This is a genomic window from Prevotella sp. P6B1 (genome assembly GCF_000702825.1).
In the GTDB taxonomy this organism is placed as follows: domain Bacteria; phylum Bacteroidota; class Bacteroidia; order Bacteroidales; family Bacteroidaceae; genus Prevotella.
This window is the reverse complement of sequence record NZ_JNKF01000016.1, coordinates 57,672-115,342: the sequence shown is the minus strand read 5'-3', so window position 1 is coordinate 115,342 and position 57,671 is coordinate 57,672. Positions and strand designations below refer to the sequence as shown.

The 57,671-nt window shown below is 48.3% G+C and carries 41 protein-coding genes, 2 tRNA genes and 2 pseudogenes (2 of these 45 cut by a window edge); 24 read left to right on the top strand and 21 right to left on the bottom strand.

Going from position 1 to position 57,671, the window contains the following annotated elements; genetic code table 11:
- Positions 1–526, top strand: the 3' portion of a protein-coding gene (locus T495_RS0113660; RefSeq protein ID WP_155950002.1) for a hypothetical protein. The gene continues 47 nt to the left of window position 1, outside the view; the window shows 526 of its 573 coding nt (coding positions 48–573); its start codon lies off the left edge, out of view; its stop codon occupies positions 524–526.
- 50 nt (positions 527–576) lie between these two features.
- Here the strand turns inward: T495_RS0113660 and rsmA are convergent, their stop codons facing one another.
- Positions 577–1,374 carry a 16S rRNA (adenine(1518)-N(6)/adenine(1519)-N(6))-dimethyltransferase RsmA gene (gene rsmA, locus T495_RS0113655; protein WP_028902516.1) on the bottom strand — a complete coding sequence of 266 codons (798 nt, stop codon included), beginning with the start codon at positions 1,372–1,374 and terminating at the stop codon, positions 577–579.
- A 375-nt stretch (positions 1,375–1,749) separates the two neighbouring features.
- Here rsmA and T495_RS0113645 point away from each other — a divergent pair, with 375 nt between their 5' ends.
- The 5 genes from T495_RS0113645 to T495_RS0113625 all read left to right on the top strand — a co-directional run bounded on the left by T495_RS0113645 (position 1,750) and on the right by T495_RS0113625 (position 7,799).
- On the top strand, positions 1,750–2,796 hold the full coding sequence (locus tag T495_RS0113645; protein ID WP_028902518.1) for a lysylphosphatidylglycerol synthase transmembrane domain-containing protein: 1,047 nt from the start codon (positions 1,750–1,752) through the stop codon (positions 2,794–2,796).
- Between the two features lie 2 nt (positions 2,797–2,798).
- The gene (locus tag T495_RS0113640; RefSeq protein WP_028902519.1) at positions 2,799–4,256 is read left to right on the top strand and encodes an aminoacyl-histidine dipeptidase; all 1,458 of its coding nucleotides are present in this window, start codon (positions 2,799–2,801) and stop codon (positions 4,254–4,256) included.
- A 186-nt stretch (positions 4,257–4,442) separates the two neighbouring features.
- On the top strand, positions 4,443–5,369 hold the full coding sequence (locus T495_RS0113635; protein ID WP_028902520.1) for a magnesium transporter CorA family protein: 927 nt from the start codon (positions 4,443–4,445) through the stop codon (positions 5,367–5,369).
- Positions 5,370–5,487: 118 nt separating this feature from the next.
- Positions 5,488–7,317 carry a DUF349 domain-containing protein gene (locus T495_RS0113630; RefSeq protein ID WP_033149081.1) on the top strand — a complete coding sequence of 610 codons (1,830 nt, stop codon included), beginning with the start codon at positions 5,488–5,490 and terminating at the stop codon, positions 7,315–7,317.
- Positions 7,318–7,322: 5 nt separating this feature from the next.
- The gene (locus T495_RS0113625) at positions 7,323–7,799 is read left to right on the top strand and encodes a nucleoside deaminase (protein WP_197018783.1); all 477 of its coding nucleotides are present in this window, start codon (positions 7,323–7,325) and stop codon (positions 7,797–7,799) included.
- A gap of 37 nt (positions 7,800–7,836) precedes the next feature.
- Here T495_RS0113625 and T495_RS0113620 read toward each other — a convergent pair.
- Positions 7,837–7,907: transfer RNA gene (locus T495_RS0113620), tRNA-Gln, on the bottom strand.
- A 178-nt stretch (positions 7,908–8,085) separates the two neighbouring features.
- Between T495_RS0113620 and rsfS the strand changes: the two genes are divergently transcribed.
- Genes rsfS through T495_RS0113605 form a run of 3 tightly spaced genes read left to right on the top strand, consistent with a single transcriptional unit; the run spans position 8,086 to position 11,362 of the window.
- Positions 8,086–8,436 (top strand): ribosome silencing factor, encoded by a 351-nt coding sequence (rsfS, locus tag T495_RS0113615; protein ID WP_033149080.1) that lies wholly within the window; start codon positions 8,086–8,088, stop codon positions 8,434–8,436.
- 18 nt (positions 8,437–8,454) lie between these two features.
- Positions 8,455–10,518, top strand: coding sequence for an ATP-dependent zinc metalloprotease FtsH (gene ftsH, locus T495_RS0113610; protein WP_033149079.1), 2,064 nt, complete (start codon positions 8,455–8,457; stop codon positions 10,516–10,518).
- Positions 10,511–11,362, top strand: coding sequence for a phosphatidate cytidylyltransferase (locus T495_RS0113605; protein ID WP_033149078.1), 852 nt, complete (start codon positions 10,511–10,513; stop codon positions 11,360–11,362). The genes ftsH and T495_RS0113605 overlap by 8 nt, the downstream gene beginning before the upstream one ends.
- Here the strand turns inward: T495_RS0113605 and T495_RS0113600 are convergent.
- The gene (locus T495_RS0113600; RefSeq protein WP_028902526.1) at positions 11,354–11,824 is read right to left on the bottom strand and encodes a hypothetical protein; all 471 of its coding nucleotides are present in this window, start codon (positions 11,822–11,824) and stop codon (positions 11,354–11,356) included. The two genes, T495_RS0113605 and T495_RS0113600, sit on opposite strands and share 9 nt — an antisense overlap.
- A gap of 81 nt (positions 11,825–11,905) precedes the next feature.
- On the opposite strand from T495_RS0113600, the gene T495_RS0113595 reads away from it, so the two are divergent.
- Positions 11,906–13,963, top strand: a complete 2,058-nt coding sequence (locus tag T495_RS0113595) for a TonB-dependent siderophore receptor (RefSeq protein ID WP_033149077.1) — start codon at positions 11,906–11,908, stop codon at positions 13,961–13,963.
- 3 nt (positions 13,964–13,966) lie between these two features.
- Complete coding sequence (locus tag T495_RS0113590; RefSeq protein ID WP_028902528.1) at positions 13,967–14,764, top strand: DUF4249 domain-containing protein; 798 nt, start codon at positions 13,967–13,969, stop codon at positions 14,762–14,764.
- On the opposite strand, the gene T495_RS0113585 is transcribed toward T495_RS0113590, so the two are convergent.
- Positions 14,734–15,237, bottom strand: a complete 504-nt coding sequence (locus tag T495_RS0113585; RefSeq protein WP_033149076.1) for a lipocalin family protein — start codon at positions 15,235–15,237, stop codon at positions 14,734–14,736. The two genes, T495_RS0113590 and T495_RS0113585, sit on opposite strands and share 31 nt — an antisense overlap.
- The gene (locus T495_RS0113580; RefSeq protein ID WP_028902530.1) at positions 15,227–16,240 is read right to left on the bottom strand and encodes an aspartate-semialdehyde dehydrogenase; all 1,014 of its coding nucleotides are present in this window, start codon (positions 16,238–16,240) and stop codon (positions 15,227–15,229) included. Before T495_RS0113580 ends, T495_RS0113585 begins: the two co-directional genes overlap by 11 nt.
- Before the next feature lie 91 nt (positions 16,241–16,331).
- On the opposite strand from T495_RS0113580, the gene T495_RS0113575 reads away from it, so the two are divergent.
- From T495_RS0113575 to T495_RS0113540, 9 genes and pseudogenes are all read left to right on the top strand, one after another.
- Positions 16,332–18,467, top strand: a complete 2,136-nt coding sequence (locus T495_RS0113575; protein WP_028902531.1) for a cation:proton antiporter — start codon at positions 16,332–16,334, stop codon at positions 18,465–18,467.
- Positions 18,468–18,485: 18 nt separating this feature from the next.
- Positions 18,486–19,160, top strand: coding sequence for an ABC transporter ATP-binding protein (locus tag T495_RS0113570; protein WP_028902532.1), 675 nt, complete (start codon positions 18,486–18,488; stop codon positions 19,158–19,160).
- A complete protein-coding gene (locus T495_RS0113565; protein ID WP_028902533.1) occupies positions 19,130–19,975 on the top strand; it encodes a S1 RNA-binding domain-containing protein in 846 nt (281 codons plus the stop codon). Before T495_RS0113570 ends, T495_RS0113565 begins: the two co-directional genes overlap by 31 nt.
- Positions 19,972–21,723, top strand: a pseudogene (locus tag T495_RS16405) (two-component regulator propeller domain-containing protein); the annotation flags it as partial. The gene T495_RS0113565 and the pseudogene T495_RS16405, both read left to right, overlap by 4 nt.
- 720 nt (positions 21,724–22,443) lie before the next feature.
- A pseudogene (locus tag T495_RS16400) lies at positions 22,444–22,779 on the top strand (helix-turn-helix domain-containing protein); the annotation flags it as partial.
- A 192-nt stretch (positions 22,780–22,971) separates the two neighbouring features.
- On the top strand, positions 22,972–24,111 hold the full coding sequence (locus T495_RS0113555) for a glycoside hydrolase family 5 protein (RefSeq protein WP_231495119.1): 1,140 nt from the start codon (positions 22,972–22,974) through the stop codon (positions 24,109–24,111).
- Between the two features lie 29 nt (positions 24,112–24,140).
- Positions 24,141–27,314 (top strand): SusC/RagA family TonB-linked outer membrane protein, encoded by a 3,174-nt coding sequence (locus tag T495_RS0113550; RefSeq protein WP_033149075.1) that lies wholly within the window; start codon positions 24,141–24,143, stop codon positions 27,312–27,314.
- Between the two features lie 16 nt (positions 27,315–27,330).
- Positions 27,331–29,079 (top strand): SusD/RagB family nutrient-binding outer membrane lipoprotein, encoded by a 1,749-nt coding sequence (locus tag T495_RS0113545; RefSeq protein ID WP_033149074.1) that lies wholly within the window; start codon positions 27,331–27,333, stop codon positions 29,077–29,079.
- Between the two features lie 34 nt (positions 29,080–29,113).
- Positions 29,114–30,475, top strand: a complete 1,362-nt coding sequence (locus T495_RS0113540; protein WP_197020402.1) for a hypothetical protein — start codon at positions 29,114–29,116, stop codon at positions 30,473–30,475.
- A gap of 176 nt (positions 30,476–30,651) precedes the next feature.
- Here T495_RS0113540 and asnS read toward each other — a convergent pair whose 3' ends face one another.
- From asnS to T495_RS0113510, 6 genes are all read right to left on the bottom strand, one after another.
- Positions 30,652–32,091 (bottom strand): asparagine--tRNA ligase, encoded by a 1,440-nt coding sequence (gene asnS, locus T495_RS0113535; protein WP_033149073.1) that lies wholly within the window; start codon positions 32,089–32,091, stop codon positions 30,652–30,654.
- Between the two features lie 27 nt (positions 32,092–32,118).
- The gene (locus T495_RS0113530; protein ID WP_033149072.1) at positions 32,119–33,489 is read right to left on the bottom strand and encodes a pseudouridine synthase; all 1,371 of its coding nucleotides are present in this window, start codon (positions 33,487–33,489) and stop codon (positions 32,119–32,121) included.
- Positions 33,490–33,540: 51 nt separating this feature from the next.
- Positions 33,541–34,887, bottom strand: coding sequence for an adenylosuccinate lyase (purB, locus tag T495_RS0113525; protein WP_028902539.1), 1,347 nt, complete (start codon positions 34,885–34,887; stop codon positions 33,541–33,543).
- A 105-nt stretch (positions 34,888–34,992) separates the two neighbouring features.
- Positions 34,993–35,067, bottom strand: a tRNA-Val gene (locus tag T495_RS0113520).
- Between the two features lie 86 nt (positions 35,068–35,153).
- Complete coding sequence (locus tag T495_RS0113515; RefSeq protein ID WP_033149071.1) at positions 35,154–35,579, bottom strand: ACT domain-containing protein; 426 nt, start codon at positions 35,577–35,579, stop codon at positions 35,154–35,156.
- Between the two features lie 16 nt (positions 35,580–35,595).
- On the bottom strand, positions 35,596–36,894 hold the full coding sequence (locus T495_RS0113510; protein WP_028902541.1) for a phenylacetate--CoA ligase family protein: 1,299 nt from the start codon (positions 36,892–36,894) through the stop codon (positions 35,596–35,598).
- Positions 36,895–37,057: 163 nt separating this feature from the next.
- Here T495_RS0113510 and T495_RS0113505 point away from each other — a divergent pair, with 163 nt between their 5' ends.
- Entirely contained in the window at positions 37,058–37,792 is a 735-nt protein-coding gene (locus T495_RS0113505) for an MBL fold metallo-hydrolase (RefSeq protein ID WP_033149070.1), read from the top strand.
- A 3-nt stretch (positions 37,793–37,795) separates the two neighbouring features.
- On the opposite strand, the gene T495_RS0113500 is transcribed toward T495_RS0113505, so the two are convergent.
- Positions 37,796–38,521, bottom strand: coding sequence for a DUF2461 domain-containing protein (locus tag T495_RS0113500; protein WP_033149069.1), 726 nt, complete (start codon positions 38,519–38,521; stop codon positions 37,796–37,798).
- 87 nt (positions 38,522–38,608) lie between these two features.
- On the opposite strand from T495_RS0113500, the gene T495_RS0113495 reads away from it, so the two are divergent.
- Complete coding sequence (locus T495_RS0113495; protein ID WP_028902544.1) at positions 38,609–39,664, top strand: glycerate kinase; 1,056 nt, start codon at positions 38,609–38,611, stop codon at positions 39,662–39,664.
- On the opposite strand, the gene T495_RS0113490 is transcribed toward T495_RS0113495, so the two are convergent.
- Together T495_RS0113490 and dnaK are read right to left on the bottom strand one after the other, a co-directional pair.
- Positions 39,659–40,156, bottom strand: coding sequence for a GNAT family acetyltransferase (locus T495_RS0113490; protein WP_033149068.1), 498 nt, complete (start codon positions 40,154–40,156; stop codon positions 39,659–39,661). The genes T495_RS0113495 and T495_RS0113490 overlap by 6 nt on opposite strands.
- 300 nt (positions 40,157–40,456) lie before the next feature.
- Complete coding sequence (dnaK, locus tag T495_RS0113485) at positions 40,457–42,373, bottom strand: molecular chaperone DnaK (protein ID WP_028902546.1); 1,917 nt, start codon at positions 42,371–42,373, stop codon at positions 40,457–40,459.
- Positions 42,374–42,556: 183 nt separating this feature from the next.
- Between dnaK and T495_RS0113480 the strand changes: the two genes are divergently transcribed.
- Complete coding sequence (locus T495_RS0113480; RefSeq protein WP_028902547.1) at positions 42,557–43,996, top strand: hypothetical protein; 1,440 nt, start codon at positions 42,557–42,559, stop codon at positions 43,994–43,996.
- Positions 43,997–44,088: 92 nt separating this feature from the next.
- Here T495_RS0113480 and recA read toward each other — a convergent pair whose 3' ends face one another.
- The 3 genes from recA to T495_RS0113465 are packed head-to-tail and all read right to left on the bottom strand — an operon-like array spanning position 44,089 to position 47,009.
- Entirely contained in the window at positions 44,089–45,108 is a 1,020-nt protein-coding gene (gene recA, locus T495_RS0113475) for a recombinase RecA (protein WP_028902548.1), read from the bottom strand.
- A 30-nt stretch (positions 45,109–45,138) separates the two neighbouring features.
- Complete coding sequence (locus tag T495_RS0113470; protein WP_028902549.1) at positions 45,139–46,377, bottom strand: saccharopine dehydrogenase family protein; 1,239 nt, start codon at positions 46,375–46,377, stop codon at positions 45,139–45,141.
- Between the two features lie 26 nt (positions 46,378–46,403).
- Positions 46,404–47,009, bottom strand: coding sequence for a DUF6621 family protein (locus tag T495_RS0113465; protein ID WP_033149067.1), 606 nt, complete (start codon positions 47,007–47,009; stop codon positions 46,404–46,406).
- A gap of 128 nt (positions 47,010–47,137) precedes the next feature.
- Here T495_RS0113465 and nhaD point away from each other — a divergent pair, with 128 nt between their 5' ends.
- A complete protein-coding gene (gene nhaD, locus T495_RS0113460; protein WP_028902551.1) occupies positions 47,138–48,469 on the top strand; it encodes a sodium:proton antiporter NhaD in 1,332 nt (443 codons plus the stop codon).
- A gap of 50 nt (positions 48,470–48,519) precedes the next feature.
- Here the strand turns inward: nhaD and T495_RS15410 are convergent, their stop codons facing one another.
- The 4 genes in view from T495_RS15410 to T495_RS0113440 are tightly spaced (at most 6 nt apart) and all read right to left on the bottom strand, a layout consistent with a single transcriptional unit that may run on beyond the window.
- Positions 48,520–51,285: an ATP-binding protein gene (locus T495_RS15410; protein ID WP_051652069.1), complete on the bottom strand. Its 2,766-nt coding sequence runs from the start codon at positions 51,283–51,285 to the stop codon at positions 48,520–48,522.
- 6 nt (positions 51,286–51,291) lie between these two features.
- Positions 51,292–54,066 (bottom strand): ATP-binding protein, encoded by a 2,775-nt coding sequence (locus T495_RS0113450; RefSeq protein WP_033149066.1) that lies wholly within the window; start codon positions 54,064–54,066, stop codon positions 51,292–51,294.
- A gap of 2 nt (positions 54,067–54,068) precedes the next feature.
- Complete coding sequence (locus T495_RS15405; protein WP_051522936.1) at positions 54,069–56,054, bottom strand: PAS domain-containing sensor histidine kinase; 1,986 nt, start codon at positions 56,052–56,054, stop codon at positions 54,069–54,071.
- Between the two features lies 1 nt (position 56,055).
- On the bottom strand, positions 56,056–57,671 hold the 3' portion of the coding sequence (locus T495_RS0113440) for a PAS domain-containing sensor histidine kinase (protein WP_028902553.1). The gene runs 412 nt beyond the window's last position; the window shows 1,616 of its 2,028 coding nt (coding positions 413–2,028); its start codon lies beyond the right edge, outside the window; the stop codon is at positions 56,056–56,058.

Here is a 57,671-nt window from a genome sequence, read left to right as displayed (position 1 = left end):
GAGCGCTGATGCTCAGGACAAGAAAAATGAAATCGGTGTGTTTCACGGTATTGAGTCGGCCTCAAATGTTGTCTCGTACGTTACAAGTGGGTTCGCTGCCGCTGCTGGCGACCAGAGTTCATGGTGGGGTCCTGTCGGTGTCGAGTACTATTACCATATCTCGCCGGTTGTGGCTGTAGGTGGTGTGGCAGTATTTGCAGGTTGTGATGCTGTGGACAATGAAACCAAAACGAAGGATTTGAATGAGACGTTCATCACAGTGATGCCTTCGGTAAAGTTCAACTGGTTGCGTAAAAAGGCGTTTGGCATGTATTCGGCTCTCTCTGCCGGTGTGATGTTTGCTTCAGTCTCTGTCGAGGGCGAAGCTAAGGCTCAAGATCCGAATGCCAAGGATGAGACACTCACCACATTCATGTTTCAGGCTACAGCCCTGGGTATCGAGTTTGGCGGCAATGTCCGCGGATTTGTTGAGGCTGGTGCGGGCGAGAAAGGCATACTCTGTGCCGGTTTGCGCTATAGGTTCTAATCCTTTGTGCATCTATACGCTAATTGAAACGTTATTAAGATACAAGGTTGCTACTGTGTAATAGCAGTGGCAACCTTGTTAGTGAGTTCGATAAACTCGGGGATGGAGAGCTGCTCAGGGCGGCGCGTCATCATCTCGTCGTCGAAGAAACCTGCAGGGGCTGGGTGGTTGGCGTCGAAAATCTGGCGTAGTGATACGCGTAGCATCTTACGACGCTGGTTGAAGGTGGCTTTGACCACGCGACGGAATAACTGCTCGTCGCACCCCAGGTCGGTCACCTCGTTACGCGTCATGCGGATCACGGCACTTTGTACCTTGGGCGGTGGATTGAACACGCCTGGCTCTACGGTGAACAGGTATTCTACGTTATACCATGCCTGAATGAGTACCGACAGAATGCCGTACTGCTTGTTGCCGGGTTGCGATGCCATACGGACAGCTACCTCGTGCTGAATCATACCTGTACAGCAGGGTATGAGGTCCTTGTTGTCGAGCATCTTGAAGAATATCTGTGAAGAAATGTCGTAAGGGTAGTTGCCGGTGAGCACAAACTGCTGCCCGTCGAACACCTCGTGCAGGTCCATGCGTAGAAAGTCGCCACCAATGATGTTGTCGTTGAGGCGTGGGAAATGTTCCTGTAGATAGGCAACACTCTCACGGTCAATCTCGACCACCTTGAAGGGACGAGGCTTTTCAACCAGATACTGCGTCATCACACCCATGCCAGGGCCGACTTCGAGAACAGGGATGTCGGGACAGGCATCAACGGTGTCGGCAATGCGCTTGGCGATATTCAAGTCGGTCAGGAAATGCTGACCGAGGTTTTTCTTGGGTCTTACTTGCTTCATGGCGACAAAGATACGAATAAACGAGTGAAAAACAAAATAAATCGTGATTTTTCTAAATCTGACACAAAAAAATCGCAGATTGATTAAATCTGCGACTACCTTTTACGTGTGTTTGATTACTTATTGTTGTCGATGTTAACAGCAACGGTTACTACCAGTGATACTGCTAATGCAAAGGCAGCCATGGTCATCAGTAAAAAACTTGTCTCTAATGTTACCATAATTAATTTCCTTTCTCTAATTCTTTATATGTTATCCTTAAAACCGCTGCAAAGGTACGGCTGTTTGCGCACACAGCCAAGTTTTTATGGGAAAAAGACCAAAAAAATGGGGTTTCGTTGACACGTATCAATTTTAATTTGTACTTTTGCAGTCATGGAATTAAAAAACATCATCAGTAGCATAGCTAAGGTGGTGCTGCCTTTTGTATTGGGTGGCGCTATCCTGTGGTGGATGTATCGGGGCGAGGATTTTTCATCGATTAGCCGTGTGCTGACAGAGGAGATGAATTGGACGTGGATGCTTCTTTCGTTTCCCTTTGGTATCCTGGCCCAGATGTTCCGAGGCTGGCGTTGGAAACAGACCTTGGATCCTATCGATGACTTGAGTCCCAGTACCACAGAAAAGGCTGCTGATGGGCAGAAGGTCAAGGCGCGCCATACCACTTGTATCTATGCGGTATTCATATCGTATGCTGCCAGTCTGGTGATTCCGCGCATCGGAGAGTTCTCGCGTTGTGCGATATTAAAGCGTTATGATGGCGTTTCGTTCTCGAAAGCCTTAGGCACTGTGGTCACCGAGCGCGCTGTCGATACACTGATTGTAATGCTCTATTCAGGTATCATCCTATTGCTTGAGATGAGCGTGTTTGGTACGTTCTTCCGTAAAACAGGTACTTCGATGGATCGTATCCTGAATGGTTTCTCACTGACAGGTTGGCTGGTAACGGCTATTTGTGGTGTGGCTGTGCTGATATTGCTACATCTGCTGCTGAAGAATTTCTCTATATATAATAAGGTGAAAATGACGTTAGGTGGTATCTGGGAGGGTGTACTCTCCTTGAAAAGGGTGAAGAACCTGCCACTCTATCTGTTTTTTTCTATCGGCATCTGGGTGATGTACTTCCTGCACTATTATCTCACGTTCTTCTGTTTCGACTTTACTGAGAACTTAGGACTGGGGTGTGCTCTGGTATCCTTTGTGGTGGCTAATTTCGCTGTAATCGTGCCTACCCCTAATGGGGCGGGACCTTGGCATTTCGCCATCAAGACCATGCTTATCCTTTATGGTGTAGCTGACGAACAGGCCTTGTGGTTCGTCCTGATTGTACATACCGTCCAGACCATGCTGGTCATCGTCTTGGGCATTTACGCTTGGGCTGCCTTGTTGTTTACAAAACGTTTAAACCCTAAAAAGATATAACTATGAGTGAAATTAAAAATCTCAACCCAACGTGCATCTGGAAGAATTTCTATGCACTGACTCAGGTTCCCCGTCCTTCTGGACATCTGGAGAAAGTACAGCAGTTCCTGCTTGATTTCGCTAAGCAGGCGGGGGTAGAGGCCTTTAAGGACCCTGCCGACAATATTGTGATGCGTAAACCCGCTACTCCTGGCATGGAGCATAAGAAAGGTGTCATCCTGCAGGCCCACATGGATATGGTGCCTCAGAAAACACCCGAGAGTACCCATAATTTTGAGACCGACCCCATCCAGCCATGGATTGATGGCGAGTGGGTGAAAGCTAAGGGTACTACCTTAGGTGCTGATAATGGTCTTGGTGTAGCTGCCATCATGGCCGTGATGGAGGATAAAACTCTGAAACATGGACCGATTGAAGCTCTGATTACGGCCGACGAGGAAACGGGTATGTTTGGTGCCAATGCTTTGCCCGCTGGTGAGTTGAACGGTGATATTCTGCTGAACCTCGACTCAGAATGTTGGGGTAAATTTGTGATTGGTAGTGCCGGTGGTATCGACGTAACTGCTACACTCGATTATAAAGAAGTGGAGACCGATGCTGATGATGCGGCTGTCAAGGTAACGGTGAAAGGACTGCGCGGTGGACACTCTGGACTGGAGATTCATGAGGGACGTGGCAATGCCAACAAACTGTTGGTTCGCCTGGTTCGCGAGGCCATCGAGGAGTGCGAGGCTCGTCTGGCTGGTTGGCAGGGTGGAAACATGCGTAATGCCATTCCTTTCAAGGCTGAGGCTGTACTCACCTTGCCTAAAGAGAACGTTGCAGCACTGAAGGAACTTGCCGCTGACTGGCAGGACGATTTCCAGGATGAATACAAAGGTATTGAGAGTGGCATCGAGGTACTCTGCGAGGAGGTGGAAACACCGAAGATGGAGGTACCCGTTGAGATTCAGGACAATCTGATTAATGCAATCTATGGCTGTCACGACGGTGTCATTCGTATGATTCCAAGCTATCCTACAGTCGTTGAAACATCGTCGAACCTTGCTATCATCAACATCGGCGAGGGTAAGGCTTCGCTGAAGATTCTGGCTCGTTCAAGTCGCGAGGATATGAAGGATTACATCGTGAAGACACTGGAGAGCTGCTTCAATATGGCTGGCATGAAGGTGGAGACTGCTGGCAGCTATGGCGGCTGGGATCCCAACCCGGAGAGTGAGATCCTGAATCTGCTCTGTAAGGAGTATAAGGCTCTGTTCGGTCAGGAGGGTATCATCCAGGTGGATCATGCCGGACTGGAGTGTTCAATCATCCTTGGAAAGTATCCACACCTGGATGTGGTTAGCTTCGGTCCTACAATGAAATCACCTCATACTACAACAGAGCGTGCACTCATTGCTACCGTTGAGCCTTTCTGGACACTCCTGAAGCGCACCCTCGAAGTGATTCCTGAGAAATAAAAAAATAATTAAAAAACACGGATTTTGCTTGGCAGGTCCGTGTTTTTTAATTAACTTTGCAACCGATAAATCAAATATATACAAATTATGGACGATTACCCGGCGAATAGTAACAACTGTTAGGCTGGAGGATGGCAGGCAAGACCGCTAATCCTCTTGCCGCTAAACTCTTTAAGGATTAGCAAGATGAAGACATTCTGGAATACCCAAGGCGGGCTGAGCCAGCTCCAGGAGTGGCAGCCCAATTGCTGGATACAGGTGACATGTCCCACCGAAGATGACCAGCGCGAACTAGAAGAGAAATTTAATATCCCCGACTACTTCATGTCGGATATCAGCGATACCGATGAGCGTGCCCGTTACGAATACGATGATGGCTGGATGCTTATCATCCTCCGTATTCCTTATGTGAAGGAGGTTCGCTCAAGGACACCATATACCACTGTGCCCCTTGGAATCATTCACAAACGCGATGTTACCATCACCGTGTGTTTCTACGAAACCAATGTGATGATTGATTTTGTGAGCTTCCAGCAGAAGCGTGGTGAGGGCTTCACTGACCATGTAGATATGATATTCCGTCTGTTCCTGTCGAGTGCCGTATGGTATCTGAAGCGACTTAAGCAAATCTCTATGCTGGTCGACAAGGCAAAGCGTAACCTCGACAAGGAGGTGAACAACGAAAGTCTGATTGGACTGAGCCGTCTCCAGGATTCGCTGACGTATTTCCAAACCTCCATCCGTGGTAACGAGACTTTGTTGTCGAAACTGAAGTTCAAGTTACAGATCGACGAACTCGATGCTGATTTGATAGAGGACGTAAACATTGAGATGACACAGGCGCGCGAAACCACGATGATCTACTCAAACATTCTTGAGTCGACCATGGATACCTATCAGAGTATCATCAATAACAATATGAATACAGTGATGCGTACGCTTACCACGGTTACTATCCTTATGATGATTCCTACGCTTGTCACCTCCATGTTTGGCATGAACCTTGTAAATGGCATGGAGTCGAAGCCTTGGGGATTTATCTTGGCAGTCATCATTTCAGTGGCCGTTTCGGCCGTTGCATGGGGCGTTTTCAGGCATAAACGACTGGTTTAAGCCCTAAAACAGCAAAAAAACGCCAAAAAATTAGGTTATTTAAATAATAATGCTTAATTTTGGCACCAAATGTGTGATGATGCTAAGCATCATTTATTCAGTAACTAAAAAGTATTAAATGATGGACTCTCAAGAGAATGCCCTCGAACTGGGTAAAAACGAAGAAGTAGTTAACGAGGAGGTTACCTCTCAAGTAGAAACAATCGAAAGCTCTGAATCTGTTGCCGAAGAGCCTGTGCGTCCCGTCTATGAGACAAAGGCTGATGTATTGCATCGTCTGCAGGACATTGCTCATGGTGAGGAAACACCACAAAAGGATGAAGTGGAATATCTGAAGACTTCGTTCTATAAGCTGCATGTAGCTGAGCGTGAAGCCAAGTTGAAGGAGTATCTCGATGCAGGTGGCGATCCTGAGCAGTATCAGTACACGCCTGATCCTGATGAAGAGTCGTTCAAGGCTGAGATGGGCATCATCAAGGAGCGTCGCGCAAAGGTGTTTAAGGAGCTGGAGGCAGAGAAGCAGGATAATCTCGCCAAGAAGTTGGCTATCATCGATCGCATCAAGGCTATGGTGACTACTCCCGATGAGGCTAACAAGAACTACAAGGAGTTCAAAACGCTACAGGATCAGTGGCGCGAAATAAAGAATGTACCTGCTGATAAGGCCAACGAACTGTGGCGCAATTATCAGCTTTACGTAGAACAGTTCTATGATATGCTTCGTTTGAACAGCGAAGCTCGTGAATATGATTTTAAGAAGAATCTTGGACTGAAGACCGCTCTCTGTGAGGCCGCCGAGAAACTGGCTGACGAGGAAGATGTAATCAGTGCATTCCATCAGTTGCAGAAGTTGCATCAGGAATATCGTGAGATTGGTCCTGTTGCCAAAGAGCAGCGTGAGGAGATCTGGAATCGTTTCAAGGCAGCTTCAAGTGTCATCAATAAGCGCCATCAGCAGCATTTTGAGAGTGTTCGTGCCAAGGAAGAAGACAATCTGGCCCGTAAGACTGTGCTCTGCGAGAAGGTTGAGGCCATTGCAGCAGAGGAAAACAAGGGTAGCGGTGACTGGGAAAAGCATACGAAGCAGATTATTGATATCCAGACAGAGTGGAAGACCATTGGTTTTGCTCCTCAGAAGATGAATGTCAAGATCTTTGAGCGTTTCCGTGCTGCTTGCGATGATTTCTTCGGTCGTAAGGCTGCTTATTTCAAAGGACTGAAGGATACTTTCAAGGAGAATGCCGATAAGAAACGTGCACTGATCGAGAAAGCAAAGTCGCTGCAGGATTCTACTGACTGGAAATCTACCAGCGATAAGTTTATTGCCCTGCAGAAAGAGTGGAAAACCATTGGTATGGTGCCCAAGAAGTTGGGTGACCAGCTGTGGGAGGAGTTTCTGGGAGTCTGCAATACTTTCTTCGAAGCACGTAATGCCGCAGGTGCTGGTCAGCGCGGCGAGGAGCGCGAGAACTTGGAGAAGAAGCAGGGCATCATAGAGCAGTTGAAGGCACTTGCTGCTGAGACTGGTGAGGACGTTGCTGAGAAAGTACAGAAACTTGTTGAGGAATACAACGCCGTTGGTCACGTACCTTATAAAGAAAAGGATAAGCTCTATAAGGAGTTCCATGCTGTGCTCGATAAGCTCTATAAGGATCTGAACATCAGTGTGGCTAAGCGAAAACTGAGCAGCTTTAAGCAGAATCTGAAGCAGGTGGCTGAACGTGGTGAGAATGCCCTCGATAATGAGCGCACACGTCTGTTCCGCCAGTATGAGAACCTGAAGTCGGAGATTCAAACCTATGAAAATAACCTTGGCTTCCTGAATGCCAGCTCAAAGAAGGGTAACAGTCTTATTGACGAGATGAACCGCAAGGTCCAGAAGTTGAAAGATGATATGAACCTGATTCGTGAGAAAATCAAGGCTATTGATGCGGAAAATAAACAATAGTGCGGATGATAACAGAACAAGATAAAAAGTTTATGAGAGAAGCCATCCGCCTCGCCAACGAAAGTGTTGAGCGAGGCGGTGGTCCCTTTGGTGCCGTCATCGTGCGGGATGGCGAGATTGTAGCCGGTAGTAGCAACAGTGTCACCATTGATAATGATCCTACGGCTCACGCAGAGGTGAATACCATCCGTGAGGCTTGTCGTAAACTTCGTACGTTCGACTTGTCGGGATGTACCATCTATACCTCGTGCGAGCCATGCCCCATGTGTTTGGGCGCAATCTACTGGGCTCGTATCGGTCGCATCTTCTATGGTAATACCCGTAAGGATGCCCGTGATATCCAGTTCGCCGACGACTTCATCTACGAAGAACTGGAGCGTCCGATGGATAAACGTACTGTTCCCATCACACCTCTCTTGCGTGATGAGGCCCTGCACACTTTCCGTCTATGGACTTCGAAAACGGATAAAATAGAGTATTAACAAAAAACGCTAAGCTTAATGCTTAGCGTTTTTTTAGTTGGGGTACCCGGACTCGAACCAGGAAAGGCAGGACCAGAATCTGCAGTGTTACCATTACACCATACCCCAAAATGTTTTTGCTTGAGAACTCTCTTGCTCTGTTTTGCGGGTGCAAAGGTACTACTTTTTCTTGAACTACCAAAATTTTTTGGGGAAAAATTATAAAAAACCGCAAATTTTTCACTTTTTCTTTGTTTTTTGCCCAATTTGCACTACCTTTGCGAACAAAATAACAGATATTTTATTAATGATACAACTTGTAGAAACAATTAAAGAATCAATTCAGGAAAAAAAAGGTTGCAACATTGTTGTAGCCAACCTGACAAAAATAGAGGGAACTATCTGCCAGTACTTCGTTATCTGCACTGGTAATTCGCCAACACAGGTAGAGGCCATCGCTGAATCGATAGGCGATATGGTACGTGAGAAATTGGGTGAGAAACCTGCTCATGTGGTAGGATTAGAGAATGCTCAGTGGGTTGCTATGGACTATACGGACGTATTGGTACATATATTCTTGCCTGATGTGCGTGACTATTATGATCTGGAGCATTTGTGGGAGGATGCCCCGCTGACTAGAATCCCTGATCTTGACTAACTATATATAATAAGGTATATGGATAATAATCAGAAACCCAATAAGGATCGTGGCCCAAAGATGAATATGCCCAAGTTCAATATGAGCTGGATATACCTCATTGCAATTGCGGCCTTGGCACTGCTTTACTTTACTAATGGTGGTGCTGAAAACAGTAGCGTAGCCAAAACGGCCACATACAGCGAATTCAAGATGATGGTAGAACGTGGCTACGCCAAGAAGATTGTGGTAAATAAACCACAAAGCATTTTGCGTATGTATGTGAAACCTGAGCACATTCGCGATGTGTTTAAACAGAGTACCAAGCAGACTGGGGTGGATCCCTATCTGGAAGTGGAATTCGGTAGTGTTGACCAAGTGGAGCAGTTTATTGCTAAGGCCAAGGAGGACAAGGTGTTTAGTGGCGACTTGGCTTTTGACAATAAACACGATAACGACTTCTTCTCGCTTATCTTCCCGAATCTGCTGTCCATCCTGTTTATCGTGGTTGTGTGGATACTCCTGATGCGCCGCATGGGCGGCGGAGGCGGCGGTGTTGGAGGCGGCATCTTTAACGTTGGCAAGAGCAAAGCCAAAATGTATGAAAAGGGTGGCGAGTTGGGCATTACGTTTAAAGATGTAGCCGGACAGGCTGGTGCTAAGCAGGAGATACAGGAGATTGTTGATTTCTTGAAGAATCCTCAGAAATATACCGACTTGGGCGGTAAGATACCCAAGGGAGCTCTGCTGGTAGGTCCTCCAGGAACCGGTAAGACCCTGTTGGCTAAGGCGGTTGCCGGTGAGGCTGGTGTTCCCTTCTTCTCGATGAGTGGTTCGGACTTCGTTGAGATGTTTGTGGGTGTGGGTGCATCACGTGTGCGTGACCTTTTCCAGCAGGCCAAGCAGAAGAGTCCATGTATCATTTTTATTGATGAGATTGACGCCGTAGGTCGTGCCCGTTCTAAAAACCCATCCATGGGTGGCAATGATGAGCGCGAGAATACATTGAATGCTCTGCTGACTGAGATGGATGGTTTTGGTACCAACAGCGGTGTGATTATATTGGCTGCTACCAACCGTGCTGACATGCTCGACTCGGCTTTGCTGCGTGCTGGTCGTTTTGACCGTCAGATTCATGTGGACCTGCCCGACCTGAACGAGCGTAAGGAAGTGTTCAAGGTGCATCTGAAACCCGTGAAGATTGATGAGAGTGTGGATATCGACTTCCTGGCTCGTCAGACTCCTGGCTTCTCGGGTGCTGATATCGCTAACGTATGTAATGAGGCGGCTCTGATTGCTGCCCGTCACAATAGTCAGGCTGTAACGAAGCAGGACTTCTTGGATGCCGTTGACCGTATTATTGGTGGACTGGAGAAGAAAACTAAAGTAATGACACAGGCCGAGAAACGATCGATTGCTATCCATGAGGCAGGTCATGCCACAATCTCTTGGTTTACCGAATTTGCCAACCCATTGGTAAAGGTATCTATCGTACCACGTGGACAGGCCTTAGGTGCTGCTTGGTATCTGCCTGAGGAACGTGTGTTGCAGACTAAGGAGGCAATGCTTGATGAGATGTGCTCGCTGTTAGGTGGTCGTGCAGCCGAAGAACTGTTTGTGGGACATATCTCTACAGGTGCCATGAACGATCTGGAGCGTACCACCAAACAGGCTTACGGCATGATTGCTTATGCCGGTATGAGTGACAAGTTGCCCAATGTTTGCTACTATAATAATGCTGAGTACCAGTTTCAGAAACCTTATTCGGAGACAACCGCTAAGATTATGGACGATGAGGTGCTGCGTATGATTAATGAGCAGTACACGCGTGCTAAGCAGATATTGACTGAGCATAAGGAGGGGCACGCCCAGTTAGCACAGTTGCTGATTGACCGTGAGGTGATTTTTGCTGAAGATGTTGAGAAGATATTTGGCAAGCGCCCATGGACAAGTCGTGCTGAGGAACTACTTGAGGCTCAGATGAAGGCTGATGCTGAGCGTATGGCCGAAGAGCGAGCTAAGGAGCTGGAGGCGGAAGCTAAGGCTGCTGAGCAGAAAGCATTAGAGAACAAAACCGAAGAAAAGGAGGATAAGGATGCGTAATTTTATTGTAAGAACCATCACTGGAGTGCTGTTCGTTGCGGTGCTGGTGTGCAGTTTCCTGCGGCCTCAGGCTATGGTACTACTATTCGCGCTGATTACAGGTCTGACAATTTGGGAGTTTACTGGACTGGTGAATGATCGCGAGAAGGTTATGGTGAACCGCTTGATCTCAACTGTAGCAGGCGTGTATTTCTTTTTTGCTATGGCGGGTTTTACCAGCGAACTCACGCCGTCGGCAGTATTTATTCCGTATCTCGTATCAATCATCTATCTGATGGTGGCTGAGTTGTATCTAAAGAACGAGGATCCTATTCACAACTGGGCCTATACGATGATGGCACAGCTCTATATTGCTTTGCCATTCTCCTTGCTCAATACATTGGCATTCCATTCTACCCTGCAGGGTTTTGTGGCTTATGATGCTATACTGCCGTTATCGGTGTTCGTGTTTCTGTGGTTGAATGATACAGGAGCGTATCTGTGTGGTTCGCTACTAGGCAAACATAAACTCTTCCCCCGCATTTCGCCGGGAAAGAGTTGGGAAGGCAGTATCGGCGGTGGTATCTTGGTGATGGCCGTTGCCGTACTGGTAGGTTATCTCACTGATAAGTATCAGTTGAATCAGTTGGGATTGACAGCCATCGAGTGGGCTGGTCTTGGACTGACGGTTGTGGTGTTCGGTACCTGGGGCGATCTGGTAGAGAGCCTCTTCAAACGCACCTTAGGCATCAAGGATAGTGGTAATATCCTGCCAGGACATGGTGGTATGTTGGATCGTTTCGATTCCTCGTTACTGGCAATCCCAGCAGCAGTTGTTTACCTCTATACCATCATGCTATTTTAACTGATAAAGTACACTGAGTGTAGGTTTATATGTATTTTCGAGGGTAAGGGTGATGAAACCGCCTTTATCCTCGAATTTTGCTATGCGGTGATCCTTTCCGTCTTTTAGCATGTTAGGCCAGGCGCCAATCTGTTTCTCGAATTCGTCATGCAACTGTTGCCACATCTTGCGGGTACTGTCATTGGTTGAGATGTAGTAGTTCTCCTGAAGTGCTTTCAGTGTGTCGTTCTTCTGAGCTAACATCAGGCGATAGTTAAGGTTGGGATTATACATCGACACTCTGGTGAAGTCGGAGTCGGAATGGGCTGAGTCAATTGCAAAACCACGGGCAGTCAGAGAATCGCAGAATGTTTTGAATGGCATACCCATCGACAGGCCACGATAGTTGAGAGATTGCTTCTCTCCGTTTCCACAAGCACAAAGTGCTACGATTGCCATTGCGGCAACAAGTAATTTTTTCATAATCTTGAGTTTTTTGTCATTATCGGTGGCAAAGATAGGTATTTTTTTGGAGTTTCCAAAAAAAACTATTATTTTTGCATCATGTTTTTATCAACATTACTACTATCGGCGCTTATTTCATGCACGACTGAACCTGTAGACACCTTGCGACAGGAACAGTTGGAGGAGGTGGTGGTGAAATCTAATTCTGCACGTCAACGCCTGAACCAGATACAAACGGGCACAGAACAAGTGCAACTAAAAGATCTGACCGCCTCACCACAGATTTTTGGTGAACAGGATATTATACGATCCATGCAGTTGCTGACAGGCGTGAAGAGTGAAAGCGATGCTTCGAGTAGTTTTCAGGTGCGTGGTGGTACTTCTGCTCAGAACCAGATATTGGTTGATATGGCTCCTGTCTATAATGTGGGACATCTGGCTGGTCTGTTTTCTGCCTTTAATAGTGATGCTTTGGTATCAGCTACGCTTTATAAGGGACTGTTACCAGCGTCCTATGGAGGTGCCTCGTCGGCTGTGCTTGATATTATCGGGAAGACAGGAAACAAAAATGAATTGCATGGCGGTGCCAGCATAGGTCTGTTATCGGCAAAGGGGACGCTGGAAGGTCCTATCGTGAAGAATAAGGCCTCGTTTTTAGTGACGGCACGACGTTCGTATTTGGATATGTTTCTGAAACTATCTCCTGATTTCAAAGATAATACCTTGTATTTCTATGATATTAATGCCAAGGCTGATTGGACGATTAACGACAAAAACCAACTGTTTCTGAGTTTCTTTACAGGTAATGACCGTACTGCTCTGGAGGATATGGTAGATATCCGTTGGAGGAACTTGTCGACCAGTTTAAAATGGTTACATCATTTTGCTGGGAATTCCTATGCACAGTCTACTGTTTATTATAGTGGATATCAAACAGATAATGGTATAGATTTTATAGGTGTAAACATCTGGTTCTCCGGTCATATCCGTCAGGCAGGTTTTCGACAGGATTTTCATGTGGATTTTGATAAATATGCACTGGATTTGGGATTTCAGACAGCTTTGTTGAATGTAAAATCGGCCGAATGGAAGCAAGTGTCGTTGCATGAGAAAGAGCAGCGTCGGGCCTGGGATAATGCTGTCTGGCTAAATATAGCTGCCCCCATCACAAAAAAACTCGATGTCTCGGCTGGCCTCAGACTCAGTATGTTCTCGTCACTTGGCGGTTCACTGTATTACGACATAGAAAAAGATGGTACCATAGGCTGGTATTATAACTATGGTAAGAACCAGATAGTTAAGACTCACACAACATTTGAGCCACGCCTATCCCTGAACTATCACCTTTCACCCATAACCTCTGTGAAACTGGGATATACCCGTACCTCGCAGAATGTGCATGCCCTGCGCAATCAGAGTACATCGACGCCGTTCGATCGCTATGCCATGAGCAGTAATATTGTAGAACCAGAGGTGGCAGATCAGTTGAGTGGTGGCTTCTTTATGATGACTCCCAATCAGGATTTTGACTTTTCGATAGAAGGTTACTATCGTCAGATTAATCATGTATTGGATTATCGTGATGGAAAATCATTTGCCAGTGAGATAGAAATTGAGCGCCTGATGCTGGCTGGCAAGGGCAAAGGTTATGGTCTGGAATTCAGTGCCCGTAAGAATAACGGCAAATTGACGGGATGGATTGGCTACACACTATCATGGTCGAAAACTAAAATTGATGGTATCAATCAGGGACGTTGGTACGATGCAAATAACGATCGTCGTCATGATATCAATGTGGTGGCTATGTACCGACTTAACAAACGCTGGTTGTTCAGCGCTTCGTGGGTATTCAACAGCGGACAGGCTTTTACGGCTCCCAGTGGTAAGTATATGATTGAGGATAACTGGGTTTACTACTATACCGAGCGCAATGGCTATCGGGCACCTGCCTCACACCATCTTGACGTGAGTGCAGTGTGGAGCAAGCACTATCGTAATCGTACCCACCAGCTGGTGTTTGGTATTTACAATCTGTATAACCGCTATAACCCCTTCTTGATTAATTTCGAGGATGGCGAGTATGGTGCAGGCACCAAAGCTAAGCAGTATTCGTTGTTCGGTATCATGCCGTCTGTTTCGTTTAATATCAAATTCTAAGATATGCGTCGTTTACTATTTATCATCATATGCTGCGGTGTTTTCTTATCCTGTGAGAAGGAGATAGTGATTGATTATCACGAAGCAGAATCGCGCCTTGTGATAGAAGGACATCTTAGCGCCTCAGGTACCGAAATTCGTGTAAGCAAGACTAATGCCATGAGCAATAACGCTATCAGTAGCGAGGTGAATAACGCTGTGGTGAAGTTGACGGGTAGTGATGGTACGATGGCCATTATCCCATTTTCGCGTGATGGTTACTATAGATCAAAACTGAAGGGAATCGTTGGTACTCAGTACCAATTGGATGTGGAAGTGGATGGACAACACTATATTTCGACCTCGACCATGCAGCGTACTCCCAAGATGAATGCGTTCAGACTGGTTTGGAAGAAGATGTTGACAGAACGCTATCTGTTTGGTGACCTGCGGTTGCAAGATTTACCCAATGAGAGTAACTGGTACTTTATGCATATCTATCGTAACGGGATAGGCTATCGTTGGGCTGTGATGAAGGATGAGAAAAATCCGAATAAGGAACTTCAACAGTTGTTTACCTTTTTCCGGGATGGTGATCACGATAGTGATGTGTTACAGGATGGAGATAAACTGCGAGTGGTAATTCGCGCCATAGACCAGCGTGCCTATGACTACTTGTATTCCATGCAACAGATGACAAACACCAATACCAATCCCGTTGATAACTTCACAGGAGGCTGTTTGGGCTATTTTTCTGCCTATGGTGAAATAGAATACTATCAGGACTTCTACTACTCGGATGTGGTTGAAGACGATGAATAGCCAGTACTTTCATTGCTTTGTTTTCGGATGATGAAAGTAACGGTGATGTGATGTTGTTCTTCCTCGTAACGAATCTGCATTGTTGTTTCATTGAATGTTATCACCTGGGCAAGAATGGTGCGATGCGTGCCACCTTCGTCGGTGTATTGTAGTTTCAGATTATGATTGTCGCATTGATAGTCGCCTTCGTAGATGATATCGCCATCGGTGTCGTAGGATGAAAAAGTGCCTTTACGCACCATGCCGTTATATGTGCCGTCACCACGGAATACGAACAGATCGTACAAGAAGTTTTCTGGCTTAAGATCGGTATCACCTTCAATTACAACGTCGCCTTGGTTCCAACCTCGTTGCCAAGTACCGACAATCGTTTCACCCAAGCGGCGACCATCGTCGTCACCAGCACCGCATGCGGTTAATGAAAATATCAGGGCAGCCCAAATGGCTACCCTGAATATTGTCTTACTTAACATTACCTACTTTTACTAAGTACTCAGCAATCTGAACGGCGTTCAGGGCAGCGCCCTTGCGAATCTGGTCACCACTGAGCCAGAAGGTCAGACCGTTTTCGTCGCTGATATCCTTACGTACACGACCTACGTAAACATCGTCCTTGCCTGCAGTCTCCAAAGGCATGGGGTAGGTGAGTGTGGCGGGATCGTCCTTCAGTGTACAGCCAGGAGCAGCGGCGATAGCCTTCTGAGCCTCCTCTACGCTGATGGGACGCTCGGTTTCAATCCAAACACTCTCTGAGTGAGAGCGCAGTGAGCTAACACGTACGCACATGGCCGAGCACTTGGCATCGGTATGCATAATCTTACGTGTCTCGTTAAACATCTTCATCTCCTCCTTGGTGTAGCCGTTGGGCTGGAATACGTCAATCTGAGGGATAACGTTATAAGCCAACTGGTGGGCAAACTTCTTTACGGTTTTTACCTCACCATCCTCTACCATCTCCTTATACTGCTGTTGCAGTTCTGCCATGGCTGCGGCACCGGCACCTGAAGCACTCTGATATGAAGCAACATGGATGCGTTTTATATGAGAGAGCTTTTCCAGAGGCTGGAGAACAACTACCATCATGATGGTAGTGCAGTTTGGGTTAGCAATGATACCACGAGGACGGTTCAGGGCATCCTCGGCGTTGCACTCGGGCACTACCAAGGGTACATCGTCGTCCATACGGAATGCACTCGAGTTGTCAATCATTACTGCACCATACTTTGTGATAGTCTCGGCAAACTCCTTCGATGTGCCTGCACCTGCTGAAGTGAAGGCGATGTCGACATCCTTAAAGTCGTCGTTGTGTTGAAGCAGTTTGACCTCAATCTCCTTACCTTTAAAATTGTACTTCGTTCCAGCACTGCGCTCTGAGCCAAACAGTACCAGTTCGTCCATTGGGAAATTTCTCTCAGCGAGGATGCGCAGAAACTCTTGTCCTACGGCTCCACTCGCACCTACAATTGCTACTTTCATCTTGCTTAATCCTTTAAATGGTTACAATTTGGCCGCAAAATTATGTTTTTTTTTTCATTTTACCAAAAAAATGCCTACCTTTGTAGCCAAAATGACATTATTATTATCATATTTGCCGATTACAGACCCGACTTTAGTCTTTTTTGTGGTGCTGATGATTATCCTGTTTGCTCCTATCGTGATGAGTAAACTGCGTATTCCGCATATCATCGGTATGGTATTGGCGGGCATCGCCATCGGACAATATGGGTTTAATGTCCTGGAACGTGACAACTCTTTTGAACTCTTTGGCAGGGTAGGACTTTACTACATCATGTTCCTGGCCGGACTGGAGATGGATATGGAAGGCGTGAAGAAACACTCGCGCCGGTTCCTGCTTTTCGGCCTTCTCACCTGTCTGGTGCCGCTGATACTCACCTATGTCATGTCGGTTGCCATTCTCGGCTATTCATCGGCAGCTTCATTCCTGCTGGGCTGTATCATGGCATCGAACACGCTGATAGCCTATCCGATAGTAGGCCGTTATGGTCTACATAAGCACCAGAGCGTGGCACTTAGCGTAGGCTCTTCGATGATTGCCTTGTTCCTGGCACTGGTGATGTTGGCTGCCATCTCGGGCTCATTCTCCAAGGATAGCAACTGGCTGTTCTGGGTGCTTTTTGTGATTAAGTTTGCTGCCTTCTGTGTGGGCAGTGTGATACTGATACCCAAGTTGACACGTTATTTCCTCCGTCGATACAGCGATGCCGTGATGCAGTACACCTTTGTCATGGCTGTGATGTTCTTGAGTGCAGCCTTATCTTCCTTGATAGGCATCGAGGGCGTTTTTGGCGCGTTCTATTCGGGACTTATATTGAATAGGTATATACCGCGTGTGTCGCCACTCATGAACCGTATTGAGTTTATTGGTAACGCTCTATTCATCCCTTATTTCCTGATAGGTGTTGGCATGTTGATTAATTTAGGCACACTCTTCTCCAGCGTACAGATGGTATGGATAGTGTTGCTTATCGTGTTCTTTGGTACCTTTGGAAAGGCTGTAGCTGCTTATGTTTCCAGTCTGCTGTTCCGTCTGTCGAAAGCTGATGGTCATATGATGTTCGGATTGACCTCTGCGCATGCGGCAGGTGCCATCGCTATGGTGATGGTGGGTATTAGACTGGAGGTGGCTCCTGGTGAATACTTAGTGAGTGACGATATGCTGAATGGTATTATCATGATGATTCTGTTTACATGTATTATCAGTACCATGATGACTGAGCATGCTGCGAAAAAGATTATCATTCAGGAAAAAGCTCATCTGCAGGGCGATATGCCTAAGGATGATGATGAGAAGATTCTGCTTTGTGTGAAGTATCCAGAGATTGCGCCACATCTGTTGTATCTATCGATGTTCATGCGCAATCAGCGTTTGAACCGCGATCTGGTTGCACTCAATGTGGTTTATGATGATGAGAAAAGTAATGTTGCTCGTGAGCAGGGACTCAGACTTCTGGAGAAACTACAGCAAACAGCTAGTGCCAGCGAGGTGAGAGTGCAGACGCAGGTGCGTTTGGCTACCAACATCGCTAATGGTATCAAGCATGCTTTTCGCGAGTTTGCCTGCTCAGAGATTGTCATGGGTATGCACATACATACTGACATCAGTCCACGTTTCTGGGGTAATTTCATCCAGAGTCTGTATAATGGCTTGAACCGTCAGATTATCCTGACACGTTTCGTACAGCCAATGACCACGTTGCGCCGTATTCGTGTGGCAGTGCCGTCGCGTGCCGAGTTCGAACCTGGATTCCTGCGTTGGTTGGAACGATTGAGTCGTCTGGCTGGTCAGTTGGATTGTCGCATCCAGTTTCATGGTCGCCATGAGTCGCTGTCACTCATCCGTGAGTATATCAATAACCGTCACCCCAACGTGCGTACCGAATATACTTATATGGCCCATTGGAATGAGCTGCCTCAGTTGGCTGCCGACATCGCTGACGACCACCTGTTTGTGGTTGTTACAGCCCGAAAGGGTACCATATCGTATAAGACGGCATTGGAGCGACTGCCTGACGAGTTACAGAAATATTTCTCAGGAAAGAATCTCATGATTATCTTCCCTGACCAGTATGGTAATACGAAGGAAGAGCGTATGAGCTTCACTGAGGCTCAGCACCATGAGGAGAAGAGTATCTATGATACCATCTTGCGTTGGATTGAAAAGAAACGCTTTGCTAATAAATAAGAAGAAATCATCAAGAAAATGATAGAAATAAGTAATATAACCAAGAGTTTTGGCTCATTACAGGTACTGAAAGGTATCGACCTCCATATAGATAAGGGTGAGGTAGTGAGTATCGTGGGGCCCAGTGGCGCTGGTAAGACCACCTTATTGCAGATTATAGGCACCCTTGATCGGCCTGATACCGGCCGTGTGATTGTTGACGGCATTGAAACCACTCAACTCTCATCTAAACAGCTGTCTGATTTTCGTAACCGCCATCTGGGCTTTGTATTTCAGTTCCACCAGCTGTTGCCTGAGTTTACCGCTATAGAGAATATCATGATTCCTGCTTATATTGCAGGCACTTCACAGAGCAAAGCGCGTCAGCGTGCCAAGGAGTTGCTCGAGTTTATGGGGTTGGCCGATCGTGCCACTCATAAGCCTAATGAACTTTCTGGAGGTGAGAAACAGCGTGTGGCTGTAGCACGTGCCTTAGTCAATAATCCCGCTGTGATTCTGGCTGATGAACCTTCTGGCTCTCTCGACACTAAGAACAAGGCGGAACTCCACCAGTTGTTCTTCGACCTTCGTAATCAGTTCGGACAGACCTTCGTCATTGTGACTCACGATGAGCAACTGGCTTCTATTACCGATCGTACCATTCATTTAAAAGACGGACAAATATGCTTACCCTCGGAGACTACAACACTTTGAAAATAGTGAAGTCGGTTGACTTCGGACTTTATCTTGATGGCGGCGAAGAAGGCGAAATTCTTCTGCCTCAGCGTTATGTCACAAAAGATATGAAGATTGGTGACGAGATTACTGTATTTATTTATCTCGATCAGGAAGAACGTCCTGTGGCTACTACGGAGAAGCCCTATGCCAAGGTTGGCGAATTCGTGAGTCTTGAGGTGGCGTGGGTCAACCAGTTCGGCGCTTTTTTGAACTGGGGGCTGATGAAGGACATTTTCTGTCCCTTCCGTGAACAGAAAAAACGTATGGAGCAAGGTCAGCGACATATTGTCTATATTAAACTTGACGAGGACAGCTATCGACTGATGGCTACTGCTAAGGTTGAAAAATATCTCACTACACCTGTTGTTACCGATTTGCCTTCGCTGCAGCATGGTGCTGAGGTGGATATCCTTGTTTGGCAGAAGACCGACCTGGGGTTCAAGGTTATTGTGAATAATAAGTTCCAAGGCTTGGTTTTTGAGAATCAGATTTTCCAACCATTGCATAGCGGCATGAAACTTAAAGCATACGTTGACCATGTGCGCCAGGATGGTAAGATCGATATTGTACTCCAGCAAACAGGTCGTCAACAGACGCTTGATTTCGCTGAGACATTACTTCGTTACCTCTACGAGAACGATGGATTCTGTAATTTGGGCGATAAATCACCTGCAGAACTAATCTATGATCGCTTCCAGGTGTCGAAGAAGGCCTATAAGAAAGCTATCGGCGATCTGTATAAGAGGAGGTTGATAATCATTAAAGATGATGGCATTTACCTGAACAAATGAATTTGAGAAAGGTTGACGCATTTGACAGATTACCAATATACCTTCTGAAGATTGTATTTTTGGTGTGTTTGATGGTGGTAGATTCTACTGCCAGTATGGCGTTGCATACTGCTGATTTTACTTTTTCGCATTTAGGAAAGGCAGAAGGTCTTGATAATCAGCGTATCTTCTCTGTTTGTCAGTCAACGTCAGGAGCTATCTGGTGGTCATCGCTTAAAGGTGTCGGCAGATTCAATGGTTCTAAGGTCAGGATCTACAGACTTGATGATCGTGTTCCCTTCAATCACTTGGGAGGTAGGGTTATACATGTTAAGTCTGACTCGACAGGCGTTTACGCATTTGATAATCGAGGCTCTTTATTCAGGTTCAATGCCGATTATGATAGGTTTGAGCAGATAGCTCAGGTTTCAAAGCATTTAGGTTACGAGGTGGCTCTCAACGACATCTATGTATCTGGAACCTCTATTTATCTGGCTTTGCACGATGGTGTCTATATTTGGACTAACAATTCCTTGAGGCAGATAGTGAAAGGCGCCTATGTTAACCAGATTGTCAGGGTAAAGAGTGGATTCCTGTTTTGTGCTCGCGAAGGCGTCTACAATGGAAAAGGCCAACGGCTACTCTCCTATAATACCGAGAGCGCTTATTATGATGAACTCTCAGGTAAACTCTGGTTGGGTGGCTATGAGAATGGTCTGCATATTGTGACATTCGGACATCATGGCAGTATAGCAACCGACCAGTTCTTTGGTCTGAAAGGAAGTACACCGCATGGTAATCCTATTCGCAGTATCTGTCCGTACGATGATGATACGATGCTTGTTGGTTCTGATGGCGAAGGTGTGTGGCAGGTGCCGCGCGATGGTCGTGGTACTTGTTCCCTGCTGTTTGACGCCAATGAGACAGAACACGGTGTGCTCCATGGCAATGGTGTTTACAGCATGGTTGTCGACTCATGGAAAAACATTGTGATAGGTACCTATTCTGGCGGAATCGATATTGCACGCCCCATCGGCAGTACGACAGCTATTTTCCGTCATACGGTAAACAATCTTCAGTCATTGGCGAACGATCATGTAAATGCCGTGATGCCGCTATCAGGAAATATGGTTATGCTGGGTACTGATAATGGTATCAGTATATATAATGCTATGACTGGGCAGTGGCAGCATAGTTATCAGGGAACGGTTGTCACCAGTGCCTTCAAGTGTCCCGATGGATCGGTTTTTGTGTCAACCTATGGTAAGGGCATTTATGAGATAGATGAACAGAGCCGGTTGCGCCATATCTACACGGTTGATAATAGTGAGCTCGAGGATAACCATGTGTATGCCGTATATTATGATAAAAGTGGTGGCGTATGGATGGGTAGCCTGAATGGTGATCTTTTCCGGAAATCGAGTGATGGTCATATCCAATATTATCCGATTCATGACGTGCAAGCCATTACGCAGTTGGCGTCAGGTCAGATAGCTGTGGGTACAGCCTTTGGTCTTAAACTCGTAACGCCGGGTAGCGATGAGGTCAAAGAACTGGATTATGCACCCGCTGGCGTAACTGATGTGAATCCCTTTGTGGCGCATCTTCTGGCTTCGGGTTCAGAGCTATGGATTGCTACTGATGGTGGTGGCGTCTATGTGTACCATATGACCAAACGCCAAAGTAGACAGTTGACTGTTGATAATGGGTTGCCTTCAAACTATGTCAGGAGTCTGGTTAAGGGCAAGGATGGACGTATATGGATAGCTACCGACGAAGGTCTTGCTTATGCCAAGGCTGATGATCCTCTTCACGTTGTCAATGTCAATTATTGCTATGGCTTGAACCGTGAGTATTCTCGAGGGGCTGCACAGAATCTGCCGGATGGTGATATTATATTTGGTACTACGACAGGTGCTGTGATTGTGCATCCTGAGAGTGTACAACCTCTCAATTACACAGCAAACCTTATCATTCTTGGTGTTAATTACAGGGATGAGGGAAATGATTTGAGTCACATTGATCTGGCTGTGGTGCATGGGAAAGACCGATTAGAGTTATCGTATAATGAACGTACTTTCGATCTCCTGTTCGAGAGTGTGAATATGCGCTACCATTACGATATTAGCTATCGCTACAGAATCGACAATGGCGAGTGGAGCCAGCCCACTGATCAGCAGTACATTCGTTTTGTGAGCATGGAGCCAGGTAAGCATAGGCTTACCATACAATGTATCAGTAGTACTTGTGGTGCCGTTATTGATTCCCAGGACCTCACTATTGTTATAGGACAGCCATGGTGGAACAGCTGGTGGATGTGGTGTGTCTACATCGCTTTGCTGTTGTTGGTTTTCTATGGCGCGTGGAGTGTGTACCACCTGCAGGAGAAATATATGCGCCTGTCGATTGATTATCTGCAGCTGATGCATCAGATGCCTACTTCGGCTACTACTACTTCTTCTGTGCCGGAACAATCTGCAGAGCAACCTGAGACGGCGGCAGAAGGGAGTGATAGCGGTAGAGAGTTTGTTGATAAGGCTACCCGTTTGATTGTGGAAAATCTGAGCGATTCGACATTCTCTATCGATTGCCTTTGCCGTGAGATGGCCATGAGCCGTACATTATTTTATGTGAAACTGAAGTCGTATACAGGTAAATCACCGCAGGACTTCATCCGTATTATCCGCTTGGAACGTGCTGCTGCATTGCTGCGCAGTGGGCGTAGTGTTACTGAGGTGTCAGGACTGGCTGGCTTTGAAAATCCAAAGTATTTCAGTACCGTATTCAAGAAATATTTTGGGGTTTCGCCTTCGAAATATCAGTAAATAAGCGCCTACCTTACATTATCAGAAAAGGTTTGAATACTGACAATTGCGAGTATTCAAACCTTTTCTGTATGTTGTCAAACCACACATATTTATATAAGTAGTACCTTTGCTGCCGATTAAAACCATAATACAATCAATAGAATGAAGAGAAAAGGTATGAACGCATGGCGTGGCCTGTTTGTTGCAGGTATGATGATTCCTGTTGCCGTTGGAGCTCAACCTACGGCCAAGGAATGGAATGAGGGCGTTGTTGGATGGAATCTTGGCAACCAATTGGAATGTTCTGCTTCTGGACAAGATGCCGAGTCGATGTTTATTGGTATGGCCGATAACAGCATCAAAGCCGAAACGTCATGGGGCAATCCCGTTGTCACCAAGAAAACCATCAAAGCTGTAAAGGAAGCCGGATTTGATGCAGTACGTATCCCCATCCGTTGGCAGTGTCACATTACGAATGCTGCTGCCATGAGTATCGACAAGGCTTGGTTGACACGTGTCAAGGAAGTGGTAGACTGGTGCCTGGCTAACGATTTGAAGGTTATTATCAATACTCATCATGAGAAGTGGTTAGAGGGACGTCCTACCAACCAATATAAAGAAGAGAATAATCAGAAACTGGCATTACTGTGGTTGAACATTGCCAGCGAGTTTGCTAAGTACGATTATCGTGTGGCATTTGCTGGTACCAACGAGGTACATATTAAGGATAATTGGGGGAAGCCCGAAGCCGAGAACCTGGCTGTGCAGAATTCCTACAACCAGACGTTCATCGATGTGGTGCGTGCTACCGGTGGTAATAACGCCAAGCGTCATCTCATTGTGCAGACTTACGTGTGCAATCCCGATTTTGGTATTAATAATGGCGACTTTATCATTCCAACCGATGCCGAAGGCAATGGTCTAGACTATATGAGTGTAGAGTTCCATTACTATACGCCATGGGATTATGCAGGCGAGTGCAAGTATAACTTCTGGGGTACATCCTATAAAGAAAAAGGTGAGATTTCGCCAAATGATGAAAAGACCATGAGCGACTTTTTTGACCGTGTGGTTGAGACATGGGGTAACAAGGGACTTGGCATCGTTGTAGGCGAGTGGGGTGTTACCGATCGTCAGAAGAGTGGACAGACAGACTTGATTCACGAGAATATGATCTATTACTGCCGATTCTTTGTGAGTGAAGCTCGTAAACGTGGTTTCTCAACTTTCGTTTGGGATAATAATAGCTTTGGTAGCGGTGCAGAGCATTTCGGTATTTTCGACCGTCATAAGGGTATGAAGGTTAAGGCCGATTGGACACTGAAAGGTATCATGGAAGGTAAGAAATAATATCATATTAACTCAAAACAAAAATCAAAATGAACAAAAGAAGAATGTTTCTTTGTCTGCTTGGTGCTAGCATGATGATGTCGCCTGTTTCGGCTCTGGCTGATACGGCTAATCGTGCAGAACTGGCAGCTGCTCCCAACGACCAGGTAATTACTGGTACTGTTGTGGATGCCGAGGGCCCAATGATTGGAGCAACCGTCAAAGTGGCTGGAACAAACAATGCGACAGTGACCGACATCGATGGTCATTTCTCTCTGAAGTGTAAGCGCGGCGACCTCTTGGAGGTTAGTTACGTGGGTTACACTACTCTGAAGGTAAAAGCCCAGCCGGGCATGAGAATTGTGATGGAAGAGGACAAGACTGTGCTTAACGAGGTTGTTGTGACAGCTCTTGGCATCAAGCGCGAGCGCAAAGCACTGGGTTATGGTGTTGCCGAGGTTAAGGGCGAAGAGCTGACCAAGGCTAAGGAAACCAATGTCATCAACTCGCTCTCTGGTAAGGTTGCTGGTCTTGTCGTTCAGAATACAGCTGGTGGCGCTTCGGGTTCTACACGCGTTCTGTTGCGTGGTAACACCGAGATCAGTGGTAACAACCAGCCTCTTTACGTGATTGATGGTGTACCCTTGGACAATACCAACTTCGGCAGCGCAGGCACTGAGGGTGGATACGATCTGGGTGATGGTATCTCGGCTATCAATCCTGATGATATTGAAAACATGACCGTGCTCAAAGGTCCTGCCGCCTCAGCTCTCTATGGTAGCCGTGCCTCACATGGTGTTATTCTGATTACCACTAAGAAGGCTGAGAAGGATAAGATAAGCGTTGAGTACAACGGTTCACTCACTATCGATAAGCAGTTGGCTAAGTGGGATAATATCCAGCAGGTTTATGGTATGGGGTACGGTGGCGCTTACAGTCGCACTGCCACAACAGGTACTAACTCAAGCTGGGGTGCCAAGGCCGATGACTTTCTGGTAGAATATTTCGATCACGAGAAGCGTCCGTTCCTCATGTATCCTAATAATACCAGTGATTTCTTCCGCACAGGTCTCACCACTCAGAATACTGCCATTCTGTCGGTTAACTCTGGTAAGACTGGCGTTCGTTTCTCTGTTACTGATATGCGTAACAAGGATATCCTGCCCAATACGCACATGAACCGTGACAACTTCAACCTCCGTGTCAATACATCGGCAGGTCCTGTTGATTTGGACTTCACTGCTAACTATACCCGTGAGAATGTGAAGAACCGTCCTGCTCTGGGCGACTCGCAGAGCAATGTTGGTAAGAACCTCATGACACTGGCAAGTACATATAATCAGGCTTGGCTGAAGAACTATCAGACATCTGAAGGCGAATATGCTAACTGGAATGGTAACGACCAGTACAACAAGAACCCTTACTGGGATCTTTACAAGAATGAGAATACCACCGCTAAGGACGTGTTCCGTCTGACAGGTAAGGCTATCTGGAACATTTCCGATCACCTGAAGTTGCAGGGTACAATCGGTACCGATATGAACTTTATGGCGTTCGAGGACTTTATTTCTATGACAACACCTGGTAAGATGGCAGGACAGCTCCAGAACCAGAAGTACACCAACCGTACACTGAATGCTGAGTTGTTGGCACTCTATAATAACTCATTCGGCAACTTTGATATCAATGCTACCTTGGGTGGTAACATCTTCAAGGTTGACAACAAGACCGACATCTTTACTGGTATGGACCAGCAGATGAAGGATATTGTTGCCATTATGAACTACGCTGAGCAGAGTATTCAGCAGAATACATATAAGAAGCAGATCAACTCTTTATTCGGTTCTGCCAGTGTTGGTTATCAGCATACATACTATCTGGAGGCTACTGTTCGCGGCGACAAGTCGTCAACACTGCCTATTGATCATAATATATATGTATATCCATCGTTCTCGGGTAGTATCGTGTTCTCTGAGTTTATCAAGAACAAGAACCTGATAAACTATGGTAAGATCCGTGCTTCATGGGCCCAGGTGGGTAGCGATACCGATCCCTATCAGTTGGCGCTTAACTACTCTACTGCTAAGTACTCTTATGGTGGTTTCGTGATTGGTATGATCAACAACACTACTCAGCCTAACAAGGACCTGAAGCCTACTCGTACTAATTCGTTCGAACTTGGTCTGGAGATGAAGTTCTTCCATGGTCGTCTTGGTCTGGATGTAACTTATTACAACCAGTTGTCAAAGGATCAGATCATTGCTCTGGCTTCTTCATCAACCTCTGGTTATAACTACAGTCTGGTTAATGCGGGTGAAATTCAGAATAAGGGTATTGAGGTTGCACTAAACGGTCGTGTGTTGCAGCTGGGCCAGTTTGCATGGGATGCTGGTGTTAACTTCTCTAAGAATACAAACAAGGTGAAGTCGCTGGTTGACGGTATGGACTACTTCGAGCTCGAGAAGGCCACTTGGTGTGGTGTCAGCGTAGGTGCTGAGGTAAATAAGAACTACGGTAGTATTATCGGTAAGGACTTTAAGCGTACTGCCGACGGTCAGCTGATTATCAACCCCGAGAGCGGTCTACCATATGTTGATGACAAAACTCATACTCTTGGTAATGCTTCATGGGATTGGACTGGTGGTTTCTACTCTACCTTTACTTATAAGAACTTCCGCCTGTCGGCTGGCTTCGACGTGAAGGTTGGTGCCGATCTCTTCTCAATGTCTATGCGTTCGGCTTATGCTACAGGTAAAGCCAGTGAGACCTTGGCAGGACGTGAAGAGTGGTATCGTTCTGAGGAGAACCGCAAGGCTGCTAACATGACCATCGAAGACTGGCGTGACGCTGGTTTGTGCGAAGGCCTGATTGTGCCTGGCGTTATCGATAATGGTGATGGAACCTATCGTCAGAACGACATTGCCGTTAACCCCGAGTCGTACTGGAAGAGTGCTGCTGACAATGCGCCTTCAATGTTTATCTATGACAACTCGTATGTGAAGTGCCGTGAGATTACCTTCGGCTATACCTTCCCAGAGAAGTGGTTGGGCAAGTCGGTTAAGGGACTCAGCGTATCGTTTGTAGCTCGTAACCCATTCATTGTCTGGAAGAATATTCCTAATATCGATCCTGACTCTGGTTACAACACCTCAGGTCTTGGTCTGGAGTATGGTTCGCTGCCCTCACGCCGCAGCTACGGTTTCAATGTTAACGTCAAATTCTAATTTGGAGGAAGTCATTATGATTACAAGAATATTTAAGAAAACGCTCGCTGCATGTATTGTAGGCTGTGGCCTTTTGTCAACAGCTGCTTGTAGCGATAGTTATATGGAAAAGCTGAATACCGACGACTCGAAAGGTTCGTCGATAGAGCCAAGCGCCCAGCTGACTACAGCTCTGTTGCAGACCTATGGCGACTTTGGCATGATGGATACTTATCGTAGTTATATCACAGGTTTCACCCAGCACTTTGCTGGTGGTTGGAACGTGTCAAACTATGGTGGTAGTGTTCATGCTCAGGACGATCAGATGCGCCTTGTATGGGATCAGTTGTATGGTGTATCTATCAAGAATATCGTTGATGCTATTGCCAATTCAGAGGATAAGCCCAACACCAATGCCGCCCTGCGCATTCACCGTGTTTATCTGATGGCTATGCTGACCGATATCTATGGCGATCTGCCTTGCTCTGAGGCCGGACTTGGTTTCATATCTGGTATCGCATATCCTAAGTACGATACACAGGAGGAGATTTATGATTTCTTCTTCAAAGAGCTGGCTGAGTGTGTTGACCAGTTGGGTACAGGTTCTGACCATATTGGCGGCGATGTAACTAGTTTGTCTGGCGATGCTGCTGCTTGGCGCAAGTATGCCAATACCCTGCGTATGCGCTATGCCATGCGTATCAGTGAGGTTAATCCTACCAAGGCTCAGGAGGAGTTCGAGAAGGCTCTTAACGCAGCAGGTGGTTATATCACCAGTTCTGCCGACGATGCCTACGTGATCTATACCGATGGTAAGTTCACTCTGTACGATGGCTCACGCGATCTCGACTTCCGTGTGAATGCTCTGGGTGAGATCCTTTACGGACAGGACCCCACATCACCTACATTTGTAAGCTCCACATTCTTCAATATTTTACAGGATAACAACGACCCGCGTCTTTACCGCATTTGTCGTCATTACATTAACACTAAGCGTAGTGAAACTAAACCCGATCGTGAGTGGAATATCGACGTCACTGACGAAGTAATTGATTATTTGGATCGTGCCAACGATGTAGAACATCCTTGCGACCCAGGTGCAGCCTGGTGGAACAACTGGGTTAATGCACCAGCTGTTGCCGAGATTCCTACTTTAGAGCGCATGATTAGTCTCTATCCTGAAGCTGGCTTCGATGGCAGTAACTTCCCTGCACGTATGATGCGTCCCTTCCTGAGCATCGACTTCGAGATGCCCGATCGTCCAGGTGCGCTCATCAATTATGCTGAGGTAGAATTCCTGCTGGCTGAGGCTAAGCTCAATGGCTGGAACGTTAGCGGTTCAGTCGAGGAGCACTTCAAGGCAGGTGTCAAGGCCTCTATCAAGTGGATGAACGATCACTATCTGCAGGCTGCCGATAAGATTTCGGATGCTGAGATCAGTACTTTCGTTGATGGTCTTATCAATGCAGGTGTTCTCGAAACCAATGCGAAAGAAGCCATCAATACTCAGGCTTGGATTCTGCACATGATGAATCCATCAGAAGCTTGGGCTAACCTGCGTCGTTCTGATTATCCAGTACTGCAGGATCGCACGAAGCTGGCTAAGTTTGAGAGCGATTTTACCTATGATGACAATAATCTGCAGACACCTACACGTCTGCGCTATCCAATCCTGGAGAACCAGTACAACAGCGCCAACTATAAAGTTGCTGTGGAACGCTTAGGTGGTAGCGACGACTGGCACAAGCGCCTCTGGTGGGATGTGGCAGATATCAATGTGAAGTAAGTGAATTAGATATCCATTTTAAGAAATAAGAATTATGATTACCAAGAATATATCAAAGTATATCGCCATGTTCTTTGTAGGTTGCGGCTTAGCAGCAACTACCGCCTGCTCTTCGACTGAGGATCCTTTCTTCACAGCTGGCGAGGACGATGCTCCACGCATCCTGAACACCGATATCCCAGAGGGTAAGAACGGCGAGCCCGCTACCCTGATGAACATAGAACGTACAACCAATTTCACTTATGAGGTTATTGTAACGCCTGTTAAGTACACCACCGTTACCTGGTTCATTGACGATGAGCAGGTGGCTGAGGGCCTGAATATCGACGTGCCAGTATTAGCTGGCGATCACGTTGTGAAGATTGTGGCTACCACTACCAAGGGCCTCTCTACCTCTCGTACCTGCATGTTGGTGGTTCGTCCTGCTGAAGGCGATCCCGAGTTGGCTTCCGATGGTAAGTCGCGCTGGCTGACGGTTGGTAGCACCAAGACTATTCAGTGTACCAATGTTACCAACGTCACCAAGGTGTTCGTGGGTAAGCAGGAGGCAAGCAATGTATCGTTTGCTGATGGAAAGGTTACCTTCGATGTGCCTACGATGGCTGAGGGCCAGTATATGGTAAGCATTGAGGCAGATGGCATGCGCTACGGTTGTGGTGTGTTCACTGTCAGCAACGATGAGTATGCTGATCCAGGTGTGAAAGAAACAGTGCTCTGGGAAGGTGCTACTGAAGTAAACTGGGGTGACAGCAATGCTACGGTTTCTGCCGATGCTCTGGCTGATGTGCCTGTTGGCGCTACTATCCGTGTTTGCTATGAACTGATCGATATGCCAGAAAACTACCACGCTCTGCGTATCACCACACCCCGGTGGGGCGATAATGCTGAGGACCAGATTGTAGCCCAGTTCGATCTGACTGCCGATACTCCTAATCCATTCGAGTTCACCTACAGCGAGGCTAACAAGGCTATCGTTGACGAGCGTGGCGGTATGCTCTTCGTGGGTTACGGTTACAAGCTTACCAAGGTAGTTGCTGTTGAGGCTGTTGCACCAGCTGAGACAACTGTTTGGGAAGGAAGTGTCGACATTAACTGGGGTGACAGCAATGCTACTGTTACTGCCGACGCTCTGGCCGATGTGGCTGTAGGTTCTACCGTACACGTGTACTACGAAATGATCGATATGCCAGAAAACTACCACGCTCTGCGTATCACCACCCCCTGGTGGGGCGATAATGCTGAGGATCAGGTTGTAGCTCAGTTCGATCTGACTGCTGAAACTCCCAATCCTTATGATTTCACCTATACAGATGCTGTCAAGGCGCTGGTAGATGAGCGTGAAGGTATGCTTGTTGTGGGCTATGGCTATCGTTTAAAGAAGATTACCATAGAATAACACATTGATAGTTTGTTTAATTAGAAGTTGGTGAGGGACTCATAGAAGTTCCTCACTACTTTTTTGTGCTTCAATTTGCGTATAGGCAAACGATAATTACCCAGGCCTTTGTACTTGTTAGCTTTAGGGAAAAAGAAAACCGCCATCACACTCAGAGTGATGGCGGTTCGTATGATTTAGAACTCTGCTGATTTCGGAGTACGTGGGAACGGAATCACGTCGCGAATGTTCTGCATACCTGTTACGAACAGGATGAGACGCTCGAAACCAAGACCGAAGCCTGCGTGTGGGCATGAGCCCCACTTGCGGGTGTCGATATACCACCAGAGGTGGGTCTGGTCCATCTCGCGGCGATTAATCTCGCCCATTAATTTATCGTAGCTCTCCTCACGAACAGATCCGCCGATAATCTCACCGATCTGTGGGAAGAGTACATCGGTACCCTGCATGGTAGGACCTGGGGCAACAGCGCCCTTGTAACCTACTGAACCGCCATCGGCAGTGTCCTGGTTCTGCTTCATATAGAACGACTTGAATGCACGTGGGTAGTCGGTCATAATAACTGGCTTCTTGAAATGCTCCTCAACGAGGTAGCGCTCGTGCTCACTGGCCAAGTCGTCGCCCCAGTTGCAGGGGAACTCGAATTTCTTACCGTTCTTGATAGCTTCCTGCAGGATATTGATGCCCTCGGTGTAAGGCAGACGAACGAAGGTCTCCTTGAGTACACCCTCCAGACGCTCAATCAAGGTCTTGTCGATCATCTTGTTCAGGAACTCGAGGTCGTCCTTACAGTTGTCGAGAGCCCAACGTACGCAGTATTTGATGAAATCCTCTTCGAGGTCCATCAGCTCTTCCTGATCCAAGAAAGCAACCTCAGGCTCAACCATCCAGAACTCAGCCAGATGTCGAGGTGTGTTGCTGTTCTCAGCACGGAAAGTAGGACCGAAGGTGTAGATAGACCCCAGTGCGGTAGCACCCAGCTCACCCTCCAGCTGACCAGACACGGTCAGTGAAGTCTGCTCGCCGAAGAAATCGTCGTCGTAGATAATCTTGCCGTTCTCGTCCTTCTTCAGGTCGTACAGATTCTTGGTGGTTACCTGGAACATGTTTCCGGCACCCTCACAGTCACTGGCTGTAATCAGTGGGGTGTGGAAGTAGAAGAATCCATGCTCGTGGAAGTAAGTGTGGATGGCCATCGCCATGTTGTGGCGAATGCGCATCACAGCTCCGAATGTGTTGGTACGCAGACGCATGTGAGCGTTCTTACGCATCACTTCGAAACTCTGGCCCTTCTTCTGCATGGGGTAGTCGTTGCCGCACAGACCATAAACCTCAAGCTTGGTAGCCTGAATTTCACTGCTCTGACCAGCACCCTGACTCTCAACCAGTAAACCCTCGGCACTGATGCAGGCACCTGTGGTGATATCCTTCAATACCTGCTCGTCGAACTTAGTAGGATCAACAACGATCTGCACATTCTTGATGGTTGAACCGTCGTTGAGGGCAATGAAGTCGACTGCCTTAGAGCTACGATGCGTGCGCACCCAACCCTTTACGCAAACCTCCTTGCCATATTCTGTGCTCTTCAGCACATCGATAATCTTAGTACGTTTCATTATGAATTGTCAATTTTCAACTATCAATTACTCGTAAGCACCCATGCGCAGGCGGTCAACTTCCTCCTCGGTCAGGTAGCGCCAGTCGCCACGCTTCAGGTTCTTCTTGGTCAGACCAGCGAACTGTACGCGGTCGAGTTTCTGAACGCGGTAGCCCAGACTCTCGAAGATACGGCGAACGATACGGTTCTTACCTGAGTGAATCTCGATGCCTACCTGCTTCTTGTCGGTAGGATGTGCATACTGAACGTCGTCGGCCTTGATCTCGCCATCCTCCAGCTGGATGCCTTCGGCAATCTGCTGCAGATCGTGAGCGGTAACGTTCTTATCGAGGTAAACGTGATAAATCTTCTTCTTGAGGTACTTAGGATGTGTGAGCTTCGAAGCCAAGTCACCATCGTTGGTAAGCAACAGCACACCGGTGGTGTTGCGGTCCAGACGGCCTACGGGGTAGATACGCTCTGAGCAAGCATTCTTCACCAGATCCATCACAGTCTTACGCTGCTGTGGATCGTCGCTGGTTGTTACGTAGTCCTTTGGCTTGTTGAGCAGCACGTAAACCTTCTTCTCGATGGTTACAGGCTGATCGTGGAACTTCACCATATCGGTACGCAGGATCTTGGTACCCAGCTCGGTTACTACCTCGCCGTTAACGGTTACTACACCAGCCTGGATGAACTCATCGGCCTCGCGACGGCTGCAAACACCTGCATTGGCCAAGAACTTGTTCAAGCGCAGTGGCTCGTTGGGATCGTAGTTAATCTCCTTGTACTCAATGCGCTTCTTCATTGAATACTTTGCATTTGGATCGTAGTCGGCTGTGCGCTGGCGGGGAGCCTTCTTATAAGGAGCTGCTCCGTAGGGCTTGCCATAGCCACCCTGTTGAGGACGACCGTAGCCACCCTGCTGAGGACGACCGTAACCACCCTGCTGGCGCTGCTGACCATAACCGCCCTGCTGACCATAGCCACCTTGCTGAGGACGACCGTAGCCACCCTGCTGAGGACGACCGTAGCCACCCTGCTGACGCTGACCGTAGCCACCCTGCTGAGGACGACCATAGCCCCCCTGCTGAGGACGACCATAACCACCTTGCTGACGTTGACCATAACCTCCCTGACGCTGCTGGCCGTAGCCACCCTCGTTGTTGTAGTTGTTACGTGGACGATAGCCCCCCTGAGGACGCTGAGGAGCATTGCTCTGCAAACCAGCGCCGAATCCCTCTGGACGGAACTCGCCTTCATCGTTGTTATTGCGATAGCTGGAGCGCTCATAGCTTCCTGGGCGCACAGCTGTTGCGTGAATGCGTGGACGTGGTGAACGACCTGGACGATACTCTCTCTGAGCGCCATCCTGCTTGGTCTCTTCCTGCTTCTTCTCGTTGTTTTCGAAATCCATAAGTTGTATTTTTTTTAATTGTGATTACTTAATAAATATAATATGTGTAAATTAAATGCCTGTGTAGGTTGATGGGGTAATAACACGTAGTTCTTCCTTAACTTCCTCACTCACCTCGAGTGTTTCGATGAAGTCCTTGATCTTCTCGCCAGTCAACTTCTCGTTGGTGCGGGTCAGGGCCTTCAGTGTTTCGTATGGGTTAGGGTAGGCTTCACGACGCAGAATGGTCTGGATAGCCTCGGCTACTACAGCCCAAGTGTTGTCGAGATCCTCCTGCAGCTTCTCCTCGTTAAGAATCAGCTTGCGCAGTCCCTTCAGTGTACTTTGGAATGCAATAACGGCGTGCCCCATGGGTACCCCTACGTTACGCAGAACGGTAGAGTCAGTCAGGTCGCGCTGCAAACGGCTTACGGGCAGTTTTGCTGCCAGGAACTGCAGGATAGCGTTGGCAATACCTAAGTTACCCTCAGAGTTTTCGTAGTCGATGGGGTTTACCTTGTGAGGCATAGCACTCGAACCAACCTCACCTTTCTTAATCTTCTGCTTGAAGTAGTCCATAGAGATATACATCCAGAAGTCGCGATCCAGGTCGATAACGATGGTGTTGATACGGCGCATGGCATCGAAGATGGCGCCCAACCAGTCATAGTTTGAGATCTGGGTAGTGTACTGCTCGCGCTCCAAGCCTAACTTCTCGCTGACAAAGCTGTTGCCAAACTCGCGCCAGTCGTACTGTGGATAAGCCACGTGGTGAGCATTGTAGTTACCAGTAGCACCTCCGAACTTAGCGGTGATAGGTGTCTCCTTCAGTCCGCGAAGCTGCTCTTCCAAGCGGTATACGTAAACCATCACCTCCTTACCCAGACGGGTAGGCGATGCGGGCTGTCCGTGAGTCTTGGCCAACATGGGGATGTTCTTCCACTGTTCAGCATAATCGTGCAACTGCTCAATGAGCTCCTCTACCATAGGATAGTAAACCTGCTCCAGCGCCTCCTTAATAGAAAGAGGTACACTGGTGTTGTTGATGTCCTGAGATGTGAGTCCGAAGTGGATGAACTCCTTGTAGTTCTCGAATCCACCCATAGCGTCGAGCTGCTCCTTGATGAAGTACTCAACAGCTTTCACATCATGATTGGTGATTGACTCAATGTCCTTCACACGCTGTGCGTCAGCGGGTGAGAACTTCTTGTAGATGTCGCGAAGCTGATCGAATAGTGAATGGTTGATACCCTGAAGTTGAGGCAATGGTAATTCACATAAGGCAATGAAATACTCTATTTCTACGCGTACCCTGTAACGAATCAGCGCATACTCTGAAAAGTATTCTGCCAGAGGTTCGGTCTTACTTCTGTAACGGCCATCAATAGGCGAGATGGCTGTCAATAAACTTAAATCCATTGTTTTAAATATTCCTGTAAATTATCGATAATTATCTTTCTTTCTCTATCCCTTCTAACCCAAAACCGCAACCTCATCGGCTGCGGAAGCGGACTTTTTGTGTTGTGGGCGTTGACGGATTCGAACCGCCGACCCTCTGCTTGTAAGGCAGATGCTCTAAACCAGCTGAGCTAAACGCCCTCATGTCTTATTTGCGGATGCAAAGGTACGAATAAAAATTGAAACTGCAAAATTTTCAGGCGAAAATCTTGCAGTTTCTTGTGATTTTATAGTTGATAGAGGTCATTTGCAGCCATTAATTCCACTTTTTTGTCTGAAAGTATCTTCTCGCAGGCATCCAAATCGGTGGGACGGATAACCACTGTGGCCACATCGCCATTGGCAAACGAGTACATGTATTCGATAAATACATCGTTCTCAGACAAGTGCTTCAGCACAATGGCGAGCGAGCCGCTGGTGTTGGGGCATACAAATCCAATCACATCAGTAATCTTCACGGCAAAGTGCGCTTCTTTCAGTACCTGATAGGCCTTGTCAGGATCAGAAACGATGCAGCGCAGGATGCCAAAGTCACTATTATCGGCAATACTCATGGCCGAGAGGTTGATGCCTGCAGCACCAAGAACTTCGGTCACTTCAGTCAGGCGGCCTGACTTGTTCTCAAGGAAAATGGAAAGTTGCTTAGTCTTCATAATTACGATTGTATTTTTAGATGTTACGTTTGTCGATCACACGTTTAGCCTTGCCTTCCGAGCGCTCAATACCCTTAGGTTCAACCAGCTTCACCTTGAAGCCCAGTCCTATTACGCTACGCAGTTCGCTTTCCAGCTTCTTCTGCAGGCCGACCATTGTGGCCATATCGTCGGTAAAGTACTCCTCCTTTACCTCTACTTTCAGTTCCGAGGTGTCAGTGTTGTTCACACGGTCTACGGTCAGCAGGAAGTGAGGCTCGTACTCAGGCAACTTCAGGATGACATCCTCAATCTGAGATGGGAATACGTTCACACCACGGATGATGAGCATATCGTCGCAACGGCCCAGGATACGATCCATGCGTACCAAGGTTCGTCCGCACTTACATTTGTCGTAATGCAGAGCTGTCAGATCGTGGGTGCGGTAGCGCAACAGGGGCATACCTTCTTTAGTCAGATGGGTAAAGGTCAATTCGCCAAACTGTCCCTCTGGCAGTGGTTCACCAGTTTTGGGATCCAGGATCTCTGGATAGAACAAGTCTTCGTTCAGGTGCGTACCGCATTGGTGTTCGCACTCGTAGCCCACACCAGGACCAGCTATTTCGCTCAGTCCGTAGATATCGTAGGCCTTGATGCCCAGGCTCTCTTCCAGCTTCTTGCGCATCTTCTCAGTCCAGGGCTCAGCGCCGAAAACGCCAACCTTCAGTTTGAACTCGTCGCGGCTCCACTGGCATTCTTTCATGGCCTCGCCTAAGAACATGGCGTAGCTGGGGGTGCAGCATAGGATGGTGGTGCCAAAGTCGTGCATTAGTGTCATCTGCTTCTGGGTGTTTCCAGAAGAGATGGGGATAACAGATGCGCCGATGTTGGTGGCTCCATCGTGAGCGCCAAGACCTCCTGTAAACAGACCGTAGCCGTAAGCCACTTGGAAAATGTCGTCCTTACCAGCACCGTAGGCGGTAAAGGCACGGCTGATGGCTTCGCTCCACATGGCGAGGTCTTTGCGGGTGTAAAGTACTACTACTGGTTTGCCGGTGGTTCCCGATGAGGCGTGGATTCTGACAATCTGACTCATGGGCACGGCGGCCAGTCCGAAAGGATAATTGTCGCGGAGGTCGAGCTTGTTGGTAAAGGGCAGCTTGGTGATGTCGTCGATGCTTTTGATGTCACCGGGTTCCAACCCCATCTCCTGAAACTTCTTGCGGTAGAAGGGGGTGTTGTAATACACATACTCTGCCATCTTTACTAAGCGTTGGCTCTGGATTTCGCGAAGCTGTTCGCGATCCATGCACTCCATTGTTTCATTCCAAATCATTGTCTATTCATTGTTGTTGTTTATGTACTTTACGGGCACAAAGTTAAGTCATTTTTTTGAATCGACCAAGAAACTCGCTCCAAAAATAGAGATTTTATATAAATGGTTTGGCACTTTCGTATAATTATCGTATTTTTGTCCCTGTCTATATATATAATAAGGTATGAAGAAACTCTTTTTGAGCATGCTGGCAATATTGGGTCTCAACACAGCCTGTGGCCAGCAGACCTATGAGGTCGATGTGTTTACCACCAAGAGTGGCAAAACGGTTAAGTTCCATGCACTGATGCATTCGTGCATCCGTATCCAGTATGATGGTTTTGAGATACAGATTGATCCTGTATCTAAGTTGGGTAACCGTCAGATTGATTATTCGGCTATGCCTAAGGCCGATTATATCTTCGTGACTCACGAGCATGGCGATCATTACGATGCCAATGCACTCAAAATGCTTTCAGCTTCCAAAACGCAGCTGGTGATGAATAAGCGCTGTGCCGATATGTATGGTTCTGGTAAGGTGATGGTAAATGGCGATAAACTACAGTTGCCCGATATCAGCGTAGAGGCTGTACCAGCCTATAACACCACAGCAGGTCGCGAACAGTTCCACCCTAAGGGGCGCGACAATGGTTATATCCTCACCATCGATGGATTGCGTATTTATATTGCTGGCGATACCGAGGATATCCCCGAGATGTCGCAGATAAAGGATATTGATATCGCATTCCTGCCTTGCAACCAGCCGTACACGATGACACCCGACCAACTGGTGCGTGCTGCTAAAATCATCAAGCCCAAGGTTCTGTTCCCTTATCACTATGGGCAGACTGACGTCAGCACCATCGTTACCCAGCTTGAGGGGACCGGCATCGATGTCCGTATCCGTCATTACGAGTAAAGACTACTCGTAGTCGTCGATTACCGAGTTCATAAAATCCATCATTGGCTTGGCGGCTTTGAACATGCGTTCAATCTCGTCGAGCCATTTTTCGCCTTCATAGAAATCCTCCGATACCTGATGCCAGCAGCAGTAGTCCTTCATGCGTAGGTACTCTACATGAGGCCAATCCTTGGGAAATCCTACTGGGCATTTCTTCAGTTTTTCCAGCCCGAATCCTTGGGGCTGGTCCCAACTTGATACATCCGTCGGCGCCGAGAAACTACTGGCTACAGGGCTGCCAAAGTATTTCTTAAACTCCTTGCTCTCTACACACTTCAGCCATTCGGCTGTGTTGCCCATCATCTCGTTGCGACATGATGTCAGTATATTGGTAGGCAACCAGTAGTTACCGCACGCCACCATGCAATGACCAGGTTCCAGGTGTAGGTAGTAGCCTCCGTGTAGTGCCTTTTTGCCATGGGCTGCAATATAGCCGCCAAAGTGGTTCTTGTAGGGCGACTTGTCTGGTGAGAAACGTGTATCGCGATTAAAGCGGTAAGTACAATCCTTTACTGTGAGATGCGCTATCGATGGGTCGAACTCTGCAATACGACCAATCGCTTGTGCGATGCCTGCCTCAAAATCCGCTCTTACTGCATCGTACTCCGCCTTATGCTCCCAATACCATTCGCGGTTGTTATTTACCATCAACTGCTTCAGATAATCTAAAATTCGTTTTGCGTCCATACTTCTTTCTTTTTTTTGTTGGCAAAGATACAAATTATATCTCGAAAAACCTATTTGTTTTATGGAAATTTGTATCTTTGCAGACGTATGAAGAAGTTTGTTGTGGCGATAGATTCGTTCAAAGGCTGTCTGACCTCAGTCGAGGCTAATCAGGCTGCTACAGATGGCATCCTCATGAAAATGGCTGATGCTGAGGTGATTCAGATACCTGTGAGCGATGGGGGCGAAGGCTTTTTGGCTGCCTTTCAGAGTGCGCTGGGGGGTGAGATGGTCGAAGTGCCTGTCCGCGATCCGATGATGCGACGTGTCATGAGCCGCTATCTGATTCATGGTTCGACTGCCGTTATCGAGATGGCGCAGGCCAGCGGACTCACGCTTGTATCTGCCGAAGAGCGCAATCCTATGGTTGCAACTACCTATGGCACTGGCCAGTTGGTGGTAGATGCCGTACGACATGGTTGTCGGCACATCATCGTCGGACTTGGTGGAAGTGCCACCAGCGATTGTGGCATCGGCATGATTCGTGCCATCATTGATAGTTTTGCCAAAGGCAAGTCCTGGGATGATGTCCGTGAGCTCGATGCTGTCCGTTTCACGATTGCTACCGATGTTACCAATCCTCTCTGTGGTGAGCATGGGGCAGCCCACGTTTTTGCACCACAAAAGGGGGCTTCTTCCCAGATGGTTCTTGAGCTTGATGCCCGTGCCAAACGCTTTGCCGAAGCCTCTGCCCGTCATTTCGGCTATGATCGCCAGAATGCGCCTGGTGCAGGTGCTGCTGGCGGACTTGGTTATGCCTTCCTACAGTATCTGAATGCCGACTGTCGTTCTGGTATTGACCTGCTTTTAGAGCATGTAGGCTTTGATGATATCCTGACGGATGCCTCTCTCGTTATCACAGGCGAGGGCTCTGCCGACCATCAGACGCTGATGGGCAAACTGCCGTTTGGTATTCTTCAGGCAGCTCGACGCCATCATGTGCCCGTCGCTTTGATAGCGGGGCGTATTGCCAATGCCGACGTGCTGCTCGATGCAGGATTCTCGCAAGTAGCCTGCATCAATCCCCCAACGCTTCCCCTTTCAGAAGCGTTGAAGCCCGATGTCGCCAAGGCTAACATCAGTCGGACTGTCTCTCTCTTATAAAATGATTTTCTGATATGCCAGACGTTCGTCGCCAGAGAGCAGGTAGATGATGCCGCAGTAGGTAAAACCTTGCTTGAGGATGACGTGCTGCATGATCTTATTGTCGCGATGGGTGTCGATACGGATGTTGCTGTCGTGGTCAAAACAGAAGTCCATGATGCTCTTGAAGATGCCATGCGCCTCGGGATAGCTGGCAATGCGATGCACTACGTGATAAGGTGGCGTATCGTCAGTCCAGTTACCCTCGTAGATTTTGGCATAAGTTGGCTCTGGACTGGGTAGAAAGGCAAAATAGGCCACAATGGTGCCATCGTCTTCTACTACATAACCGCCACCTGCCTCTATGTCGTGTAGGATCACGTCGGCAGACGGGTAGCTGTCGGCCCATTGGTGCATGTTGCCCGATTGGCGCATAATCTGCTTGGCTGCAGCAATGACCTTCATGATATCCTCAACCTGCTGAGGGTTGGCTTTTGTGATGGTTCTATTCATAATAAATAATAAAGAATCGTTTTCTTTTTCATATGCATATTTTGTTTGCAAAGTTACACATTTTTTCATAATGTTGTAGATGAAACTCGTTTTTCTTTATAAAAGGTATAGAAAAAAGCTGAATTAATTCAAATCATCGTTTGAATTGGCTCGTTTTATGATTTGAATTAATTCAGCCTTTTTTAGTATAAAATTCGGCGAACATAAATTCGCGGACGGAGAATGTTAAATTTGTAAAATAAAAAGAGGTACAGATTCTACGTCTGCACCTCTTAGTTATATTGTAAGTAAATCGATGACTTACTTCACCTCCTCAAAGTCGGCGTCCTGGATGTCCTCTGCCTTTGGACCCTCCTGCTGAGCCTGCTGCTGACCGCCCTGGAACTGATCGCCACCTGGCTGACCGGCTGCACCGCTCTGCTGGTACATCTGCTGCGAAGCAGTCTGCCAAGCAGTGTTCAGGGCTGCGATAGCTGTGTCGATAGCAGCTACGTCGCCTGCCTTGTGGGCATCCTTAAGCTGCTGCAGAGCCTGCTCGATAGCTGGCTTGTGCTGTGCTGGGATCTTATCGCCAAGCTCCTTCAGCTGGTTCTCTGTCTGGAAGATCATAGAGTCGGCCTGGTTCAGCTTGTCAATGCGCTCGCGCTCCTTCTTATCGTTCTCTGCATTCTGCTCAGCCTCGGCCTTCATGCGGTTGATCTCGTCCTGTGACAGACCAGATGAAGCCTCGATGCGGATGGCCTGCTCCTTACCTGTAGCCTTATCCTTGGCAGATACCTTGAGGATACCGTTGGCATCGATATCGAAGGTTACCTCGATCTGAGGAATACCACGACGTGCAGGAGCGATACCTGTGAGGTTGAACTGACCGATTGACTTGTTCTGTGAAGCCATTGGACGCTCACCCTGCAGAACGTGGATAGTTACCTCGGTCTGGTTATCAGCTGCAGTAGAGAATGTCTCGCTCTTCTTGCATGGGATAGTGGTGTTAGCCTCGATCAGCTTGGTCATTACACCACCCATGGTCTCGATACCCAGTGTAAGAGGAGTAACGTCGAGCAGTACGATGTCGCCTACGCCACCTTCCTTGTTCAGGATAGCACCCTGGATTGAAGCACCTACGGCTACAACCTCGTCGGGGTTAACACCCTTTGAAGGCTCCTTACCGAAGTAGTTCTTAACCAGAGTCTGAACGGCTGGGATACGGCTTGAACCACCTACGAGGATAACCTCGTCGATATCAGCTGTATTCAGTTTAGCATCGGCCATAGCCTTCTGACATGGTGCCAGACAAGCCTGGATCAGGTCGTGAGCCAACTGCTCGAACTTAGCACGAGTCAGGGTCTTTACCAAGTGCTTAGGTACACCGCCTACAGGCATGATGTATGGCAGGTTAATCTCTGTAGAGGTAGAAGAAGACAGCTCAATCTTTGCCTTCTCAGCAGCCTCCTTCAAGCGCTGCATAGCCATAGGATCGGCAGTCAGGTCGGCGCCCTCGTCGTTCTTGAACTCCTGTACCAGCCAGTCGATGATTACCTGGTCGAAGTCGTCACCACCCAGGTGAGTATCACCATTGGTAGAGAGTACCTCAAACACACCGCCACCGAACTCCAGAATAGAGATATCGAATGTACCACCACCCAGGTCGAATACGGCAATCTTCATATCCTTGTTAGCCTTGTCAACGCCATATGCCAAGGCAGCAGCTGTAGGCTCGTTAACGATACGCTTAACCTCGAGACCAGCAATTTGGCCAGCCTCCTTAGTGGCCTGACGCTGAGAGTCAGAGAAGTAAGCAGGAACGGTGATGACGGCTTCTGTAACCTCCTGACCGAGATAGTCCTCGGCAGTCTTCTTCATCTTCTGCAGAACCATAGCAGAAATCTCCTGAGGAGTGTACTTGCGACCGTTGATGTCTACACGTGGATAGCCACCCTCGTTAACAACAGTATATGGTACGCGAGAAATCTCTTTCTCAGTCTGCTGCCAGTTCTCACCCATGAAACGCTTGATAGAGTAAACAGTGTTCTTTGGATTTGTGATGGCCTGACGCTTAGCAGGATCACCAATCTTACGCTCACCGTTGTCAACAAAACCAACTACAGAAGGTGTTGTACGCTTACCCTCGCTGTTGGCGATTACTACTGGCTCGTTACCTTCGAATACGGCAACACAGCTGTTGGTAGTTCCTAAGTCAATTCCAATAATCTTTCCCATAATTCTTATCTTTTTTTAATTTATACTCAATTTGACACAAATCGGATTGCAAAGCATGTGCCAAATTGTCTTTTTCAGTAAAAAAAGGTTTTTATTACGTCATTTTGGCATAAAATATTTGGATATTCATCCGAAATAACCTATCTTTGCAGGCAGAATAACGTTATAAAACTATCGGTAGTGATGAAAAGAACGATTTTTACGGCCTGCCTATCAGTTGCCTTTCTGGCAGCCTCGGCTCAGACTAACCCTTATATTGTGAAGACAAAGGGTGCAAAGAAGAGTGCAGAGACCCATATGGCAGATGTGATAGCTGAAGCTCAGGAGGAGGATGAGGAATCATCAAGAGACTTTATTAGTCAGAACTTTAAGTACCACAGCCTATGTGATTGGGTTGAGGGTATGAAGTTTATGGTGATGCCTGAGAAATACGACCTGGTGGTGAAGACTTTTACCGACGCCGCTTCTGGCAGAGAAGTGAGCAGTATGACACTGAAGTATAAGGTTATGATTTATAAAGGTCATACGGAGAGTCAGGATGGTCACGCCCACGTGAACTTCCTCTGCCAAGATGATAACAAGGCCTACTATTTTGAGATAGGATATGGTTCTTTTGAGGACTATTGCTTCCAGAAGATGGGTGTTCCCACACTGGCTTATCTGGGTGATGTGGATATTGCCAGGGAAAAGCTGATGGACAAAACCCTATATACCAAAACCAAGTTCTATCGTATTGATACCGAGTACGATGGTGAAGGCTTCCAGGAGGTTCAAGTCGATCAGGATATGGAGGTGAAAGTAGTGGCTGTTGGTGTAGGCTCGCGTAAGTATCCCGTGAAGATTATCGTAGAGGACAAGAATGGCAATCAGTTCTATCAGAATGTTGCGATGTCGAAGACGAACTGCGGTATGCGTGACGATGAGTTTGTGGCTGACGAGGCCCGTTATCTGTTCAAGAATTCGTTTGAGTTGCAGGATGATATCATGTCTATCAGCAGCAAGAACTATAAACAGTTTATCGGTAAGGTGGTTCATACCAAGATATCCATGCACATGCTGAATGAGGTGTCGAGCAAGCAGCAAAAGATTCCTCGTTTGGCTGAGTATAATATCGTTTCCATCTCTCCCCATAAGAACGATGACTTCTCTACAGTTAAGCTTAGAAATACCACGACGGGTAATTTCTTCTACGCAGAAGCTGTTCTGGATCAGTATAAAGCCACAGAAGAAAACACATTCTTTGGTACTATCTTCGCTCCTGGTCCTGGTAAGAAGGTTGTTACCAGTGAAGCTACACGTGCTATGATCCGTCAAGGTCACGTAGGTATTGGTATGACTGGAGATGAGGTGGAGATGGCTGCAGGCGAAGCCGACTATGTAGAGTATGCCAAATCAGGTGTTTACTATTGGGTTTACGGGCGTTCAAACAACAAGCTTTTATATGTGGAGTTTGATGGTTCGGGCATTGTTAAACGTACGTTGGTAGCCGATGGCCCTTATGGTCCCAAGGTTAATCCTGCGTTGAATAAGAAGACTGCAGCTGCAAAGAAGACGCCAGTGAAAAAGCCTGCTGTTAAGAAATCGAATAATAGTTGGATGAACGGAAAGGGTACTCCACTATAAAGAGTATTGATAAGACCAAATAAGAATCCCAGCCGAATTGGCTGGGATTTCTTATTGCTGATACCTTACCAGGTGGCAGGGATATGGATTCATTACTTGTCAGAGATTGCTTCCATGATTTTTGCTTCGAGTTCGTCGCAGAGTTCTGGGTTGTCCTTGAGCACGGCTTTGACGGCATCGCGCCCCTGAGCCAGTTTCGATTCGCCATAGCTGAACCATGAGCCGCTCTTCTTGATGATGTCGTACTCAACACCCAAGTCGACAATCTCACCAATCTTTGAGATTCCCTCTCCGAACATGATTTCGAATTCGGCCTTGCGGAATGGAGGAGCTACCTTGTTCTTGACAATCTTCACTTTGACCTGATTGCCAATAGGGGTGTCGCCATCCTTCAAGGTTTGTGACTTGCGGATGTCGATACGTACTGAAGCATAGAACTTCAGGGCATTACCACCAGTAGTGGTCTCTGGGTTGCCGAACATTACGCCAATCTTCTCACGCAACTGGTTGATGAAGATACAAGTGGTGTTGGTCTTCGAGATGGTAGCGGTGAGCTTACGGAGCGCCTGACTCATCAGGCGGGCCTGCAGTCCTACAGCAGAGTCACCCATGTCACCCTCGATTTCTTTCTTTGGAGTCAAGGCTGCCACAGAGTCGATGACGATGATGTCGATAGCGCTTGAGCGAATCAGCTGATCGGCAATCTCGAGTGCCTGCTCACCATTGTCGGGTTGTGAGATGTAGAGGTTATCTATGTCTACACCCAAGTTGGCTGCATAGAAACGGTCGAATGCATGCTCGGCATCGATGAATGCCGCAATGCCGCCAGCTTTCTGAGCTTCAGCGATAGCGTGAATGGCCAGTGTTGTCTTACCTGACGATTCTGGACCATAAATCTCGATGATGCGCCCTTTAGGATAGCCGCCTACGCCAAGTGCTGCGTTAAGACTGATAGAACCGGTGGGAATCACTTCCACATTCTCTACCTGTTCATCACCCATGCGCATAATCGAGCCTTTGCCATAGTCTTTCTCAATTTTCGACATAGCAGCCTGAAGCGCCTTCATTTTTTCCTGCTGAGGCGTCAAGGCCTCTTCTTTTTCTTTTGCCATAGTTTTTAATCGTAATTGTAGGTTTATTGATTAGAGTTCAAGATCTCCGTCGTGAATCTCGTGCCAAGGCAGGCCCTGCTTGTTGAGCTGCTCCATAAATGGATCGGGATCGAACTCCTCGACGTTGTGAACGCCAGGAGTGTTCCAGAGTCCCTTGCAGAACATCATGGCACCTATCATGGCCGGTACACCAGTGGTATATGATACGCCCTGCATGCCAGTCTCCTCGTAGGCAGCACGGTGTGAGCAGTTGTTGTAAACATAGTAGGTGTGCTCCTTGCCATCGTTGCCGATACCACGGATGCGGCAGCCAATAGAAGTCTGACCCTCGTAGTTCTCGCCCAGATCTTGTGGGTTAGGCAGCACAGCCTTGAGGAACTGCAGAGGTACAATCTTTACCTTGGCAGTACCAGTACCATCGGCCAATGGTGCCTCGTACTCTACCTCGTCGATACGGCTCATGCCGATGTTCTGAATCACTTCGAGGTGCTTCAGGTACTGCTGACCAAAGGTCATCCAGAAACGGGCACGCTTGATGGTGGGGTAGTTGATAACCAGACTCTCGATTTCCTCGTGGTGCAGCAGATAGCTGTCGCGAGGGCCAATCTCTGGATAAGTAAGGTCCTTGTGAATCTCCAGAGGCTCGGTCTCAACCCACTTGCCGTCTTCCCAATACAGTCCCTTCTGGGTGATCTCGCGGATGTTGATCTCTGGGTTGAAGTTGGTAGCGAAAGCCTTATGATGGTCGCCAGCGTTACAGTCAACAATATCCAGATACTGAATCTCCTTGAAGTGGTGCTTGGCAGCATAAGCGGTGTAGATAGAAGTTACACCTGGGTCGAAACCACAACCCAAAATGGCTGTCAGTCCAGCCTTCTCAAAGCGCTCGCGATAAGCCCACTGCCATGAGTACTCAAAATGAGCCTCGTCCTTGGGCTCGTAGTTGGCTGTGTCCAGATAGTTGCAACCGCATGCCAAGCAGGCATCCATGATGGTCAGGTCCTGATAGGGCAGGGCCAGGTTGATGACCAGCTCTGGCTTGAAGTCGTTGAAGAGTGCCTTGAGCTGCTCTACATCGTCGGCATCCACCTGAGCGGTTTTGATGTCCATATTATATCCTGCCTTGTGGATGTCAGCCACAATCTTATCACACTTAGCCTTACGGCGACTAGCAATCATAAACTCTGTAAACACGTCAGCATTCTGAGCGATCTTAAACGCTGCAACGGTGGCCACGCCACCTGCGCCAATCATTAATACTTTTGCCATAGTCTATATTATTTAAATTTTAATCCTTAATCCTTTATCTCATCGGCCTTGATGCCTAATGCTGCCATTAGCGAGTAGCCCAGTATTTCCTGTCGGAAATTGCCTCCGACAGTTGGTTGCATGGTGAAGACGGTGATGCGCTTATCATCGTTGTCGGCCTTGCGAAGTGTCTCGCGTACCTTATTATATATAGGAGTATCTTCGGCATTGGGAATCACCATCAGACGCTTGATGTCCTTTTGAGCACACACAAGTTCCAGCACCTCATTGAAGAAATCGCCAGTCTTGGCAAATCCTTCCGTGTGATAGGCATTGATGGTGAACTCGCCCAGATGGTCCTTGAAGGCCTTGGAACTCAGGTCGTTCTGGTAGTTGCCTGGCACAAAATTGTCCATCTGCTGTTTGTTCTTCTGGTGAATCAGAATGACCTGTATTTCGTTTTCGCCATCTCTGATGCCTCCATCGAGAGCAATGCAGTCCAGCCATTTGGCGATATCGGCCTGCGGAATGCGTCGGCCAATCATGCGCTCGAAGTTTACAATGAGATTAAACGCCACGGAGTCAACGTAGTCAGCATCTGCCAGTACCACGTTTTCACTCCATTTAACTTCTTTATTTAGTTCGTTGTTCATATGGACTGCAAATATACAAACTTTTTTGCTAAGCAGCAAACTTTTCTACTTTTATTTGGTTTTCTACTTTCTTATTCGTACCTTTGCAGGCAAAATTCAACAATTAATAACAAAAGTATCAAAATCAAATGTCTACATTAACAATTCTGATTGTCACAGTGTTCTGTATCGGCTATCTTTGTATAGCGCTCGAGGGCCTGACAAAAGTGAATAAGGCGGCTATCGCGCTGCTGATGTGTGTGCTGTGCTGGACGCTGCTCATGCTTGATCCCATGCAGTATTATCCCTCTATTTTGGGTGGTGATGTGTTTCATCATATCCCAGAGGTTATTGAGCATCATTTGGGCGATGCCGCTGGCACGTTGTTCTTCCTGATGGGTGCCATGACCATCGTAGAGATTGTGGATAGCAACGGCGGTTTCAACTTTGTGAGAGATACGCTGAAGACGCGTTCTAAGCGTAAACTGATGTGGCGAATGGCCTTTATGACCTTCTTCCTGTCGGCTATTCTCGACAATCTGACTACCTCGATTGTGATGATCATGGTGCTGCGCAAGTTAGTACAGAGTCGTGGCGACCGTCTGATTTATGCTGCACTGGTAGTTATTTCGGCCAACTCTGGTGGCGCATTCTCGCCAATAGGTGATGTGACTACCATCATGCTTTGGATCAAGGGTGTGATCACTACGCAGGGTGTGCTGACCGAAATCTTCATCCCTTCACTTGTTTCGATGCTGGTGCCTGCCTTTATCCTGCAGTATCAGCTCAAGGGCAAGTTCGATAAGGAGCAGAATCTGCCTAAAGCCGATGTCAGTATGTTCACCCAGTCGCAGCGCGACATTATCTTCTGGTTGGGTGTTGGCGGCTTGTGCTTCGTGCCCATTTTCAAGACTATTACTCATCTGCCTCCGTTTATGGGTATCCTCCTCGTGCTGGGTTTACTCTGGACGGTAACAGAGATATTCCACTACAATACATCGGAGGACGACACTATGGCAAAGCGTGTGAGCGACCTGCTGTCGAGGATTGACCTCTCTACCATTATGTTCTTCTTGGGCATCCTGATGGCTGTAGCTGTGCTACAGGAGATTGGAGTGTTGGCTCTGTTGGGCGGTTGGCTCGATACAACTTTCGAAGGTAACCATTTCCTTGTAACGGGTATTATCGGTGTGCTGTCATCGATTGTCGACAATGTGCCTCTGGTTGCCGGTTGCATGGGTATGTATCCCGTGGCTGCTGCCGGCGATATGGCTGTCGATGGTATCTTCTGGCAGTTGCTGGCTTACTGTGCTGGTGTGGGTGGTTCGATGCTGATTATCGGCTCGGCTGCTGGCGTGGTAGTGATGGGCTTGGAGAAGATTACCTTTGGCTGGTATATGAAGAAGATTACCTGGGTGGCTTTTGCGGGCTATCTGGCAGGTATTGTGGTTTACTGGCTGGAGCGCCTGTTGTTCTTCTAACCCGTATCATTCAAATAAAAAGCCCTCGCAGTTGCGAGGGTTTTTTGTTTTTAATCGGTGGGAGGGGTAATGTTCCTGGGCGTCCACATCCAGAAGGTTGAGCCGTGGCCTTCGCCTTCAGAGCTGACACCGATCTTTCCATTACTGCGCTCAGCGATGGCCTTACAGATACTGAGGCCAAGTCCTGTTCCCTGCACAAAGTCGTTCAGCTTGACGAAACGCTCGAATACGGCGTCCTGCTTATCCTTGGGGATACCGGCACCAGTGTCTTCGCAGTAGAAGTAGATACCGCCATCCTGTTCGCGATAGCCCACCTTGATATGTCCCTGATGGGTGTACTTGATGGCATTGGTGGTGAAGTTGGTGAGCACCTGTTGGATACGTCCCTTGTCGAGGGTAGCCGGGAAGGTGTCGTAAGGATTGTCTTTGATAAACTCCACGCCAGCCTCGTCCACGCGCTGCGCCAGTGTCTGACAGATGTCGTCGAACACCTTGGCGAAGTCGACAGCCTCGGGTTTGATGGCTAATGCCTGTCCGACGTTTGATGCCTCAAGGATATCATTGATGAGTCGCATCAGCATGTCGCAGTTATTGCGGATAATGCGGATGAACTCCATGCGCTCGTTACGCTCCTCTACCACGGGCAGCAGATCGCTGAAACCTACGATGGCATTCAGTGGAGTACGTATCTCGTGTGTCATGTTGGCCAGGAAGGCTGCTTTCATCTTACCCGACTCTTCTGCACGCCGGGTCTCGTCCTTCAGTTTCTGCTGAGCCTCCATCAAGGTGTCGATGTTACGAGCCACGCCAAAATATTGATATACACGTCCGTTCTCATCAAAACTGGGAACACCGCTGATGGCATACCATACTGGATTGGGGTTGATTACCGTGTACTTGAAGTGGATAATCTGATTGTATGGTTTTGCCTGAGCAATAGTCTCCATAGCGTCCTTGAGTGCTTTTTCACTGAATTCCTCAGTAACGCCTCCATAGAATTCTTCTAATGTCTTGGTGTAGTCGGTCTTGCGACCACTATAGCTGAAGTGGATGAGCCCCTCTTTGATGTCGAATGTCCATACAAACATCTTACAGGTATCAAGCAGGTAACCAAGTTGATGCTCGTAGAATTTAATGTTGTTAGTGGCTTTGCGGATCTCCACGTCGTGCTTGTGCTGTTCGAGCCACAGGTGGCGTTCGGCCGTCAGGTCGCGGGCGGTCACGATATAGAACTGCATCTCGCCATTCTCGTCGAAGGCGGGGCGCACCCTTAGCTCGATGAATTTATAGACCCCTATCTCCGGGTAGAACATCCGCTGGCACACATGGAAGTGCTCTTTGTCGCCACGATGGTACTGGCCTTTGATTAAGGCCACGTCAAACAGGTTCGTCTTTCGGAAGAACTGCTCGCCCTCCTTGTCGAACTCGCAGAGTTCAGACATACGTCGGTTCACGTCGATCAGGGTGCCGTTCTTGTCGTAGAACGACATGGCAATCAGTCCGTTGTTGAACATGTTCATGTATTTGCTGGCGATGTCTTCGTTCATGCGCTCCTCCATGATTTCATGGGTGTAGTCTCTGAACGAGGTGAGCACATAGCGTGGCTTGTCGTCCTCGTACTGCACTACGGCATGGCCCTCGATGAAGTGCCAGTCAGGATTCTCAAGGGTGCCCTTGTTGTAACGGCGTTTCAGATAGCCCAGGTCCTTGTGCCCTTTCGCCATGAGGTCCATGGCGTCTATGAAGTTCTTTTTCTCGGCATCGGGCAGACGTTTCATGAACTCCTCGTGGGTGATGCCCTCTGGAGGCAGCATGTCGCCGTAGCTGTTGCGCATCATCTGTGTCTTGAGGTCGTACTCGATGACGTAGTAGTTGCCCGATTTCAAGGCCTCAATCATCATCTGATTCATGTCGAGCGATTTGACGACGGCTTTCTTGACCTTGATACGCATCATGCGGCTGAACATCAGCGCGACGACAACGATGACGATGATGGCAATGAGTAGGATGAGCGCCATGGGCGAGGCATCGTTGTGTACGCGCTCCGGGTGAAACCACTTGTCGCGTATCTTCTGGATGTCGCCCGATTGTTCCATGCGTGCAAACAGATCGTCAATGGCTTCTATCAGTTCTTTGTCGTAGCCGATGATACGGAGTTCGCCTGCCGGGATATCCGTCTCGTCGAACTCGATGGCGTCGATGCCCAGTTCCTTGACTTTCATCTGTAGTGGGCGCTCGCCCCACAGATAATACTTGATTTTTCCGTTTCGGATACCTATCAGTGCCTCTCTTGGCGAGTGGTATTCTATCTTGAAAACATTGTTTTTCCGTTCTGCAATCTTCAGTGCAACATAGTCGTTCTTCTTCAGTGCCAGGGTGTCTTTGTCGGTCAGCTGACTGAGTCGTTTCAGTGGCCGGGTTGTCCTGAGTCTGACGGCTCTGACATTATAATAGGTAATCATGTTGCGCGTGTACTCGAAAGGTGCCTTGTCGTACCTGTACTTCAGGGCGTGGATGAGGTCGGCCTCGTGGCGTTCGAATGCTTCGGTACACAGGTACCATTCCTTCATCACAAACTGATGAGGAATGCCTAACTTGTTGAGTATCGTGGTGAGCACCTCCACATTGTAACCGTCGGGTTCGCCCATGTCGTTTCTGAACTCATAAGGCGGAAATTCCCAGTCGCTCATAATGATGAGAGGTTTTTCCTCGGAATATTCACGGATGTAGCCGGCCCTGGCAGGCAGTGCGTGGCTCAAGGCTATCATGCCAATGATGGCGAGTGTCAATATCTTATTGTTCATCATGTCTGTCATACAATTTTATTTACGTTCCGTTTCAATCATCTTGCAAGGTACTGAGAACCATACGGTGGTGCCTTTGCCTTCGGTCGATGAGATTTCAATCTTACCGCCCATGTGTTCTACCAGTTCGTGGCAGATACTGAGTCCCAGTCCTGCGCCGTTGTTGGCACCGGTCACGAATCGGTCGAAGATGGTTGGCAGATTTTCCTGCTTGATACCGCAGCCGGTATCCTCTACTGATATGAGCAGGCGGTCGGCAATGTACTCGTAGCGTGCCAACACGCTGCCCGAGGTGGTATACTGGATGGCGTTGGTCAGTATCTTGTTGATGATGAGCGATATGTTGGGCTCATCGATTTCGAGTACCAGTCGTTTGTACGGGTTCTGGATGTGATATTCCACACCAGGCTGTTTGTTGTTGTCCCATACCGATGCGCATCTGCCATCGAAGACGCTGGCAAAGTCGACGGGGTGCGGCGATATGGTGATCATGCCGGCATCGAGTCGCGACAGGAACAGGATATCGTTGATGAGCTTGAGCAGCGAGGCCGAGTTGCTCTTGATCTCCTCGATGAACACAGCCTCGTCTTCCGGACTATGATCCATCTCGAAGAGTTCCGAGAATCCTACTACGGTGTTGAGTGGCGTACGGATTTCGTGGCTCATGTTGTGGAGGAAGGCGTTCTTCACCGTTTCCACCTCCTGTGCTTTAATCGACTCCTCTGCCAGTTCCTCTTCTACGGCCTTGATATCGCTGATGTCACGTATCAGTCCGAAGTACTCCACAATCTCATCATCCTTGTAGGTGGGGATGAAGTTAATCTGCAGGTGCAGAGGTATATGGTCTTTACGCTTGATGCGGGTTTTGACTTCCGCAAGCAGGTTACCACCCTGTCGGTTGTCCATCTTGTTGAGTATGCGCAGGGCCTGATTTTCATTTGCGGCATCGACGAATGCCAGTGCTCTGGTCTGTGTCAGCGCGTATTTCTCCTTATTGATTTCGCTGTAGATGGTGAGCGTGTGGGTGTCGGGGTGGTATTTGGCCAGACTAACGCCTCCCACCGACAGCACGTAGTCGATGTTATGTATGTAGCTGGTAACCTCGTTCTGTGCCTCCTGCAGTTCCTTCGTGTTTTCCTGCAGTTGGTTGTACGAGTGGGCCACCTCGGTGACGTTGCGTCCGGAGCCGAAGAAGCCGATGCGGTTACCGTCTTTATCGTGGATGGGCATCACTTGCAGCTCGTAGTATAGTTTTTCGCGCTTCAGCAGTTTGTTGAGTACGCGGTTGTCGTCGGGTGATGTGAACAGCTGGGTGCTGTAGAAATAATCGAAGTGGTCGAGGTCGAGATGATCGAATCCCAGTACATCTTTCAGTGAGATGCGCTGTTTCTTGATGGTTTCTATGTCGAGGTTCAGGCTTGCCATGGCTTTGGCATTGATATCGACGATATAGCCGTCGGCATCGTAGTACACCATGTCGACCATGGCCGATGTGAAGAGCGACTGGTAGCGCAGCATCGATTCCTTGATGAGCTCCTGACGCTGACGTTCCTGCGAGTTGTCGCTCTTCGAGCAGATGATGACGCTGGGTTTCTTGTTCTTGTCGCGGCGAAGTACCGACAAGTTAGCGGAATAGCTACTGCTGTTAATCAGGTCGTTGTCGTACTCCTTCAGTTGCAGGGTTACCGTTGGCTCTTTCTCGTCGATCACCGTTTGCAGACCGTCGGTCAGCATGTTGAAATCGACAGGGTCGAAACGATGCGAGAATTCCAGGAGCGAGTAGCTCCTCTCGGGATAGCCTGCCGAGTCCATTATGGTGAATATCTGCTTGGCTACATCATAGGTACAGAACTGTACATTACTGGTGCGGATGATTAGCGACAGGCGTTCGTTCTCATCGTTGATTTTGCGGGTCATCTGGCGCTCGCGGAATTTGAAGAACAGGTAGTAGATGAGTACGCCCACCGACATGATGGCTACAAAACGTATCAGGTCCCATATCCACGCGGGGATTCCCGATTCTTTGCGTTCGGGATAGAACCACTTGTTCTGTATCTCTGTCAGTCGGTCGTTGGCGCGCAGCCTGGAGTATACGCTGTCGAGTTGGTTAAGCAGGTGATGGTCGTTGGAAAAGAACTTGTACTCGCCGTAGGGGAACTCGAAAGGTAGGAGTTCCAGATTGTCGGTGTGGTACTTCGTCATGAGCCATTTGAGCGACATCGAGTTCCATAAGACGAGTCCCTTGTTGTCCGAGCTCACTTTCTTGATGGCCTCCTTCATGTCGTCGTAGGGGATAATCTCCTTGCTCCAGGCGTTTTCTTCCAGTTTGTGGTGGCTGAAACTGCCCTCGTGTACTATCACGGAGTAGTCAACCAGGTCTTTTCCTGTTTGGATATGTATGGGCATGTCCTTGGGCTTGACGATGCTATGGGTGAATATCTGTACGATGGTCTTACCGTACGATGAGTTGTTGCGGGCAAAGTCGGCATCCATGCGTAGCATCAGGTCCGATTTGTGTTCCTTCAGGTCCTGCTGGGCTTCGAGGGTAGGGCGCAGACGGATTACGTAGGGGATGTTGAGTTCTTTGAATATCAACTTCAGCAGGTCGACGTTATAGCCGTCGGGTTCGCCGTTTTCATTCAGGAATACGTAGGGCCACAAGTCCCAGGCGTCCTCGTACACCAACGGTCGTTCGTCGTTATAGACGATGATGCTGTCTTGTTGTTGAGCGTGGGCGGTGCCGGCCGTGAGGTGGCAAGCCACAAGCAGTGCTAATATGCTGTATTTCTTCATAATTACATGGTAGTTTCTTCTTGACATGGTATCCAGAACCAGAAGGTTGATCCTTGGCCTTTACCTTCGGAGTTGACGCCGATCTCTCCGCCGCAGTTGTCGGCGATGACCTTGCAGATGTTCAGTCCCAGACCAGTACCCTGGATAAAATCGTTCAGTTTCACAAAGCGGTCGAACACCATTGCCTGGTGCTCCTTGGCTATGCCGTCGCCTGTGTCCTGACAGTAGATGTACAGGCCCTCCTGCTTGTGGCGGGTCTGCTTCATATATCCTATCTTGATGTGTCCCTCGTGGGTGTACTTGATGGCATTGGTCACGAAGTTGGTGATGACCTGCTGCACGCGCCCGCTGTCGAGGGTGGTGATGAACGATGTGTATGGATTGTCTACGATAAATTCTATCTTCGGATTCTTCTCCACCTTGTCGGCCAGTGAGTCGGTCACGTTGTCGAACACCTTGGCAAAGTCGGTTTTTGCAGGACGGATGAGCAGATCGCCGCTGTCGACCGACGACAGGGCGAGGATATCGTTCAGCAGGCGGAGTAGCATGTCGCAGTTGTTGGAAATCACCTCGATGATATGGTCGCGCTCCTCGGGTGTGCTCATGGTGGCGAGCACGTCGGAGAATCCCACGATGGCGTTGAGCGGTGTGCGTATCTCGTGGCTCATGCTGGCGAGGAAGGAACTCTTGCGCATACCCGCCTGGTTGGCGCGTTCGGTCTCCTGTTTCAGCAGTTCCTGCTTTTGTATCAGTTTGGTCACGTCGCGTACCACGCCGTAGGTGCCCACCAGGTTGCCGTCCTGGTCGTAGTAGGGAATGCTGTCGATGAAGTTCCACTCCAGTTCGTCGCTATTGTGGAACAGGGAATGTGTCTGACAGAGTTTCGACTGTGGCACTTTCAATCTCTCGTATGGATCCTTTAGGGCCTCGGCGAAGCCTCCTGCCACGAAGTGCGCTATCAGTTCGTCGAATCCCATGGTTTTCTCGGGCACGCTCATCTCCTTGTGGAGTGTCACCTCGCGTTTGGCGAACGAGGTGCGGAAGAATCGCATGTCCACGCTCTCTAGCAGGTATTTCAGCTCGTTCTCATACTTCGCTATCTCGTTGTTGGTACGCTGTATCTGCTCCTCGTTCTTCTTCTGTTGCAGGTAGAGTTCGCGCTCCTGGCTTACATCTCTGATATAGAGTGTGTACATCTCCAGCTCCTTGTTTTCGTTGTAGATGGGGTGTACGCGCAGCTCTGTGTAGCAGTTCACGTTGCGCTCGTAGATCATACTCTTGGTGCACATGTAGATATCCTCGGGCGCTTTGTCGTAGAGGATATTCCGGAAGGTGGGCAGGTCGAACAGGGTGTAGTCGAAGTAGAAGGGGTCGTGTTCGCCCTGGAAGTGCAGTATCTCGCGCATCTTCTGGTTGGCGGTGAGCAGACAGCCTTTCTTGTCGTAGAATCCCTGTCCCACGATACTTTGTTCGAACAGCTTGCGATAGCGGTCGGTCAGCTCGTGCTCCTCTTGTTCCAGCAGCATCTTGTCGGTTTCATCGTAGAGGGTACAGTAGAAGTTGCGTGGTGTTTTGCCGTCGGCCTCGTCGAACTCCACGATGCCGATGTCACGGATATACATCCAGTTGTGTTCGTGCTTGTCGAGGCTCTTATCCCATCGGAACATGCATTCCGATGATTTGGCACCCTTCACCAGCTGGCTCATGAACTCCATGTACAGATGCCTGTCGTCGGGGTGGATAAAGTCTATGCTCAGGTCGTAGTTCATACCCTCTGGCGGCAGGAAGTTGCCGTAGAGGTTCATGGCATGTCGCTGCTGCATACTGAGTTTGATGACGTAGTTATTCTCGTTGAGTGTATGCTGCATGATGACGGCCATATCCTTGGCTCGCTCGGTATTCCTACGGATGCTGAAGAGCGTGATGCGGTTCAGGATCATGCCGGTGATCAGGACTATCAGGGTTAATATGACGATGAGTAGCTGCATACTATGACTTTTTTACGAAACTTACTAACTCGCAGGGGATGCTCACCAGGTAGGTGCTCCCTTTCTTGGGCTCCGACATCACATCGATGGCGCCTCCCATCTGCTCTATCATTTCCTTGACGATAGGCAGGTCGAGACCAGTGCCTATGCGTTTGCGTTTTTTCTCGCTCACAAAGCGGTCGAATATCTGTGCTGCCTCGTTGACATCCATGCCCGTACCCGTATCCTCTACGATGATGAGCAGTTCGCCGTGCAGGTATTCGTAGCGGGCTTTCACGTGTCCCTCGGTGGTGGTGAGTGCTGAGTAGGCGCACAGTTTCTCGACGGCGATGCCGAGATGATGCGGGTCAACCTTCACCAGCAGCGAGTTGTAGGTGCTTTCAATGTTCCGGTCTACGGGCTGCTTCAGTCTGTTCCAGCCTGCTTCGCACCAAGTGGAGAACTTGCTGGCAATGTCAAATACCTCGTTGTTGTATTCTATCATGTGTGCGTCGAGTCGCGATATGAACAGGATATCGTTGATGAGGTTCAGCAGTACGTCGGTGTTCTTCTTGATTTCTGCGGCAAACACCGGCTCGTCTTCCAGGCTGTGCTCAGCTTTGAACAGTCCGGCAAATCCGATGACGGCATGCAGGGGTACGCGCAGCTCGTAACTCATGTTCTGCAGGAAGGTGTTCTTCAGCTGTTCCTCCTCCTGAGCCTTGGCGGTCTCCTCTTGTAGTTTTTTCTCGGTGTAGGCCATCTCGGTGTCGTTGCGCAACAGTCCGAAGTAGTGGGTCACCCGTCCGTCCTGGTCGGTGATGGGCATCATTTTGAAGTTCAGATACATGTTGCGCCTCTGATAGTCGCGCAGGTTGGTGCAGAGGGTGACGGAGATGGTACCCAGTCGGCGCTTGTCCATGTGCTTGATCAGATCCTTGGCTTTTTGTTGGTCAGTCTCGTGTATGAGTGCCACAGCGTGCAGCTGTGCTATGCGTCGCCCGGCTTTGCTGAGGTTGCTCAGTATCTCCATTTCGTGAGTGTCGGGGTAGTAGTTCACCAGTCGCGACTCGCTGATGAGCAGCGAGTAGTTGATGTCTCTGATGTACTGCTGTATATCCCTGGTGCGCTGCTCGATGAGCCGGGCAGTCTCCTTCTGTCGGTGGGTTGATTCTACCATCTCTGTGATGTCGCGCCCGGCGGCGATGACGCCCAACAGGGTGTTCTGGCTGCGGATGGGGCCTAACATCACCTCGTAGTACATCTTGCTTCTGACGGTGATTTCCGGCACGCGCTCGTCCATCGATTTCACCTTGGCAATGTCGGTGATCGATGACAGTTGGGTATGCTCCAATGTGCGCACGTCCATCTCGCGGTACGAGGGGATGTCGGTCATCTTCATCTTGCGTTTCAACAGGGATTTGGGCTCTTTCACGCCGAAAGTCTTGCAGGCAGTCTCGTTGAGGTCGGCCAGATAGCCGTTGGCGTCGTAGTAGATCATGTCGACCAGCGACGAGTTGAACACGTTGTGGTATCTCAGCATGAGGTTCTTGTTCTCCTTGGCGCGCCGGCGTTCTTCGGTCACGTCGCGCTGTGTGCCCAGTATTTCCTCGGGCATGTCGTGCTTGTCGCGCCGCA

Excerpts from the sequence above, each read along its gene's own strand:
- rsmA (WP_028902516.1), bottom strand. The coding sequence starts at position 1,374 with ATGAAGCAAGTAAGACCCAAGAAAAACCTCGGTCAGCATTTCCTGACC.
- T495_RS0113645 (WP_028902518.1), top strand. The coding sequence starts at position 1,750 with ATGGAATTAAAAAACATCATCAGTAGCATAGCTAAGGTGGTGCTGCCT.
- T495_RS0113640 (WP_028902519.1), top strand. The coding sequence starts at position 2,799 with ATGAGTGAAATTAAAAATCTCAACCCAACGTGCATCTGGAAGAATTTC.
- T495_RS0113635 (WP_028902520.1), top strand. The coding sequence starts at position 4,443 with ATGAAGACATTCTGGAATACCCAAGGCGGGCTGAGCCAGCTCCAGGAG.
- T495_RS0113630 (WP_033149081.1), top strand. The coding sequence starts at position 5,488 with ATGATGGACTCTCAAGAGAATGCCCTCGAACTGGGTAAAAACGAAGAA.
- T495_RS0113625 (WP_197018783.1), top strand. The coding sequence starts at position 7,323 with ATGATAACAGAACAAGATAAAAAGTTTATGAGAGAAGCCATCCGCCTC.
- rsfS (WP_033149080.1), top strand. The coding sequence starts at position 8,086 with ATGATACAACTTGTAGAAACAATTAAAGAATCAATTCAGGAAAAAAAA.
- ftsH (WP_033149079.1), top strand. The coding sequence starts at position 8,455 with ATGGATAATAATCAGAAACCCAATAAGGATCGTGGCCCAAAGATGAAT.
- T495_RS0113605 (WP_033149078.1), top strand. The coding sequence starts at position 10,511 with ATGCGTAATTTTATTGTAAGAACCATCACTGGAGTGCTGTTCGTTGCG.
- T495_RS0113600 (WP_028902526.1), bottom strand. The coding sequence starts at position 11,824 with ATGAAAAAATTACTTGTTGCCGCAATGGCAATCGTAGCACTTTGTGCT.
- T495_RS0113595 (WP_033149077.1), top strand. The coding sequence starts at position 11,906 with ATGTTTTTATCAACATTACTACTATCGGCGCTTATTTCATGCACGACT.
- T495_RS0113590 (WP_028902528.1), top strand. The coding sequence starts at position 13,967 with ATGCGTCGTTTACTATTTATCATCATATGCTGCGGTGTTTTCTTATCC.
- T495_RS0113585 (WP_033149076.1), bottom strand. The coding sequence starts at position 15,237 with ATGTTAAGTAAGACAATATTCAGGGTAGCCATTTGGGCTGCCCTGATA.
- T495_RS0113580 (WP_028902530.1), bottom strand. The coding sequence starts at position 16,240 with ATGAAAGTAGCAATTGTAGGTGCGAGTGGAGCCGTAGGACAAGAGTTT.
- T495_RS0113575 (WP_028902531.1), top strand. The coding sequence starts at position 16,332 with ATGACATTATTATTATCATATTTGCCGATTACAGACCCGACTTTAGTC.
- T495_RS0113570 (WP_028902532.1), top strand. The coding sequence starts at position 18,486 with ATGATAGAAATAAGTAATATAACCAAGAGTTTTGGCTCATTACAGGTA.
- T495_RS0113565 (WP_028902533.1), top strand. The coding sequence starts at position 19,130 with ATGCTTACCCTCGGAGACTACAACACTTTGAAAATAGTGAAGTCGGTT.
- T495_RS0113555 (WP_231495119.1), top strand. The coding sequence starts at position 22,972 with ATGATGATTCCTGTTGCCGTTGGAGCTCAACCTACGGCCAAGGAATGG.
- T495_RS0113550 (WP_033149075.1), top strand. The coding sequence starts at position 24,141 with ATGAACAAAAGAAGAATGTTTCTTTGTCTGCTTGGTGCTAGCATGATG.
- T495_RS0113545 (WP_033149074.1), top strand. The coding sequence starts at position 27,331 with ATGATTACAAGAATATTTAAGAAAACGCTCGCTGCATGTATTGTAGGC.
- T495_RS0113540 (WP_197020402.1), top strand. The coding sequence starts at position 29,114 with ATGATTACCAAGAATATATCAAAGTATATCGCCATGTTCTTTGTAGGT.
- asnS (WP_033149073.1), bottom strand. The coding sequence starts at position 32,091 with ATGAAACGTACTAAGATTATCGATGTGCTGAAGAGCACAGAATATGGC.
- T495_RS0113530 (WP_033149072.1), bottom strand. The coding sequence starts at position 33,489 with ATGGATTTCGAAAACAACGAGAAGAAGCAGGAAGAGACCAAGCAGGAT.
- purB (WP_028902539.1), bottom strand. The coding sequence starts at position 34,887 with ATGGATTTAAGTTTATTGACAGCCATCTCGCCTATTGATGGCCGTTAC.
- T495_RS0113515 (WP_033149071.1), bottom strand. The coding sequence starts at position 35,579 with ATGAAGACTAAGCAACTTTCCATTTTCCTTGAGAACAAGTCAGGCCGC.
- T495_RS0113510 (WP_028902541.1), bottom strand. The coding sequence starts at position 36,894 with ATGATTTGGAATGAAACAATGGAGTGCATGGATCGCGAACAGCTTCGC.
- T495_RS0113505 (WP_033149070.1), top strand. The coding sequence starts at position 37,058 with ATGAAGAAACTCTTTTTGAGCATGCTGGCAATATTGGGTCTCAACACA.
- T495_RS0113500 (WP_033149069.1), bottom strand. The coding sequence starts at position 38,521 with ATGGACGCAAAACGAATTTTAGATTATCTGAAGCAGTTGATGGTAAAT.
- T495_RS0113495 (WP_028902544.1), top strand. The coding sequence starts at position 38,609 with ATGAAGAAGTTTGTTGTGGCGATAGATTCGTTCAAAGGCTGTCTGACC.
- T495_RS0113490 (WP_033149068.1), bottom strand. The coding sequence starts at position 40,156 with ATGAATAGAACCATCACAAAAGCCAACCCTCAGCAGGTTGAGGATATC.
- dnaK (WP_028902546.1), bottom strand. The coding sequence starts at position 42,373 with ATGGGAAAGATTATTGGAATTGACTTAGGAACTACCAACAGCTGTGTT.
- T495_RS0113480 (WP_028902547.1), top strand. The coding sequence starts at position 42,557 with ATGAAAAGAACGATTTTTACGGCCTGCCTATCAGTTGCCTTTCTGGCA.
- recA (WP_028902548.1), bottom strand. The coding sequence starts at position 45,108 with ATGGCAAAAGAAAAAGAAGAGGCCTTGACGCCTCAGCAGGAAAAAATG.
- T495_RS0113470 (WP_028902549.1), bottom strand. The coding sequence starts at position 46,377 with ATGGCAAAAGTATTAATGATTGGCGCAGGTGGCGTGGCCACCGTTGCA.
- T495_RS0113465 (WP_033149067.1), bottom strand. The coding sequence starts at position 47,009 with ATGAACAACGAACTAAATAAAGAAGTTAAATGGAGTGAAAACGTGGTA.
- nhaD (WP_028902551.1), top strand. The coding sequence starts at position 47,138 with ATGTCTACATTAACAATTCTGATTGTCACAGTGTTCTGTATCGGCTAT.
- T495_RS15410 (WP_051652069.1), bottom strand. The coding sequence starts at position 51,285 with ATGACAGACATGATGAACAATAAGATATTGACACTCGCCATCATTGGC.
- T495_RS0113450 (WP_033149066.1), bottom strand. The coding sequence starts at position 54,066 with ATGAAGAAATACAGCATATTAGCACTGCTTGTGGCTTGCCACCTCACG.
- T495_RS15405 (WP_051522936.1), bottom strand. The coding sequence starts at position 56,054 with ATGCAGCTACTCATCGTCATATTAACCCTGATAGTCCTGATCACCGGC.